This window comes from Demequina sp. NBRC 110055 (genome assembly GCF_002090135.1).
GTDB lineage: Bacteria > Actinomycetota > Actinomycetes > Actinomycetales > Demequinaceae > Demequina.
Genome location: NZ_BBRL01000006.1, coordinates 113,285 through 170,955 on the forward strand (window position 1 = coordinate 113,285; position 57,671 = coordinate 170,955).

At 68.3% G+C, this 57,671-nt stretch carries 52 protein-coding genes and 1 tRNA gene (2 of these 53 running past the window's edge); 15 read left to right on the plus strand and 38 right to left on the minus strand.

The window, feature by feature from the left end:
* A protein-coding gene (locus B7K24_RS07525; RefSeq protein WP_084129687.1) for an AMP-binding protein crosses the window boundary here: on the plus strand, positions 1–950 show its 3' portion. Its footprint begins 781 nt before the window's first position; 950 of the gene's 1,731 nt are visible here — the last part of the coding sequence; the start codon falls outside the window, past its left edge; the stop codon is at positions 948–950.
* Between the two features lie 3 nt (positions 951–953).
* Here the strand turns inward: B7K24_RS07525 and B7K24_RS07530 are convergent, their stop codons facing one another.
* Positions 954–2,153: a GGDEF domain-containing protein gene (locus tag B7K24_RS07530; protein ID WP_084129689.1), complete on the minus strand. Its 1,200-nt coding sequence runs from the start codon at positions 2,151–2,153 to the stop codon at positions 954–956.
* A 93-nt stretch (positions 2,154–2,246) separates the two neighbouring features.
* On the opposite strand from B7K24_RS07530, the gene B7K24_RS07535 reads away from it, so the two are divergent.
* Both B7K24_RS07535 and B7K24_RS07540 read left to right on the plus strand, forming a co-directional pair.
* The gene (locus B7K24_RS07535; protein ID WP_084129691.1) at positions 2,247–2,657 is read left to right on the plus strand and encodes a DUF1801 domain-containing protein; all 411 of its coding nucleotides are present in this window, start codon (positions 2,247–2,249) and stop codon (positions 2,655–2,657) included.
* Positions 2,658–2,666: 9 nt separating this feature from the next.
* Positions 2,667–3,230: a DUF4865 family protein gene (locus tag B7K24_RS07540; protein ID WP_084129693.1), complete on the plus strand. Its 564-nt coding sequence runs from the start codon at positions 2,667–2,669 to the stop codon at positions 3,228–3,230.
* Positions 3,231–3,264: 34 nt separating this feature from the next.
* Here B7K24_RS07540 and der read toward each other — a convergent pair whose 3' ends face one another.
* The 11 genes from der to B7K24_RS07595 are packed head-to-tail and all read right to left on the minus strand — an operon-like array spanning position 3,265 to position 12,620.
* Entirely contained in the window at positions 3,265–4,785 is a 1,521-nt protein-coding gene (gene der, locus B7K24_RS07545) for a ribosome biogenesis GTPase Der (protein ID WP_084129695.1), read from the minus strand.
* A complete protein-coding gene (locus B7K24_RS07550; RefSeq protein WP_084129697.1) occupies positions 4,782–5,468 on the minus strand; it encodes a 1-acyl-sn-glycerol-3-phosphate acyltransferase in 687 nt (228 codons plus the stop codon). The genes der and B7K24_RS07550 overlap by 4 nt, the downstream gene beginning before the upstream one ends.
* Positions 5,465–6,142, minus strand: a complete 678-nt coding sequence (gene cmk, locus B7K24_RS07555; RefSeq protein WP_084129699.1) for a (d)CMP kinase — start codon at positions 6,140–6,142, stop codon at positions 5,465–5,467. The genes B7K24_RS07550 and cmk overlap by 4 nt, the downstream gene beginning before the upstream one ends.
* Complete coding sequence (locus B7K24_RS07560) at positions 6,139–7,227, minus strand: prephenate dehydrogenase (RefSeq protein ID WP_234986618.1); 1,089 nt, start codon at positions 7,225–7,227, stop codon at positions 6,139–6,141. Before B7K24_RS07560 ends, cmk begins: the two co-directional genes overlap by 4 nt.
* Positions 7,224–7,586: a chorismate mutase gene (aroH, locus tag B7K24_RS07565; RefSeq protein WP_084129701.1), complete on the minus strand. Its 363-nt coding sequence runs from the start codon at positions 7,584–7,586 to the stop codon at positions 7,224–7,226. The genes B7K24_RS07560 and aroH overlap by 4 nt, the downstream gene beginning before the upstream one ends.
* A gap of 52 nt (positions 7,587–7,638) precedes the next feature.
* Positions 7,639–8,385: a pseudouridine synthase gene (locus tag B7K24_RS07570; protein ID WP_084129703.1), complete on the minus strand. Its 747-nt coding sequence runs from the start codon at positions 8,383–8,385 to the stop codon at positions 7,639–7,641.
* Positions 8,385–8,930 (minus strand): SMC-Scp complex subunit ScpB, encoded by a 546-nt coding sequence (scpB, locus tag B7K24_RS07575; RefSeq protein ID WP_234986619.1) that lies wholly within the window; start codon positions 8,928–8,930, stop codon positions 8,385–8,387. The genes B7K24_RS07570 and scpB overlap by 1 nt, the downstream gene beginning before the upstream one ends.
* On the minus strand, positions 8,923–9,834 hold the full coding sequence (locus B7K24_RS07580; RefSeq protein ID WP_144268203.1) for a ScpA family protein: 912 nt from the start codon (positions 9,832–9,834) through the stop codon (positions 8,923–8,925). Before B7K24_RS07580 ends, scpB begins: the two co-directional genes overlap by 8 nt.
* Positions 9,835–9,839: 5 nt before the next feature.
* Positions 9,840–10,655 carry a ParA family protein gene (locus B7K24_RS07585; RefSeq protein ID WP_234986620.1) on the minus strand — a complete coding sequence of 272 codons (816 nt, stop codon included), beginning with the start codon at positions 10,653–10,655 and terminating at the stop codon, positions 9,840–9,842.
* A 31-nt stretch (positions 10,656–10,686) separates the two neighbouring features.
* Positions 10,687–11,631 carry a site-specific tyrosine recombinase XerD gene (locus B7K24_RS07590; protein WP_234986621.1) on the minus strand — a complete coding sequence of 315 codons (945 nt, stop codon included), beginning with the start codon at positions 11,629–11,631 and terminating at the stop codon, positions 10,687–10,689.
* A 14-nt stretch (positions 11,632–11,645) separates the two neighbouring features.
* Positions 11,646–12,620, minus strand: coding sequence for a heme o synthase (locus B7K24_RS07595; protein WP_200808306.1), 975 nt, complete (start codon positions 12,618–12,620; stop codon positions 11,646–11,648).
* A 211-nt stretch (positions 12,621–12,831) separates the two neighbouring features.
* Between B7K24_RS07595 and tkt the strand changes: the two genes are divergently transcribed.
* The 4 genes from tkt (at position 12,832) to pgl (ending at position 18,154) form a co-directional block, all read left to right on the plus strand.
* On the plus strand, positions 12,832–14,898 hold the full coding sequence (gene tkt, locus B7K24_RS07600) for a transketolase (protein ID WP_084129710.1): 2,067 nt from the start codon (positions 12,832–12,834) through the stop codon (positions 14,896–14,898).
* A 102-nt stretch (positions 14,899–15,000) separates the two neighbouring features.
* Complete coding sequence (gene zwf / locus B7K24_RS07605) at positions 15,001–16,521, plus strand: glucose-6-phosphate dehydrogenase (RefSeq protein ID WP_084129712.1); 1,521 nt, start codon at positions 15,001–15,003, stop codon at positions 16,519–16,521.
* A complete protein-coding gene (locus B7K24_RS07610; protein ID WP_084129714.1) occupies positions 16,518–17,447 on the plus strand; it encodes a glucose-6-phosphate dehydrogenase assembly protein OpcA in 930 nt (309 codons plus the stop codon). Before zwf ends, B7K24_RS07610 begins: the two co-directional genes overlap by 4 nt.
* Positions 17,444–18,154, plus strand: a complete 711-nt coding sequence (pgl, locus tag B7K24_RS07615; protein WP_084129716.1) for a 6-phosphogluconolactonase — start codon at positions 17,444–17,446, stop codon at positions 18,152–18,154. Before B7K24_RS07610 ends, pgl begins: the two co-directional genes overlap by 4 nt.
* An 82-nt stretch (positions 18,155–18,236) precedes the next feature.
* On the opposite strand, the gene B7K24_RS07620 is transcribed toward pgl, so the two are convergent.
* The 11 genes from B7K24_RS07620 to uvrA form a co-directional block, all read right to left on the minus strand.
* Positions 18,237–18,467: a SelT/SelW/SelH family protein gene (locus tag B7K24_RS07620; RefSeq protein WP_084129718.1), complete on the minus strand. Its 231-nt coding sequence runs from the start codon at positions 18,465–18,467 to the stop codon at positions 18,237–18,239.
* Between the two features lie 125 nt (positions 18,468–18,592).
* Positions 18,593–18,955: an RNA polymerase-binding protein RbpA gene (locus tag B7K24_RS07625; RefSeq protein WP_084129720.1), complete on the minus strand. Its 363-nt coding sequence runs from the start codon at positions 18,953–18,955 to the stop codon at positions 18,593–18,595.
* A gap of 22 nt (positions 18,956–18,977) precedes the next feature.
* A complete protein-coding gene (gene secG / locus B7K24_RS07630; RefSeq protein WP_084129722.1) occupies positions 18,978–19,223 on the minus strand; it encodes a preprotein translocase subunit SecG in 246 nt (81 codons plus the stop codon).
* Positions 19,224–19,302: 79 nt separating this feature from the next.
* On the minus strand, positions 19,303–20,091 hold the full coding sequence (tpiA, locus tag B7K24_RS13640) for a triose-phosphate isomerase (RefSeq protein ID WP_084129724.1): 789 nt from the start codon (positions 20,089–20,091) through the stop codon (positions 19,303–19,305).
* A 3-nt stretch (positions 20,092–20,094) separates the two neighbouring features.
* On the minus strand, positions 20,095–21,285 hold the full coding sequence (pgk, locus tag B7K24_RS13645; RefSeq protein ID WP_084129726.1) for a phosphoglycerate kinase: 1,191 nt from the start codon (positions 21,283–21,285) through the stop codon (positions 20,095–20,097).
* A 90-nt stretch (positions 21,286–21,375) separates the two neighbouring features.
* Entirely contained in the window at positions 21,376–22,380 is a 1,005-nt protein-coding gene (gene gap, locus B7K24_RS07645) for a type I glyceraldehyde-3-phosphate dehydrogenase (protein ID WP_084129728.1), read from the minus strand.
* Positions 22,381–22,541: 161 nt separating this feature from the next.
* Positions 22,542–23,525 carry a DNA-binding protein WhiA gene (whiA, locus tag B7K24_RS07650; RefSeq protein ID WP_084129730.1) on the minus strand — a complete coding sequence of 328 codons (984 nt, stop codon included), beginning with the start codon at positions 23,523–23,525 and terminating at the stop codon, positions 22,542–22,544.
* A gap of 16 nt (positions 23,526–23,541) precedes the next feature.
* Entirely contained in the window at positions 23,542–24,492 is a 951-nt protein-coding gene (gene yvcK / locus B7K24_RS07655) for a uridine diphosphate-N-acetylglucosamine-binding protein YvcK (RefSeq protein WP_200808307.1), read from the minus strand.
* On the minus strand, positions 24,489–25,412 hold the full coding sequence (gene rapZ, locus B7K24_RS07660; RefSeq protein WP_084129735.1) for an RNase adapter RapZ: 924 nt from the start codon (positions 25,410–25,412) through the stop codon (positions 24,489–24,491). Before rapZ ends, yvcK begins: the two co-directional genes overlap by 4 nt.
* Positions 25,409–27,292, minus strand: a complete 1,884-nt coding sequence (gene uvrC / locus B7K24_RS07665) for an excinuclease ABC subunit UvrC (RefSeq protein ID WP_084129737.1) — start codon at positions 27,290–27,292, stop codon at positions 25,409–25,411. Before uvrC ends, rapZ begins: the two co-directional genes overlap by 4 nt.
* Before the next feature lie 4 nt (positions 27,293–27,296).
* Positions 27,297–30,137 (minus strand): excinuclease ABC subunit UvrA, encoded by a 2,841-nt coding sequence (gene uvrA, locus B7K24_RS07670; RefSeq protein ID WP_084129739.1) that lies wholly within the window; start codon positions 30,135–30,137, stop codon positions 27,297–27,299.
* 92 nt (positions 30,138–30,229) lie between these two features.
* On the opposite strand from uvrA, the gene B7K24_RS07675 reads away from it, so the two are divergent.
* Positions 30,230–30,505, plus strand: a complete 276-nt coding sequence (locus tag B7K24_RS07675; protein WP_084129741.1) for a YciI family protein — start codon at positions 30,230–30,232, stop codon at positions 30,503–30,505.
* An 83-nt stretch (positions 30,506–30,588) separates the two neighbouring features.
* Here B7K24_RS07675 and B7K24_RS07680 read toward each other — a convergent pair whose 3' ends face one another.
* The 7 genes from B7K24_RS07680 to polA form a co-directional block, all read right to left on the minus strand.
* A complete protein-coding gene (locus B7K24_RS07680) occupies positions 30,589–31,719 on the minus strand; it encodes a TerC family protein (RefSeq protein WP_084129743.1) in 1,131 nt (376 codons plus the stop codon).
* Positions 31,720–31,769: 50 nt separating this feature from the next.
* A complete protein-coding gene (gene uvrB, locus B7K24_RS07685; RefSeq protein WP_084129745.1) occupies positions 31,770–33,839 on the minus strand; it encodes an excinuclease ABC subunit UvrB in 2,070 nt (689 codons plus the stop codon).
* A gap of 60 nt (positions 33,840–33,899) precedes the next feature.
* Positions 33,900–34,493, minus strand: coding sequence for a dephospho-CoA kinase (gene coaE, locus B7K24_RS07690; protein WP_084129747.1), 594 nt, complete (start codon positions 34,491–34,493; stop codon positions 33,900–33,902).
* 116 nt (positions 34,494–34,609) lie between these two features.
* On the minus strand, positions 34,610–36,103 hold the full coding sequence (rpsA, locus tag B7K24_RS07695; RefSeq protein WP_084129749.1) for a 30S ribosomal protein S1: 1,494 nt from the start codon (positions 36,101–36,103) through the stop codon (positions 34,610–34,612).
* Between the two features lie 150 nt (positions 36,104–36,253).
* Positions 36,254–36,652: an adenylyltransferase/cytidyltransferase family protein gene (locus tag B7K24_RS07700; RefSeq protein WP_084129751.1), complete on the minus strand. Its 399-nt coding sequence runs from the start codon at positions 36,650–36,652 to the stop codon at positions 36,254–36,256.
* A 67-nt stretch (positions 36,653–36,719) separates the two neighbouring features.
* Positions 36,720–37,742 carry a 6-phosphofructokinase gene (locus tag B7K24_RS07705; RefSeq protein WP_084129753.1) on the minus strand — a complete coding sequence of 341 codons (1,023 nt, stop codon included), beginning with the start codon at positions 37,740–37,742 and terminating at the stop codon, positions 36,720–36,722.
* 13 nt (positions 37,743–37,755) lie between these two features.
* The gene (gene polA, locus B7K24_RS07710; protein WP_307182164.1) at positions 37,756–40,413 is read right to left on the minus strand and encodes a DNA polymerase I; all 2,658 of its coding nucleotides are present in this window, start codon (positions 40,411–40,413) and stop codon (positions 37,756–37,758) included.
* 18 nt (positions 40,414–40,431) lie between these two features.
* On the opposite strand from polA, the gene B7K24_RS07715 reads away from it, so the two are divergent.
* From B7K24_RS07715 to B7K24_RS07735, 5 genes are all read left to right on the plus strand, one after another.
* On the plus strand, positions 40,432–40,845 hold the full coding sequence (locus tag B7K24_RS07715) for a PaaI family thioesterase (RefSeq protein ID WP_084129757.1): 414 nt from the start codon (positions 40,432–40,434) through the stop codon (positions 40,843–40,845).
* A gap of 75 nt (positions 40,846–40,920) precedes the next feature.
* Positions 40,921–42,039 carry a branched-chain amino acid ABC transporter permease gene (locus B7K24_RS07720; RefSeq protein WP_234986622.1) on the plus strand — a complete coding sequence of 373 codons (1,119 nt, stop codon included), beginning with the start codon at positions 40,921–40,923 and terminating at the stop codon, positions 42,037–42,039.
* 3 nt (positions 42,040–42,042) lie between these two features.
* On the plus strand, positions 42,043–43,017 hold the full coding sequence (locus tag B7K24_RS07725) for a branched-chain amino acid ABC transporter permease (protein ID WP_084129759.1): 975 nt from the start codon (positions 42,043–42,045) through the stop codon (positions 43,015–43,017).
* A complete protein-coding gene (locus tag B7K24_RS07730; RefSeq protein WP_084129761.1) occupies positions 43,010–43,846 on the plus strand; it encodes an ABC transporter ATP-binding protein in 837 nt (278 codons plus the stop codon). The genes B7K24_RS07725 and B7K24_RS07730 overlap by 8 nt, the downstream gene beginning before the upstream one ends.
* The gene (locus tag B7K24_RS07735) at positions 43,843–44,571 is read left to right on the plus strand and encodes an ABC transporter ATP-binding protein (protein WP_084129763.1); all 729 of its coding nucleotides are present in this window, start codon (positions 43,843–43,845) and stop codon (positions 44,569–44,571) included. Before B7K24_RS07730 ends, B7K24_RS07735 begins: the two co-directional genes overlap by 4 nt.
* Before the next feature lie 475 nt (positions 44,572–45,046).
* On the opposite strand, the gene B7K24_RS07740 is transcribed toward B7K24_RS07735, so the two are convergent.
* Complete coding sequence (locus B7K24_RS07740; RefSeq protein WP_084129764.1) at positions 45,047–46,330, minus strand: ABC transporter substrate-binding protein; 1,284 nt, start codon at positions 46,328–46,330, stop codon at positions 45,047–45,049.
* 189 nt (positions 46,331–46,519) lie between these two features.
* Positions 46,520–47,197, minus strand: a complete 678-nt coding sequence (locus B7K24_RS07745) for a response regulator (protein ID WP_084129765.1) — start codon at positions 47,195–47,197, stop codon at positions 46,520–46,522.
* Here B7K24_RS07745 and B7K24_RS07750 point away from each other — a divergent pair.
* Both B7K24_RS07750 and B7K24_RS07755 read left to right on the plus strand, forming a co-directional pair.
* A tRNA-Leu gene (locus B7K24_RS07750) sits at positions 47,170–47,246 on the plus strand. The two genes, B7K24_RS07745 and B7K24_RS07750, sit on opposite strands and share 28 nt — an antisense overlap.
* A 117-nt stretch (positions 47,247–47,363) precedes the next feature.
* On the plus strand, positions 47,364–47,819 hold the full coding sequence (locus B7K24_RS07755) for a methylglyoxal synthase (protein ID WP_084129766.1): 456 nt from the start codon (positions 47,364–47,366) through the stop codon (positions 47,817–47,819).
* A 91-nt stretch (positions 47,820–47,910) separates the two neighbouring features.
* Here B7K24_RS07755 and pyk read toward each other — a convergent pair whose 3' ends face one another.
* The 6 genes from pyk to trpB all read right to left on the minus strand — a co-directional run.
* The gene (gene pyk / locus B7K24_RS07760) at positions 47,911–49,332 is read right to left on the minus strand and encodes a pyruvate kinase (protein ID WP_084129767.1); all 1,422 of its coding nucleotides are present in this window, start codon (positions 49,330–49,332) and stop codon (positions 47,911–47,913) included.
* Between the two features lie 22 nt (positions 49,333–49,354).
* Positions 49,355–50,821, minus strand: a complete 1,467-nt coding sequence (locus tag B7K24_RS07765; RefSeq protein WP_084129768.1) for a glutamate synthase subunit beta — start codon at positions 50,819–50,821, stop codon at positions 49,355–49,357.
* On the minus strand, positions 50,814–55,352 hold the full coding sequence (gltB, locus tag B7K24_RS07770; protein WP_084129769.1) for a glutamate synthase large subunit: 4,539 nt from the start codon (positions 55,350–55,352) through the stop codon (positions 50,814–50,816). The genes B7K24_RS07765 and gltB overlap by 8 nt, the downstream gene beginning before the upstream one ends.
* A 117-nt stretch (positions 55,353–55,469) precedes the next feature.
* Positions 55,470–56,417: a prolipoprotein diacylglyceryl transferase gene (gene lgt, locus B7K24_RS07775; RefSeq protein ID WP_084129770.1), complete on the minus strand. Its 948-nt coding sequence runs from the start codon at positions 56,415–56,417 to the stop codon at positions 55,470–55,472.
* A complete protein-coding gene (trpA, locus tag B7K24_RS07780; protein WP_084129771.1) occupies positions 56,414–57,202 on the minus strand; it encodes a tryptophan synthase subunit alpha in 789 nt (262 codons plus the stop codon). Before trpA ends, lgt begins: the two co-directional genes overlap by 4 nt.
* A protein-coding gene (trpB, locus tag B7K24_RS07785) for a tryptophan synthase subunit beta (RefSeq protein WP_084129772.1) crosses the window boundary here: on the minus strand, positions 57,199–57,671 show its final stretch. It continues 736 nt past the right edge of the window; the window shows 473 of its 1,209 coding nt (coding positions 737–1,209); its start codon lies off the right edge, out of view; the stop codon is at positions 57,199–57,201. The genes trpA and trpB overlap by 4 nt, the downstream gene beginning before the upstream one ends.

Below are 57,671 nucleotides of genomic sequence, written 5' to 3' on the forward strand. Positions count from 1 at the left end.
TCGACTCCGACTCGACGGTCATCGCGGCGCTGCCGCTGTATCACGTGTTCGCGCTGACGGTGAATTGCATCGGTTTCTTCCGCCTGGGCGGCCACAACGTGCTCATCACGAACCCCCGCGATATCCCTGCCTTCGTGAAGACCATCGACCAGTCCCGTCCACACGCGCTGGTGCTCGTGTCGACGCTTGCGGGCGCGCTACTCGAGAACCCCGAGTTCGCCAAGGCCGACCTGTCGCGCCTGCGCATTTCGGTGGCCGGCGGCATGGCGCTACGCTCCGCCGTCGCCCGCACGTGGCACGAGGTCACCGGCACCCACATGGTCGAGGGCTACGGGCTCACCGAAGCCTCTCCCGTCGTCTCGGTCAACCCCACGCACCTGCCGCCTCGCATCGGCACCATCGGCGTGCCGCTGTCCTCGACCGATGTCCGGATTCTCACCGAGGACGGCGAGGAGGCGGCGCTCGGGGAGCCCGGTGAGCTCGCGGTGCGCGGGCCCCAGGTGATGAAGGGGTACTGGCGCAACGAGTCCGAATCCGCCGCCGTGCTCACCGACGACGGCTGGCTGCTGACCGGAGACATCGCGACGCGCGACGAGACCGGCTACTTCTCGATCGTCGACCGCAAGAAAGAGATCATCGTCGTCTCCGGCTTCAACGTGTATCCGGGCGATATCGAGGACGCCGCCATGCTGCACCCCAAGGTCCTCGAGGCGGGCGCGATTCCGGTAGCGGACGAGCACGCGGGCGAGGTACCCAAGCTCTTCGTGGTGCGACGCGACCCGTCACTGACCGAACAGGAACTGGCGGTCTTCCTGCGCGAACGCCTCACCGGTTACAAGCGCCCGCGCCACATCGAGTTCCTCGACGAGCTTCCCAAGACCAACGTCGGGAAGGTGCTGCGCCGCGCTCTGCGGGAACGCGAGGAGGGGCACGCGACGCTGGGCGGCTAAACGCTAGGCCGACGACCCCGGCGGCTGATCGGCGCCATCGACGACGACGGTGTCGCGGCCGGACTGCTTGGCGCGGTACATCGCCGCATCGGCACGCTCGACCACCATCTCGACCGTATCCCGCTCGCGAACGTGCGAGATGCCATAGCTGACGGTCGTCGCGGGTAGGCGGTCCGTGCGCAGCAGCCAGGTCAGCCGGTCGTTGAGTTCGTCCATACGACGGCGGGCGGCGTCGGCATCGACTCCGATCAGGGCCAGGGCGAACTCCTCGCCGCCGAGCCGGCCCGCAATCTCGCCGCGCTGCAACACGTCGGCCATCGCCGTGCCGAACGCGAGGAGCACCGCATCGCCCACGGCATGACCGCGGGAGTCGTTGATCGCCTTGAAGTGGTCGATGTCGGCCACGACGATCGCGATGCTGTCACCCGAGCGCACTCTGTTTTCGATGAGCGCCCGCGCGCCGTCCATCCATGCCGCCCGCCCCAGCACGTGGGTGAGGTCGTCGTGGGCCACTTGGCGGCGCAGTTCCTGCGTGCGCTGGTCGTAGCCGAGCGCGGACACCGTAAAGGTCACCGCCACGAGGCACACCTGTAACACGATGGTGGTGGGTCCGGTGCCCACCACCGCAGTGAAGACCTCGGACTCTGGTCCGAGCGCCACGAACAACAGGGTGCGCAACCCGTAGAAGGCGCTGAGGAGAGCGGCGGCGAGACCGGACACGATCAGCGCGACCAGCGCCTCCTCATCATTGCGGCGGTCGGGGAGTTCGCGTCGGTCCTGCCACACACGGAACATGTCCCACGCCGCGAGGCCAAAGCAGGTGGCCATGACGGCAAACATCGGGCCGTTTCCCGCCCAGGTGTTCGTGGCAGGATCGTCGAAGAATGCGGCGACCAACACGACCACGGAGACGCCCACCATCCAGCGCGGGTGCGCCCCCCGGCCTCGCAGCGACCGCGTCGCAAACCACACCGAGAAGGCACCCCAGACGGTGGTCATTGATGACACCGGGTTGGTGATGACCTGAGCGGGCGTGCCGTTCAACAGCAACAGGAGCGGGCCGATGCTCGACCACACCAGCGACATGGTCCACCAGCCGGCAAACGGGGATCGCGTGGGGCGATAGACGCCGACCCAGAACAACGCAAGGACGACGAGGGAAACAATGCCGAGTGTGATCCTGAGGGTCATCACATCGAGCACCCGCTGAGATTACCGTGCAGGAGCCCCACCGTCCTAGACGCGCGTGGCCCACATCACTGCGCACACCGGCTCTGTGCCGCCTATCCTGGCCCCGTGGCAGGCAACGCGACGCGTCCCACGGACGTCCCCGTCGAGGATTTCCTCGCGACCGTGACGCACGCGCGCCGCCGCGCGGAAGGCACGGCACTCGTGGCGCTGATGTGTGAGGTCACGGGAGAGCCCGCCGTGATGTGGGGGCCGAGCATCATCGGGTTTGGCACCTACCACTACCGCTACGCGAGCGGTCGCGAGGGCGACATGCCACGCGTGGGCTTCTCACCGCGCAGCGGGCAGCTCGCCTTCTACGGGCTCCAGGACCACCAGGCGTCGAGCGCAGTGCTTGAGCGGCTCGGCCCTCACACCACGGGAGCCTCGTGCGTGTACGTGAAACGCCTCGACACCATCGACCTCGAGGTGTTGCGCGACCTGGTCGGCCTCGCCTTTCAGGCCCACGCGAGTCAGTAGGCTCGGCGCATGATCGCCATGCGCTACTCCATCGCCCTTCCCCGCGACTACGACATGACGCTCATCCGTCGCCGTGTGGCCGAGCGTGGCCACGCCCTCGACGAGTACGACGGACTGGTCCTGAAGGCCTACTGCATGAGCGAAGTGGGGGTGAACGGTGCCACAGCGAACGAATATGCGCCCGTCTACGTGTGGGCGAACACCTCCCGCATGGGTCGCTTCCTGTGGGGCGGCGACGGCTTTCAGGGCATCGAGGCAGACTTCGGTCGCCCGCGCGTAGACCTGTGGCCCGTCGCCAGCATGCACCTGAACGCCGCCGGCGCCCGCGAGGCCACTACCGCGGTGTTTACGCGCGCGCCCGCGCATGTCGACGAGACGTGGGCCGACGCCGCCGACCGGCTGCGTACCGACGCGAACGCGACGGCCCTCAAGCGTGACGCGCGCGCGAGCGTCCGCGCGCTCGACGCCGCCACCGGCGACGCCATCGGCTTCGACCTCCTGATGGGTCGGCCGCGACGCACCGACGGCCACGTGTATGAGGTCGCACACGTCAGCGCACCCACGCGCGGCTAAGCCGGCCCTCGCGCGGTGAGCCGCCCGTGACTCGCTAGCGCTTGCGCGCCCGCTTTTCGCGCACCCGCACGGAGATCTGAATGGGGGTGCCCTCGAAGCCGAACTGTTCGCGCAGGCGACGCTCGATGAAGCGCCGGTACGTCGGCTCGAGGAAGCCCGAGGCGAAGATCACGAAGCGTGGCGGTCGGTTGGACGCCTGAGTCGCGAACAGGATCTTGGGCTGCTTGCCCGAGCGCACGGGGTGCGGGTGCTCCGCGACCAACTCACCCAGGAACGAGTTGAGCCGGCCGGTCGAGATGCGCTGATCCCACGAGCCGAGCGCCAGGTCGATCGACGGCACAAGGCGGTTGGTGTGCCAGCCGGTGCGCGCCGAGAGGTTGACTCGCGGCGCCCACGTGAGCTGGACCAGGTCCTTCTCGATGGACCGCTCGAGCAAGAAGCGCTCGTCCTCGCCCACCAGGTCCCACTTGTTGAACACAAGCACCAAAGCCTTGCCCGACTCCACGACCTGCGTGATGACGCGCGTGTCCTGCTCGGTCAGCGGCGTCGACGCGTCGAGCAGCACGAGGGCAACCTCGGTGCGGTCGATCGCGGCGCCCGTGCGCAGCGACGCATAGAAGTCCGCACCCTTGGTCTGGTGGACGCGACGGCGGATGCCGGCGGTGTCCACGAGGGTCCAGCGGCGGTCGCCGATCTCGACGACCTCGTCAACGGGGTCCCGGGTGGTGCCGGCCTCCTCGTTCACCACCACGCGGTTTTCACCCGCGAGTTGATTGAGCAGCGAACTCTTGCCGACGTTGGGCCGGCCCACGAGCGCGATGCGGCGCGGCGCATCGGGGTCGATCTCGACCTGGGGCATCTCAGTGGGCAGCGCCGCCACAGCGGCGTCGAGCAGGTCGCCGGTGCCGCGTCCGTGGAGGGCGGAGACGGGATACGGCTCGCCCAGTCCGAGGTTCCACAAGGCGGCCGCCTCGAGCTCGCCTTGAGGACCGTCAACCTTGTTGGCCACTAGCACCACGGGCTTCTTGGAGGCGCGCAGCAGTCGCACCACATGCTCGTCGGAGGCCGTGGCCCCCACGGTCGCGTCCACCACGAACAGGACCGCGTCTGCCATGTCGATGGCGACCTCGGCCTGCTGCGCGACGGAGAGATCCAGGCCCTGGACCTTCGCCTCCCAGCCGCCGGTGTCCATCAGCATGAAGTCACGCCCGGCCCACTCCGCGCGGTACGACACGCGGTCACGGGTCACGCCAGGGGTGTCCTCGACAACGGCGAGGCGCTTCCCGATGATGCGGTTGACCAGCGTGGATTTGCCGACGTTGGGGCGGCCGATGATCGCGAGGGTGGGCAGCGCCTCTTCCGTGTCGACGGGCTCCTCGCCGGCAAGCGTCGCGAGGTCGTCGTCCGTCAGTTCGTAGGCGTCGAGGCCCGCGCGCAGCGCCGCCTCGCGCACCTCGTCGAGGCTCTCCGCGGGGTCCGAGGGCACCTCGACGCGCTCGGGTACGTCCTCGAGGCCGCGATACTCAGTGTCGCCGTACTCGGTCTCGTCCGTCATGAGGTCTCCTTGAGGTTCGCCGCCTCGTCGAGGGGCAGCGTGAGGTCGGTGGTGGCGAGGGTCGCGTCGATGCGCGCACGCAATTCCTCGGCGAGCCGCGCCTGCGCCGCCTCCTGACGTGCGCGGCCCTTGAGACTCGCGTCGAGATCGAGCGTGAATGCCTCGCCGAACTCCACGAGGATACGCCGTCCTGGGCGCGGCCACACGCCCGTGGGTTCACCGGTGTGCCGGGTGCCGACCAGCGCGGTGGGCACGAGGGGCGCTCCCGACTGGATGGCGAGCCATGCGGCACCGCCGTGCACGGCATCGGCCCTGCCCGCTCCCCTGGTGCCCTCGGGAAAGACCCCGACGACGTCGCCGCGGCGCAACACCGCGAGCCCTTGGGCGAGCGCGTCGCGTCCCGCATCGACGACCTCGATCTGTTGGGCACCCCGCAGCAACACGCCGAGCACGCCGTGAAACATGTGGCTGCCGATGAGGAAGTGGGAGCCGCGCGGGATGATGCCGTGAAGGACGGGACCGTCGATGAGGCCCACGTGGTTGCCGATGACGACGACGGGACCCGACGCGGGGATGTTCTCCACCCCGCGCACCTCGGTGCGCCACAGGCCCTTGGCGAGCGCGCGTCCCACCCACCGGGACCAACGCGGCCCCCAGCGGCTCGGGACGCGCGCGTCGCTCACGCCTGCGCCTCGGCGGCGCGATCGAGGACGGCCTGCACGGCCTCCTCGATCGTGAGGTCGGTGGTGTCGAGGGTGAGGACGCCGTCGGCGGCCTCGTGGAAGCTCACCACGGTGGCGTCCTTCTTGTCGCGGCCCAGCACGGCCTCGCGGACGGTGGCGAGGTCGGCGCCCTCGCCCGCCCGGCGCGCGACTCGGACCTCGTCGTCCGCGGTCATGAGGATGCGCACGTCGGCCTCGGGTGCAATGACGGTCGTGATGTCACGCCCCTCGGCCACCACACCCTTGCCGCCCGAGCGTCCGCCCGTGAGCTCCGCCGCGATGACGTCGCGCTGCATCTGCTGCAGGATCGGACGCGCCTCGAGGTTCGTGGCGACCTTCGACACCGTCAGCGCGACGGTGTCGGTGCGGATCAGCGCGGAGACATCCTCGCCGTCCAGCATGACGCGCGGGTTGGCGGGGTCGAGCACGAGTTCGACGTTCATGGTGGCCACCATCGATGCCACGTCGGAGGACACGGAGAAGTCGACGCCCTCCCGCAGGCACGCGAGTGTCGCCACCCGGTAGGTGGCGCCCGTGTCGAAGTACGCCAGGCCCAGGCGCTTGGCGGCCTCGCGAGACACGGTGGACTTGCCGGTGCCGGCGGGCCCGTCAATGGCGATGACGATTCCGGTCATGGTGAAGCGATCTCCCAGTGTTGTGCGGTCAGCGCCTCCACGAGGGCGGGTGCGCTTTCGGGTAGGACGTGCAGCGTCGTGAGACCCACGGGCTGACGCGGTGAATGCTCGATGGTGATGTCCTCGACGTTGACGGCGGCCGCCTCCGCATCGGTCAGCAGGCGCAGCAACTGGCCGGGACGGTCGGGAACGATCACGGTGACGGCCACCCAGTCGCGGGTGGCGCCGCCGTGCTTGCCGGGAATGCGAGCGACCTCCATACGGCCGCGCTCGATGAGATCCGTGAGGGCCTCGCCAATGTCGTCGGCGTCGCGCACGTCTTCGAGGTCAGCGATGATGTGCTCGAGCGTCGTGACGAGGGAATGAGAGTTCAGCCGCGCAATGTCGGCCCACATGGCGGGCTCGGACGCCGCGATCCGCGTCACGTCTCTCAGTCCCTGGCCCGCCAGGGCGACGTCATTGCCGGTGAGCGGGCCCAGGGCTGCCGCGACCGCAGACGCGGCCACCTGGGGTGCGTGGGAGACGCGCGCCACCGCGGCGTCGTGCGCCTCGGCGTCCATCTCGACCACGTCCGCCTGCAGCGTGCGCGCGACGGCGCTCACGAGGTCCACGGCGGCGCGCGGTGCCTCGCCGGCGCACACGACCCATGGCCGCGCCTTGAAGAGGTCTCCTTGGGCGGCGCGGCCGCCCGAAATCTCGCGCCCAGCCATGGGATGCGAACCGACGTAGCGCTCCCCCAGCCCCGCCGCGACGGCCGCGCGCGCCAGCGGGCCCTTGACCGACGCCACGTCGGTGACGACCGCCTCGGGCCACGCACGCAGGGAGGCCACCACGGCATCGGCCGCCGCGGAGGGAGGCACGGCGACGACGACCAGGTGAGGGCGCGGAGCGTCACCCGTGAGGGCGCCGCCGGCGCCGATGGCGTGCGCGAGGCGTTCGGCCTGCGGGTCGGCGTCGGAGATGGTGACGGACCACCCCTCCGCAGTCAGGCCGATGCCGACCGAGGCGCCGATGAGTCCGGCGCCGACGATGTGCACGCGAGCGTCGCTCGCCGCCTCCGGCAACGCGCCCTGTCGAGTCGTCACTGCGCGATGTCCCGGCGCAGCCGCACGGCCTCGTGGAGGTACGTGTGCTTGACCTCCGAGCGCGGCATGTCGACGTCCGCATGCATCATGACCCGCACCACGAGCGGCAATGCCGTGGGCACCGCCATCTCGACGGCGCACATGAGCGGCACGTCGGCGAAGCCCATCTCACGGGCGGCGGCAGCGGGAAAATCCGAGACGATGTCGGGAGTGCACGTGAAGAACACGGAGATGACGTCGTCAGGGGTGAGGCCGTTGGCGGCCATCATCTGCGCGACGAGTTCCTGAGTGCGCGCGTGCAGGTGGTCCTTGGCGTCGCCCTCGAGCGAGGTGGCTCCGCGAATCGCTCGGGTCGTCATGGCGTCCATCGTATCGGGGCGCGTGCCCGATCCCGACGCGACAGGGAACCGGCTAGAGACCCGCGGCCTTCATCAGGGATCCCAGCTCCTCGCGGGTGAGCCGACGCAGCTCACCGGGGCCCAGATTGCCCAGGGTGATGGGTCCGAAGCGGGTGCGCACCAGGTCCACGACGGGGAAGCCCACCTTGTCGAACATGCGGCGCACAATGCGGTTGCGGCCCTCATGCAGTTCGACCTCGACGAGTGAGTGTCCCTGGGACACGTCGAGGATCTGGCACGACGCGACCCTCACCGGTCCGTCCTCGAGGTCCACGCCCGCGCGCAGTTTGGTTCCCAGGTTGGGTGGCACGGAGCCCGCCACCTTCGCGACGTATACCTTCGACACGCCGTGGGTGGGGTGCGCCAACCGGTTCGCGAGCTCGCCGTCGTTGGTCAGCAGCAGCACCCCGGTGGTCTCGGCATCCAGGCGGCCCACGTGGAACAGTCGCTCCGGGAACTCGCTGACGTAGTCGTCCAGCGCCGGTCGGCCCTGAGGGTCGGACATGGTCGACACCACGCCGCGCGGCTTGTTGAGCACCACCGTCAGCGCGTCATCGTCCACGGAAATGCGCTGACCCTTGACCTCGATCACGACCTCGGCGGGGTTGACGCGGACGCCCAACTGGTCGACGACCTCGCCGTTGACCTTGACGAGGCCACGCTCGATCAGCACCTCACACTTGCGTCGCGAGCCAACCCCTGCTGAGGCGAGCACCTTTTGCAGGCGAACGCCCTCGGGACGGTGAATCTCGAGGTCCATTAGCGGCCCTCCCCATCGATGTCGGCAAGATCAGGCAAGTATGGGGCGAGTTCGGGAAGCTCGTCGAGCGAGCCCAGCCCCATGCGCTCAAGGAACTCCGTGGTGGTGCCGTACTGCAGCGCGCCTGCCACCTCGCCGACCTCGGTGACGAGGCCGCGAGCCGCGAGCGTCTTCATGACGGAATCCACGTTCACGCCACGCACCTGCGACACCTGCCCGCGCGTGACGGGCTGGCGGTAGGCGACCACGGCGAGCGTCTCGAGCGCGGCCTGAGAGAGCCGCGCAGACTGGCCGTCGACCACGAACGCCCCTACGGCATCGGCATACAGCCTGGAGGAGTAGATGCGCCAGCGCTCGTCAACCTCGCGCAACTCGAAGCCTCGCGGTCGGTCCGGGTTCGCGTACTCGTCGCGCAGCGCATGCAGGGTGTCGATGACCTGCTCGGTCGGCACGTCGAGTGCCGTGGCGAGGTCCGCGGCGGCGACGGGTTCGTCGACGACCATCAGGATCGCCTCGATCGCTCCCGCGAGGTGTGTGTCAGCCATCGCTGTCCGGGTTTCCTTCCGTGGCGTCGGAGGGCGAGCCCTCATCTGCGGCATCGTCGAACTCGTCGGAGACCTCGACCTGGTCGGTGCCGCCGGTCCACCGGACCGTCAGCTCGCCGAGCGAGCGTACCTGGTCAAAGGCGACCACGGCCTCACGGAACAGCTCCAGCAACGCGAGGAAGCGCGCCACCACGACGTTGACGTGGTCGGCGTCGCGTACCAGCGAGCGGAACGTCATCACGTGCTCGCGCTGTAGGCGGCTCGTCACGACCGCCGCCTGCTCGCGCACCGACACCGCCGGGGCGTGCAGGTGAGCGAGGCTCACGCCCGTGTCGGTGGCCTTGGGCTGCAACGCGTGCGCCGCGAGGCGCGCGAGTTGCTCGGGCGTCACCGACCACACCAACTCGGGCAGCAGCATCGCGAAGTGCGGCTCGAGAGGGACGTCGCGCGGGATGCGCCGGGGCGCCTGCAACATCTCATCGAGACTCCCCGCGACGGCCTTGAACGCGCGGTACTGCAGCAGCCGCGCGAACAGCAGGTCGCGCGCCTCCAGCAGTTCGAGGTCTTCGAGGTCGTCGACCTCGCCCTGGGGCAGCAGCCGGGCGGCCTTGAGGTCGAGCAGCGTCGCGGCCACGACGAGGAACTCGGAGGCCTGCGAGAGGTCCCAATCCTTGTCGCCGCCGCCGATGATCGCCAGGAACTCGTCCGTCACCCGCGCCAATGCGACGTCGGTGATCTCCATCTCATGCTTCGAGATGAGGCTCAGGAGCAGGTCGAAGGGGCCCTCGAAGTTGTCTAGGTGGACGGAAAATGCCTCGCGTGGGGCCGCCGCCTCGGTGACGGCGCCGCCCGGCTCGCCAGGGGCATCGGCCCCCGTCACGGCGACCGCGCCGTCACCCGCCACGTGCGTCAGGCCGCGACGCCGCGCGCGACGAGCTCACGCGCGAGCTGACGGTAGGCGTGGGCGCCCGCGTGCTGCGGCGCGAACGTGGTGATGGGTTCTGCGGCGACGGAGGCGTCCGGGAACTTGACGGTGCGGTGGATCATCGTCTCGGTGACCTTGTCGCCAAAGCCGTGGCGGACGCTTTCGACGACCTCCTGCGAGTGCAGGGTGCGGCCGTCGTAGAGCGTGGGGATGATGGCATCGATGGTCAGGCGCGGGTTGAGGCGGTCCTGCACCTTCGTGATGGTCTCCACGAGCAGCGCGACGCCACGCATAGCGAAGTACTCGCTCGCGAGCGGGATGATGACGCCGTGCGCCGCCACCAGGGCGTTCACGGTGAGCAGGCCCAACGACGGCTGGCAGTCGATGAGGATGACGTCGTAGTCGTCCTCGACGCCGCGCAGCGCGCGATCGAGCGTGGACTCGCGCGCGACCTCGCCCACCAGTTGCACCTCGGCCGCCGACAGGTCGATGTTGGCGGGCATGAGGTCGAGGTTGTCCACATTGGTGGCGACGATGACGTCCTCGGCCTTCACCGACGACCGCATCAGCAGGTCGTAGATGGTGAGCTCGGCCTCGTTGGGGTTGACTCCCAGTCCAGCGGACGCCGCCCCCTGCGGGTCGAAGTCGACGACGAGCACCTTGCGGCCATACTCGGCGAGCGACGCGGCCAAATTGACGGTCGTCGTGGTCTTGCCCACGCCGCCCTTCTGGTTGCACAGCGCGACCACGCGCGCGGGACCGTGGCTGGCGAGGGCTGCGGGCTCAGGGAAGTCGGTCACGTGCCACACCTTACCGCCGGTCGCGGGGCGCTCAGCGGCGGGCGCGCGGGTGGCTGGTGGCGTAGACCTCGCGCAGGGCGTCCTGGGTGACGGCGGTATAGATCTGGGTGGTCGTGACGGACGCGTGGCCCAGCAGTTCCTGCACCACGCGCACGTCGGCGCCCCCCGAAAGCAGGTGGGTGGCGAAGGAGTGACGCAGCGTGTGCGGGGACACGTCGGCGACCCCGGCGCGCTCCGAGGCCACCTTCAGGATGGTCCAGGCACTCTGGCGCGACAGACGACCCCCGCGGGTGTTGAGGAAGAGCGCGGGTGTACCCGCACCAGCCTGCGCGAGCGGTGAGCGCGCACGCACCAGATAGGCGTGCAGTTCTCGCGCGGCGTAGCCGCCGATGGGCACGACACGCTCCTTGCGCCCCTTCCCTCGCAGCAGCACCGCTTCCTCGCCCTCGGCAAGCGTCACATCGTCCACATCGAGGCCCACGGCCTCGGAGATACGTGCGCCGGTCGCGTACACGAGTTCGAGCAACGCGCGGTCACGCAACGGCGCCGGGCCGTCGCCCGCCGACGCGGCCTCCAGGATCGCCTCGACGTGGCCCGTCGAGATGGCCTTGGGCAGGCGCTGCGGGATGGCCCGCGGCTTCACGTCGCTCGCCGCGTCGAACGTGCTCCACCCCTCGGCCAGCGCGAAGCGGTGCCAGCCGCGGACGGCGACGACGGTGCGGGAGGCCGATGCCGGCGCGAGCGGCCGCCCGCCGTCGACTCCCGTACCGATGGCTTGGGCGAAGTCCGCGACGTCCGTGCGGGTCACCTCGTCCATGGCGGCTCGCTCGCGCGTGGCGAGGAAGCGGGTGTAGCGCGTGAGGTCGCGCCGGTAGGCAGCGAGGGTGTTGGCGCTCAGCCCGCGCTCGACCGCGACGTGAGCGAGGTACGCCTCGCGCGCCTCGTCGATGCCGAACACCGCGTCGTTGCCGGTCACTCGGTCACCCCGGTTCAGCCGGCCCAGACGGTCAGGGCCTCCGGCAGGAACGGGTCCACCATGATGGCCGCGAACACGACGGTGAGGTAGGTGATCGAGTCGTGGAAGAGCCGCATTTCCTTCAGTTTCGCCTCGTCGCGCTGGGCGCGACGGTACAGGCGGATGCAGCCGGTCATGAACCAGGCTCCCGCCGCGGCGGCGACGCCGGCGTAGACCCACGTCATACCCGCCACGGGAACGAGGATCAGCGTCGTCGCGACCATCGCGGAGGCGTAGCCGATCATCTCGACGGCCACGCGGCGGCTGCTCGCGAGCACGGGCAGCATGGGCACCTCGGCGCGCGCGTAGTCGCGCTTGAACTTCATGGACAGCGGCCAATAGTGCGGGGGCGTCCAGAAGAAGATGATGAGAAAGAGCAGCACGGGAGTCCACGACAGCGACTGCGTCACCGCGGCCCACCCGATCAGCACCGGCATGCACCCCGCGGCGCCGCCCCACACGATGTTCTGGGCCGTGCGACGCTTGAGAATCATCGTGTAGATGACGACGTAGCCGACGATGGCCGCGACGGAGAGCACCGACGCGAGGGGCGAGCCGACGACCACCCAGAACCACGCGGTCGACACGACGGCGAGGATGGAGGCAAACGTGAGTGCCTCGGAGGGCGTCACCTTGCCCGTGACGAGCGGACGCCCCTTGGTGCGGTTCATCACGGCGTCGATGTCGCGGTCGAGGTACATGTTGTACGCGTTCGCGGCGCCGGCGGACAGGTATCCGCCCACGACGGTGGTGACGAGCAGGGTCCACGAGGGGAAGCCGTCAGCGGCGAGGATCATCGCGGGCACCGTGGTGACGAGCAGAAGCTCGATGATCCGCGGCTTGGTCAGCGCGACGTAGGCCTTCGCCTTGTCCCCGGCGGAGATGCGCGATGATCCGGGAGTGCTCGCGCGACGGGACGCGGCAGAGGTGGCCTGGGACATGGGCTCCATGGTACCGGTGCACCGCGCTCCGCCGTGCGAGCGGCACACGCCGGTCCCGCTTGCCGACCCCCGCCACTTCGCGCGCGCTCAGATTGCCGCCATGTAGCCGGTGCCTCACCGCATAAAAGCGGCACCCGTGAACTGTTGCAGGTGAGCATCGGCACGCGCCAGACGCCGCTAGGCTGGCAGGGAACCATCTCACGATTCATGGGAGAAATCTGTGACCGTCACCTGGACCGATGCCGACCGCCGCGCAGTGGACACTCTGCGCGTGCTTGCCGCCGACGCCGTGGAGAAGGTCGGTAATGGGCACCCCGGCACCGCCATCTCGCTCGCGCCCGCCGCGTACCTGCTTTTCCAGAACGTCATGCGCCACGACCCCTCGGACTCGTCGTGGCTGGGCCGCGACCGCTTTGTGCTGTCCGCGGGCCACTCGTCGCTGACGCTGTATCTGCAGCTGTTCGCCTCCGGCTACGACCTTGACCTCGACGACCTCAAGGCACTGCGCACCGAGGGCTCGCGCACGCCCGGCCACCCCGAGTACGGCCACACCGATGGCGTCGAGATCACCACCGGCCCCCTCGGCACGGGCATCGCCTCGTCCGTCGGCATGGCCATGGCCGCCCGCAAGGAGCGCGGCCTTCTCGACCCCGAGGCCGCCCCCGGCACCTCGCCGTTCGACCACCACGTCTACGTCATCGCCGGCGATGGTTGCCTGCAGGAGGGCGTCTCCTCCGAGGCCTCCTCGCTCGCGGGCACCCAGGAGCTGGGCAACCTCATCGTCATTTGGGACGACAACCGCATCTCGATCGAGCACGAGACCGACATCTCGTTCACTGAGGACGTCATGGCCCGCTACGAGGCCTACGGCTGGCACACACAGCACGTCAACTGGATCACCGAGGACGGCGGCTACGAGGAGAACCCCGGCGCACTCTTCGACGCGATCGAGGCCGCCAAGGCCGAGACCGGCAAGCCGTCGATCATCCGCCTGTCGACCATCATCGGTTGGCCCTCGCCCACCAAGCAGAACACGGGCGGCGTGCACGGCTCGGCGCTGGGCGCGGACGAGGTCGCGGGCCTGAAGAAGGTCCTCGGCTTCGACCCCGAGCAGTCCTTCGTGGTTGAGCCCGAGATCCTCGCCCACATGCACCAGGTCAAGGAGCGCGGCCAGGCGGCCCACTCCGAGTGGAACTCGACGCTCGCCCGCTGGGAGGCCGAGAACCCCGAGCGCGCCGCACTGCTCGCACGCCTGTCCAAGCGTGAGCTGCCCGAGGGCTGGGACGAGGCGCTGCCCACGTTCGAGGTCGGCACCAAGGTCGCCACCCGCGCCGCCTCGGGCAAGGTGCTCGGCGCCCTCGCGCCCGTGCTGCCCGAGCTGTGGGGCGGCTCCGCCGACCTCGCCGGCTCGAACAACACCACCATGGCGGGCGAGCCCTCGTTCATCCCCCCGCGCCGCTCGACCCACTCGTGGCCGAACGCCGAGTGGTACGGGCGCACGCTGCACTTCGGCATCCGCGAGTTCGGCATGGGTGCGATCCTCAACGGCATCACGCTGCACGGCCTGACCCGCACCTACGGCGGCACGTTCCTCGTGTTCTCCGACTACATGCGCGCGTCGGTCCGCCTTGCTGCCCTGATGCGCATCCCCACCACCTTCGTGTGGACGCACGACTCGGTGGGTCTCGGCGAGGACGGCCCGACCCACCAGCCGATCGAGCACCTCGCGACGCTGCGCGCCATCCCGGGTCTCGACGTCGTCCGCCCCGCGGACGCCAACGAGACCGCGGCGGCGTGGAAGGCGATCCTCGAGACCACCGACCGCCCCTCCGCGATCATCCTGTCGCGCCAGGGTCTTCCCGTGCTCGAGGGCACCTCGGCCGAGGGCGTCGCCAAGGGCGCCTACGTGCTGGCGGGCGCGGATGAGGACGCCGACGTGGTGATCATCGCCACGGGCTCCGAGGTCTCCGTCGCCGTCGAGGCACGCGAGGTGCTGGCCGGTGAGGGCGTCAAGGCCCGCGTGGTGTCGATGCCGTCGCGTGAGCGCTTTGAGCGTCAGGACGAGGCCTACCGCGAGTCCGTGATCCCCGCCGCGCTCAAGGCGCGCGTCACCGTCGAGGCCGGCTCGCGCCTGGGCTGGACCGAGATCGCGGGCGACAACGGCCGCACCGTCTCCGTCGACCACTTCGGCGAGTCGGCTGACGGCGCGCTGCTCCTGTCGAAGTACGGCTTCAACGCCGACAACGTGGCAGCCAAGGCGCGCGAGACGATCGCCGCCACCCAGTAGTACGTCGATGAGGGGTGGCTCGGTCAGCGCCGCGCCACCCCTCATCGTCTCCCCCCTCCCCCGGAACCCACGCGGCGTCACCGTCGCGACGTAAGGTCTGACATGGTCAATCCGCTGCGCGATCCGCGCGACCGCCGCCTCCCCCGCATCGCGGGCTCGTCCGGCCTGGTGATGTTCGGCGTCACCGGCGACCTCGCCCGCAAGAAACTCATGCCCGCCGTGTACGACCTTGCGAACCGCGGCCTCCTGCCGCCCGCTTTCGCACTCACGGGATTTGCGCGACGCGAATGGGACCGCGAGGACTTCGAAGAGGTCGTCTACGACTCCGTGAAGAAGCACGCACGGACGCCGTTCCGTGAGGAGACGTGGAAGCAGCTCGCGGAAGGCATCCGGTTTGTCCAGGGCACCTTCGACGACCCCGACGCCTTCCGTCGCCTGCGCGAGACCGTCGAGGAGCTCGACGAACGTCGAGGCACGGGCGGCAATCACGCCTTCTACCTGTCGATCCCCCCGTCCGCGTTCCCCCAGGTCCTCACGCAACTACGCGACTCGGGCCTGTCGGACGCCAAGGACGGCGCGTGGCGCCGCGTGGTGATCGAGAAGCCCTTCGGGCAGGACCTTGAGACCGCCAACGCGCTCGACGCCGTCGTGTCGGAGGTTTTCCCGCCCGACTCCGTGTTCCGCATCGACCACTACCTGGGCAAGGAGACGGTCCAGAACCTGCTGGCGCTGCGCTTCGCGAACCAGCTGTTCGAGCCCATCTGGAACAGCCAGTATGTCGATCACGTGCAGATCACCATGGCCGAGGACATCGGCATCGGCTCGCGCGCTGGCTACTACGACGGTATCGGCCAAGCCAGGGACGTCATCCAAAATCACCTCTTGCAGCTGTTCGCGCTGACTGCGATGGAGGAGCCGGCGACGTTCGACGCCGATGACCTGCGAGGCGAGAAGGAAAAGGTCCTGCGCGCCGCCAAGCTGCCCGCCGACCTCGACACGAACACGGCCCGCGGGCAGTATGCCGCCGGCTGGCGCGGCGGCGAGCAGGTGGGCGGCTACCTCGACGAGGATGACATCCCGTCGGACTCGATCACCGAGACATACGCCGCGATCCGCCTCGACGTCCCCAACCGCCGTTGGGCTGGCACCCCGTTCTACCTGCGGGCAGGCAAGCGCCTGGGCCGTCGCGTCACCGAGATCGCGCTCGTGTTCAAGAAGGCCCCGAGCCCGTACTTCCAGGACATCGAGGGCACCGAGGCGGGCAACAACGCGCTCGTCATCCGCGTGCAGCCCGACGAGGGCGTGACGCTGCGCTTCGGCTCCAAGGTGCCCGGATCTCAGATGGAGGTGCGCGACGTCACGATGGACTTCGGCTACGGAAACGCCTTCACCGAGTCCTCGCCCGAGGCGTACGAACGCCTCATCCTCGACGTGCTACTCGGCGACCCGCCACTGTTCCCCCGCCACGAGGAGGTGGCCTTGTCGTGGAAGCTGCTCGACCCGGTCATCGCGCACTGGGAAGGGTCGGGTACCCAGCCGGAGCAGTACCGCTCCGGGACATGGGGCCCAGCGAGTGCCGATGCCATGTTGGCCAAGGACGGACGCGTCTGGAGGCGCCCATGATCATCGACCTGCCCCGTACCTCGATCTCCGAGATCAACAAGCGCCTGGTGCAGTCGCGTAAGGACTTCGGCGTCATCACGCTGGGCCGCGTCCTCACCCTCGTGATCGACGCGACCGACGCGGATGTCGAGGACGCCATCACTACCGCCAATGTGGCGTCGCGTGAGCACCCCTGCCGCATCATCGTCATCGCCCCGCACGACGGCGACGAGGGAACCCTCGACGCGGAACTGCGCGTGGGCGGCGACGCTGGCGCGTCCGAGGTGGTCGTCCTGCGCCCCTCGCGTGTCCAGGCCGAGCACGGCGACACCCTGGTGATGCCGCTGCTGCTGCCCGACGTCCCGATCGTCGCCTGGTGGCCGGCCGCCGTCCCCACCGACCCCGGTGCCTCGAGCATCGGCCGCATGGCCTCGCGCCGGATCACCGACTCGAAGGGCGAGGCCGACCCTGTCGCGGTCCTGCGCCACCTCGCCGAGCATTACCAGGCCGGCGACACGGACCTCGCATGGACCCGTGTGACCCGCTGGCGTGCGCTGCTCGCCGCGGCGCTCGAGCAGGTGGCCGACCAGCGCGTGACGAAGGCGCGCCTGCACGGCGACACCGGCAGCCCGTCCATCCTGCTGCTCGGCGCCTGGCTCCAGGGCACCCTCGGATGTGAATTCGAGGCGACCTACGCGGACGACGTGCGCGGCCTGCAGTCCATCGTCCTCGAGACACCCTCGGGCGACATCGGCATCGCGCGCCCCGACGGCCACAATGCGACCCTGACCCAGCCGGGCCAGCCCGAGCACACCATCGCGCTGCCTGCACGAACCCTGGGTGACTGCCTCGCCGAAGAACTACGCCGGCTCGACGACGATCCCGTCTACGGCGAGGCCCTACGCCGGTGGGCAGGCGCGGACAGCGCTTCAGTGAGCATCGCATGAGGCAGGTCATCGTCCACGCCGATGCCGATGCGGTGGCCCAGGCGACCGGCGCACGGTTGCTGCTGGCGCTCGGTGATGCCGTTGCCCTACGCGGGCGCGCAGACGCCGTTCTGACCGGCGGGACCGTCGGGATCGCGCTGCTGGAAGCCGCCGCGGCGTCCCCCCTCGCGGCGACCGTCGACTGGACCAGCGTGCACGTGTGGTGGGGTGACGAGCGCTTCGTTCCCACCGGTGACGCCGATCGCAACGAGGGCCAGGCGCAACAGGCGTTGCTGCACTCGCTACCTCTTCCCGAAGAGAACATCCACCGGATGGGTGCGAGCGACCAGTTCGACTCCGCCGAGGATGCCGCCGCCGACTATGCCCGTGAGATCGCCGAGGCGGGCACCCCGACCTGGGACGTGCTGCTGCTCGGGCTTGGCCCCGACGCGCACATCGCCTCGCTGTTCCCGGCCCACCCGGTGTTCACCGGGCCCACGGCCGAGACGCACGCTGTGCACGATTCGCCCAAGCCGCCACCGACTCGCGTCTCGCTGGGCCTCGCGAGCATCAACCGCGCCCGCGAGGTGTGGGTCGTGGCTGCAGGCGAGGGCAAGGCCGATGCCGTGCGCGACTCCCTGCGCCGCTCCGGTGTGCCCGGCGGCGCCGTCGACGGGACCGAGCGCACGCTGTGGCTCGTCGACGTCGCGGCGACGACGAAGGTATAGGTCAGCCGATGCATCGGCCCCGGACGGGCCATACACGTGAGGGGCGGGGCCATCTGGCCCCGCCCCTCACGTGTGTCGACTGTTACGCGGCCAGACGTGCCTTGACCGACTCGACGATCTGAGTGATGTCGAACTCGTCGGGCTTGGAGTAGATCACGTCACCGTCGGCGCGGAACGTGAAGACACCCTTGTCCCCCGTCACCAGCGCCACCGAGTCGACGGCGCCGCCAAACGTGGTGAGCAGTGCCCGCTGTGCCTCGATGGCGCGGTCAAGGTAGCCACACGGCACGCAGTATTCGATCTCAATCTTCATGAGTTTCCTCCTGAGGGGGTCGGCGGGGGTCGCCTTCTATCCTGGCATGCGTCGCGGCACACCGGTGGGAACGACAAGGCCCGGCCGCCCCTGTCGGGGAGGCCGGGCCTGGAGTCTCGGTGTCGTTAGGCGGTGGCGCCGCGACGGGCGCGCAGCGTTCCGAGTGCCTCGTCGAGCAGGGCCTGGCCCTCCTCCTCCGAGCGACGCTCCTTCACGTACGCGAGGTGCGTCTTGTACGGCTCGTTGCGCAGCGGCTCCGGCGGGTTGTCCTTGTCGAGGCCGCCGGGAAGGCCGCAACGCGGGCAGTCCCATTCGATGGGCACCTCAGGCGCGTCGCCCTCGTCGCCGATGGCGAAGCTGGGCGACGTGACGTGGCCCTTCGCGCAGTAGTAGTTGACGACCTGACGCGGCGCTGACTCTCCACGCTCGTCCTCGCCCATGGGTCCAGCGCCGACGCGCGACCCGCGAATGGCGTTTCCGCCTGCCATGAAATCTTCCCCTCAGGTGCTGCTAGACGGCGAACCGCGCGATGAGACCAAGGAGCACGATGATCGCCACCCAGACGCTCGCCGTGATCCACGTGATGCGGGTGAGGTTGCGCTCGCCCACCGCCGACGACTGCACGCCGGAGGCGAAGCCGCCGCCGAACATGTCGGTGATGCCGCCTCCGCGGCCGCGGTGAATGAGCACCAAACCGATGATCACCAACGAGCTGATCACCAGCAGGACCCACAGGGTGGTCTCCAGAATTGCCACAGTTCTCCTCAGACGTGTTCGGATCGCCTACCAGGATACGCGACGAATCGCGCATCCTGGTAGGCGCCACGCACGGGCGTCAGCCCACCTGGTGTGAACGGAAGCGCGCGATCTTCGCAAACTCCTCAGGGTCGAGGCTTGCGCCGCCCACGAGGCCGCCGTCCACGTCGGGCTCGGCCATGAGCTGGGCGATCGAGCCGGACTTCACCGAGCCGCCGTACAGCACGCGCACGCCGTCGGCGAGCTCCGCGTCGTACAGTTCAGCGAGGCGACCACGGATCGCACCGCAAACCTCCTGGGCGTCCGCCGGGGTCGCGACCTCGCCGGTGCCGATGGCCCACACGGGCTCATAGGCGATGACGACGTCCTTCGCCTTGTCGGCGGGAAGGTCCTTGAGCGCGCCGTCGACCTGGGCAAGCGTGTACTCGACCTGGTCGCCAGCCTTGCGCACGTCGAGGCCCTCGCCCACGCACACGATCGGCACGATGCCGTTGTCGAAGGCAGCCTTGGTCTTGGCGGCCACGACCTCGTCGGTCTCACCGTGATACTCACGACGCTCCGAGTGGCCCACGGCGACATAGGACACGCCGAGCTTCGCGAGCTGCGCGCCCGAGACCTCGCCCGTGTAGGCGCCGGACTCGTGGCTCGAGATGTCCTGAGCACCGTACTTTAGCTCGAGCTTGTCGGCGTCCACGAGCGTCTGCACGGAGCGGATGGAGGTGAAGGAGGCGAGCACCGCGACCTCCACGTCCTCGAAGTCGTGCTTCGCGTCGCGCAGCAGCCACGCCAGCTTCTGCACGGTGTGGGTGGCCTCGAGGTGGTCGAGGTTGAGCTTCCAGTTGCCCGCAATCAGGGGGGTACGTGCCATGGGTCAGTCCTCCAGTACGGCCAGGCCCGGCAGGACCTTGCCCTCAAGCAGTTCGAGCGACGCGCCGCCGCCCGTGGAAATGTGGCTGAAGCCGGCCTCGTCGTAGCCCAGGCGACGCACAGCCGCGGCCGAGTCGCCACCGCCGACCACCGAGAAGCCGTCGGCGTCGATCATGGCCTGCGCGACGGCACGCGTGCCGCCCTCGAAGGCCTCGAACTCGAACACGCCCATGGGGCCGTTCCACACAATGGTCTTCGCATCGGCAATCTTCGAGGCGAACAGTGCGCCCGACTCGGGGCCGATGTCCAGGCCCATCCAGCCGTCCGGAATCTGGTCGGCGGGAACGGTCTTGTGCTCGGCGTCCGCGGCGAACGCCGCGGCGACCTCAATGTCGGTGGGCAGGACGATCTCGACGCCGTTGGCCTCAGCGGTCTCGAGGTATCCCTTGACGGTGTCGATCTGGTCCTCCTCGAGCAGCGAGGAGCCGACCTCGTAGCCCTTGGCCTTGAGGAAGGTGAACACCATGCCGCCACCGATGAGGAGGCGGTCGGCCTTGGTCAGCAGGTTGCCGATGACGCCGAGCTTGTCGGATACCTTCGAGCCACCGAGCACGACCGCGTAGGGACGCTCGGGGTCGGTCGTGGCGCGCGAGAGGGAGACGACCTCCTTCTCGACCAACGTGCCGGCCGCGGCGGGCAGGATCTGAGCGACGTCGTAGACCGATGCCTGCTTGCGGTGAACCACGCCGAAGCCATCGGACACGAACACGTCCGCGAGGGCGGCCAGTTCCTGCGCGAGCGCCTGGCGCTCTTCGTCGACCTTGGAGGTCTCGCGGGCGTCGTAGCGGACGTTCTCGAGCATGGCGACCTGGCCGGACTCGAGTGCGGCGACGGTCTGCTTGGCCGAGTCGCCGACGAGGTCTGCGGCGAGGGTCACGGGGCGTCCGAGCAGCTCCGACAGGCGCGCAGCGGCGGGTGCGAGGGAGTACTCGGGCTTGGGCTCGCCCCCGGGGCGGCCCAGGTGGGCGGTCACGATGACCGCGGCGCCCGCGTCGAGCAGCGCCTGAATGGTGGGCACCGACGCGCGCACGCGGCCGTCGTCGGTGATCGTGGTGCCGTCGAGCGGCACATTGAGGTCGGAGCGGACCAGCACCTTCTTGCCGGTCAGGTCTCCCAGTCCTGCGATGGTCTTCATGTCAATCCTCTTGCCTTGTCGTGACATGGCAACGCCCGCACACGCAGCGCGTGCGCGGGCGTCACCACGATCAGTTCCCGTAGGGGTGGATCAGAGCTTCTCGCCGACGAACGTGGTCAGCTTGACGAGCGAGGTCGAGTAGCCCCACTCGTTGTCGTACCAGGCGACGATCTTGACCATGTTGCCCGACACCTTGGTGAGCTTGGCGTCGAAGATCGACTGGTGCGGGTCGCCCACGATGTCCGAGGAGACGATGTCGTCCTCGACGTAGGACAGCGTGCCGGCCATGGGGCCCTCGGCAGCGGCCTTCACCGCGGCGTTGACCTCCTCAACCGTCACCTCACGGCCGGCCTCGAAGGTGAGGTCGGTGGCCGAGCCGGTGATCGTGGGAACACGCATCGCGAAACCGTCCAGCTTGCCCTTGAGCTCGGGCAGCACGAGGGCGACGGCCTTCGCGGCACCGGTCGAGGTGGGGACGATGTTCTGCGCGGCGGCGCGGGCACGGCGGAGGTCCTTGTGGGGGCCGTCCTGGAGGTTCTGGTCACCGGTGTAGGCGTGAACCGTGGTCATGAGGCCCTTCTCGATGCCGATGGCGTCGTTGAGGGCCTTGGCGACGGGCGCGAGGCAGTTGGTGGTGCAGGACGCGTTCGAGATCACGTGGTGGTTCTCGGGGTCGTAGTCCGTGTGGTTCACGTTCACGACGAAGGTGGCGTCCTCGTTCTTCGCAGGAGCGGAGATGATGACCTTCTTCGCGCCGGCGGCGATGTGCGCCTTGGCCTTCTCGGCGTCCGTGAAGAAACCGGTCGACTCGATCACGATGTCGGCACCCAGCTCGGCCCAGGGGAGGTTCGCGGGGTCACGCTCGGCGAGAGCCTTGATGGCCTTGCCGTCGACGTAGATGTTGTCGTCGTCGTAGGTGACCTCCTTGGGGAACTTGCCCAGGACGGTGTCGTACTTGAGCAGGTGCGCCAGGGTGTGGTTGTCGGTGAGGTCATTCACACCGACAATCTCGAAGTCAGCGCCCTCGGCGAGCGCTGCGCGGAAGAAGTTGCGTCCGATACGGCCGAAGCCGTTGATGCCGACCTTAATGGTCACAGTGAATCTCCTCGGCTTGCGCCGACCATTGCCGGCGCGATTGTGTGTGGATTCTGCGCGCACCTCGACGTGCGCTGGGTGTCCCCGGAACCCCGGGGCTCTTCCGTCAGCCTACACCGATGCGTTGATCGACGAGACGCGACGAAAGTCCTGGTGAAGGGTCAGTCGAGATCGAGGATCTCCTGGTTGATGCCCGCCTCGGTGTCGGGAATACCCAACTCTTCGGCCCGCTTGTCCGCAGTCGCGAGCAAGCGGCGGATACGCCCCGCGACGGCGTCCTTCGTCAGCGGCGGGGTTGCCAGCTTGCCGAGTTCCTCGAGCGACGCATCCCGGTTGGCCAGGCGGAGCTCGCCGGCCTCACGCAGGTGCTCGGGGACGTCGTCGCCGAGGATGTCGAAGGCGCGCGCCACCCGTGCTCCGGCGGCCACCGCCGCCTGCGCAGAGCGACGCAGGTTCGCGTCGTCGAAGTTCGCCAAGCGGTTGGCGGTGCCGCGCACCTCGCGTCGTGTGCGCTTCTCTTCCCATTCAAGGACGGAGTCGTGAGCGCCGATGCGGGTCAACAGCTGCGCGATCGCCTCGCCGTCGCGAATGACGACCCTGTCCACTCCCCTGACCTCACGCGACTTGGCGGAGATGCCGAGGCGGCGCGCGGCGCCCACGAGGGCCAGCGCGGCCTCCGGGCCGGGCGACGTCACCTCGAGCGAGGACGAGCGGCCTGGCTCGGTGAGCGAGCCGTGGGCAAGGAACGCTCCTCGCCATGCGGCGACCGTGTCGTCCACGGAGCCGCCGACCACCTGCGGCGGCAGTCCACGGACGGGTCGCCCGCGCTGGTCGAGGAGGCCCGTCTGGCGTGCGAGGGACTCGCCCTCCTTGACGATGCGGACCACGTACCTGTTGCCCTTCTTGAGGGCACCGCCGGAGACGACGATGATCTCGCCCACCAAGCCATAAACCTCGTGGATGAAGGCGCGCAGTCGGCGCGCCCCGGCGGCGGTGTCCAGTTCGGCCTCGATGACGATCCGGCCGCTCACAATGTGCAGTCCGCCGGCAAAGCGGAGCATCGTGGCGACCTCTGCCTTTCGAGCCGAGAGTTTATCGACCGCGACCCGCGCGAGTTCGTCCTTCACCTGTGCCGTCAAAGCCATGCGCTGATTGTGCCATTCATCGGGCGGACGCGAGGCCTCCTGGTCTCTCTGAGGCCAGGAGGGAGCGCAACGTTTCGCGCAGCCGCTGGGGGTCGTGAGCGTGGGCCTGATACGGATCGCGCACGTCTGCCACCACGAGCCGGGCGCCCCACGCCGCGACCTCCTCACGTAGCCCGGGATCATCGGCGTGAGTCACGTCCACCACGACCTGGGCGGGGCGGAACTCCGGCGTGGCCGCGCGCAAGGCGCGAATGTCATCCACCCGGCTCATTCCCTCCGTCTCGACGTCCTCATCGCCGACGTTGAGGATGACCGTCGCCTTCGGACCCGCCACGACGAGCGCCGCGGCCACCGGTGCCACGCAAAAGTGAGTCAGGACCGAGGTGTACCAGGAACCGGGACCCAGGACCACGGCATCGGCCTTACGGATGGCCTGCAGAGTCGCGTCTGGCACCCGGGGCGTGGCCGGCTCGAGTGCGAGCGACCGGACGCGCCCGGCCGCCGTGGCCACCGCGACCTGTCCGCGCACGACCTCGATGCCGCGCGCCGTCTCCACCTCCGCACGTACCGTGAGAGGCTCCTCGGAGACGGGCAGGACACGGCCATGGGCCTGGAGGAGGCGCGCCACCCAGTCGAGGCCCTCGACCACGTCGCCGCTGCGGTCCCACAGGGCGGCGATCAGCAGGTTGCCGAGCGCGTGACCGTCGAGCGGCCCCTCGGTCGTGAAGCGCCATTGCAGGACGTCGCGCCAGGTCGTACCCCAGGCGGAGTCACCGCACAGCGCGGACAGCGCCATGCGGAGGTCGCCGGGAGGCACGATGCCCATTTCTGCGCGCAGGCGGCCGGAGGATCCCCCGTCGTCGGCGACCGTCACGACGGCAGTCAGGTCGTCGGTGAACCCACGCAGCGCCGTCAGCGAGTGGTAGAGGCCGTGCCCTCCCCCGAGCGCCACCACCGCGAGACTCATGCCTGCGGCCGGTCCCGGTGCGTCACACGCACGTCGTAGCCGCGCTCACGTAGCCGAACGCCCAGCTCCTCTGCGATGGCGACCGACCGATGCTTACCGCCGGTGCAGCCCACGCCGATCGTGACGGAGGGCTTGTCGTGGGCCCGGTAATGCCGCAGCGCACCGTCGATCACTCCCGTGTAGCCCGCGAGAAAGTCCTCGGCGCCCACGCCGCCGAGCACGTACGCACGCACCCGCTCATCAAGGCCCGTCAGGGGCTTGAGTTCGGGGTCCCAGTGGGGGTTCGGGAGGAAGCGGACGTCGGCCACGAAGTCGGCGTCGGCGGGGATGCCGTTCTTGAAGCCGAACGACTGCACGTTGACGTGGAGCTGGGGAACCTCGGCCGCAATCTGCTCGGTGATGAGCTCGCGCAGCTGGTGCACGTTGAGGCGTGACGTGTCGATCACGTGGTCCGCCTCGCCGCGAATCGCCGCGAGCTTGGCCCGTTCACGGCCGATGCCCTCCAGGATCGTCCCGTCCCCTTGTAGCGGGTGCGGCCGGCGCGCCTCCTCGAAGCGTCGCACGAGCGCGCCGTCGGATGCATCGAGGAACACCATACGCACGCTCGCGCCGCGCTCCTCGAGGTCGGCCACCACGGGCGCGAGGTCCTCGAAGAAGGCCCCGCCCCGGGCATCGACGACGGCGGCGAGTTTGCGGGTCGCATCGGAGCCCACCACCGATTCGACGAGTCCAGCCAGCAGGTGGGGCGGGAGGTTATCGACGACATACCAGCCCAGATCCGCGAGCACCGCAGCCGCCCGGGTCCGACCGGCGCCCGACATCCCGGTCAGCACCAGCAGCTCGGAGGGTCGCTCAGTGGTCTCGAGGCGTAGCCGCGGGATCCCCGAGGGATAGGTCGGCGGATGAGTGTCGTCCGTCATGCCTCCAGCATGCCATCGTCACCGCGCAACGCGGCGTAGACCGACCGAGCGAGGCCGTCGCCGATGCCCGGAACCAGGGCAATCTGTTCCGCCGAGGCCTCCTTGAGGCGCGCGGGCGAGCCGAAGTGCCGGATGAGCGCCTTGGCGCGGGAGGGGCCGATGCCGGGGAGGCTGTCGAGTTCGCTCGTCTTGACCGTCTTGCCACGCTTTGCACGGTGGTGGCGGATCGCGAAACGGTGTGCCTCGTCGCGCACGCGTTGCATGAGATAGAGCGCCTCGGAGCCACGCGGCAGGATCACCGGGAATGGCTCACCGGGAATCCAGATCTCCTCGAGTCGCTTGGCGAGTCCGCACAGGAACACGTCCGTAATGCCCAGGCGATCGAGCACCTCGCGAGCGGCGTTGACCTGGGGCAGGCCACCGTCGACCACGACCAGCTGCGGCGGGTAGGCGAAGCGGGCGCTTTCACGCTCCTCGGGCGGCAGCTGCGATTCCTCCAGGTACCGGGTGAAACGGCGCGTCAGCACCTCGTCCATCGCCGCGGTGTCGTCCACGGCATCGGCGATCGAGAACTGCCGGTACTCCTTCTTGCGTGGCAGCGCATCCTCGAACACCACCATCGACCCCACCTGATTGGTGCCCTGGGTGTGTGAGATGTCGTAGCACTCGATCCTGAGCGGCGCGTCCGCCATGCCCAGCGCCTCCTGCAACTCCTGCAGGGCCGCCGACCGGGTGGTGAGGTCGCTCGCACGCTTCAGCCGATGCTGATCGAGCACCTGCTGCGCGTTCTGATGCCCCGTCTGCGCGAGCTCGGCCTTCTTACCGCGCTGCGGCACCCTGATCGCCACGCGGGCGCCGCGCAGGCCCCCCAGTACTTCCGCGAGGGGCGCCGCATCCTCGGGCAAGGCGGGCACCAGCACCTCCGGCGGGATCTCCTCGGGTTCGGCCGAGCCGTACGCCTCCTGGACGAGCTGCAGAACCATGGCCTCGGGACCGAGAGGTTCGGGCTTGTCGACCACCCATCCGCGCTCACCCGTGATGCGGCCATCGCGCACATAGAAGACGTGTGCCGCAGCCTCCATCTCGTCGTCCACCAGGCTGAAGATGTCCACGTCAACGCCCGCGTCCAGCACGACGGCGTTGCGGTCGAGCACGGCGGTGAGTGCCTGCAGTCGGTCGCGCGCACGGGCGGCGGCCTCGAAGTCCTCGCGCTCCGCGGCCTCGGTCATGGTGCGCGTGAGGTCCCGCATGATGCCCTTGGCATCGCCCCCGAGGACGGCACACACGCGCTCGGCGAGCGCCCGGTGGTCTTCCTCCGAGATGCGCCCCACGCAGGGTGCGGAGCACTTGTCGATGTACCCCAGCAGGCAGGGCCTGCCCTGGCGTTCGGCCTTGCGGAACACCCCGGGTGCGCAGGTGCGCACCGGGAGCGCCGCGAGGAGAGTGTCGACCGTTTCGCGGATCGCCCATGCGCGGGCGTACGGCCCGAAATACCGCACCCCCTTCTTGCGCGCGCCTCGCATGACCTGAATGCGGGGGTACTTCTCGTTGAGCGTGACCGCGAGGTAGGGATACGACTTGTCGTCCTTGAAGACCACGTTGAAGCGAGGGTCATACTCCTTGATCCACGTGTGCTCGAGGATGAGGGATTCGACCTCGTTGCGCACCACCGTCCACTCCACCGACGCGGCCGTCGTCACCATCATGCGAGTGCGAGGGTGGAGATTGTTCAGCGGCTGGAAGTAGTTCGCGAGGCGCGCGCGCAGGTTCTTGGCCTTGCCCACATAGACCACACGGCCATGGGGATCGCGGAAGCGATACACGCCCGGCCGCGTGGGGATGGTCCCCGGAGCGGGCCGGTACGTCGTGGGATCGGTCACGGGATCAGGCTGGCACACCGATGCCGAGCATGGGTGCAAGGAACCGGCCGGTGTGGCTCGCCTCGACCGCGGCGACCTCCTCCGGGGTGCCCTCGGCGACCACGATGCCGCCGCCGGAGCCGCCCTCGGGGCCCATGTCGATGAGCCAGTCGGCGCTCTTGATCACGTCAAGGTTGTGCTCGATGACGATGACCGAGTTGCCCTTGTCGACCAGCCCCTGCAGGACCGCGAGGAGCTTGCGGACGTCCTCGAAGTGAAGCCCTGTCGTGGGCTCGTCCAGCACGTAGATGGTCCGACCGGTCGACCGGCGCTGCAGCTCGGACGCCAGCTTGACGCGTTGCGCCTCGCCCCCCGAAAGGGTGGGTGCGGGCTGGCCGAGGCGCACATACCCGAGCCCCACGTCGACCAGCGTGCGCAGGTGGCGAGAGATGCCGGGGATGGCCTCGAAGAAGTCGGCGGCCTCCTCGATGGGCATGTCGAGCACGTCCGCGACCGTTTTGCCCTTGAAGTGGACCTCGAGGGTTTCGCGGTTGTAGCGCGCGCCCTTGCAGACCTCGCACGGCACGTAGACGTCCGGCAGGAAGTTCATCTCGATCTTGAGGGTGCCGTCACCCGAGCAGGCCTCGCAGCGGCCGCCCTTGACGTTGAAAGAGAACCGACCCGGTCCGTAGCCGCGCACCTTTGCCTCGGTGGTGTCGGCGAACAGCTTGCGCACCTTGTCCCACACGCCCGTGTAGGTGGCGGGGTTGGAGCGTGGCGTGCGTCCAATGGGCCCCTGGTCGACGTGCACGATCTTGTCGAGCTGGTCGACGCCGGTGATACGGGTGTGACGTCCCGGCACCTGCCGCGCGCGGTTGAGCGTGTTCGCCAGCGACGTGTACAGGATCGAGTTCACGAGGGTGGACTTGCCCGATCCCGACACCCCGGTCACCGCCGTGAGGACACCCAGCGGGAAGGACACGTCGATGTCGCGCAGATTGTTCTCCCGAGCGCCGACCACGGTGATCTCGCGCCCCTTGTCGGGAACGCGCCGTTCCTCGGGCACGGCGATCGAACGCGTGCCGGCGACGTAGGCGCCCGTGAGCGAACGCTCGTTCGCGAGCAGCTCCTCAACGGTTCCGGTGTGGACGACCTCTCCCCCGTGCTCGCCTGCGCCGGGGCCGATGTCGACCACCCAGTCGGCCGCGCGGATGGTGTCCTCGTCGTGCTCGACCACGATGAGCGTGTTGCCGAGGTCGCGCAGCCGCGTGAGGGTTTCGATGAGGCGGTGGTTGTCGCGTTGGTGCAGGCCGATGCTCGGCTCGTCCAGCACGTACAACACGCCCACCAGTCCCGAACCGATCTGGGTGGCCAGGCGGATGCGCTGAGCCTCGCCACCGGAGAGGGTCCCAGCCGCGCGTGAGAGGGTCAGATAGTCGAGGCCCACGTCGAGCAGGAACCCGAGGCGCGCGTCGATCTCCTTGAGCACCTGAACAGCGATCTGGCGGCCGCGCTCGTCGAGCTCGGCGGTCAGCAGGAAGTCGCGCGCGTCGGCGATCGACAGGTCCGAGACCTCGGCGATCGAGCGTCCGCCAATGGTGACCGCGAGCACCTCGGGCTTGAGCCTGGTGCCCTTGCACACGGGGCACGGCACCTCGCGCATGTACGCCTCGTACTTTTCGCGCGAGAAGTCCGACTCCGTCTGCTCGTGCAGGCGCTGGATCCACGAGATCGCGCCCTCGAACCCGGTGGTGTACTGACGCTCGCGCCCGAAGCGGTTACGGAACTTCACGTGGACTTGGTAGTCCTTGCCGATGAGGACGGCCTGCTTCACGGACTCCGGCAAGTCGCGCCATGCCGTGTCCATCGAGAAGCCCAGATCGTCCGCCAATGCGTTGAGCATGCGGCCGAAGTACTCCGACGACGAGGCGTTCCACGGTGCCACCGCGCCCTGGTTGAGACTCAGGTCCTCGTCCGGGACCACAAGCCCGGGGTCGACCTCGAGCCGCACACCGATGCCGGTGCACTCGGGGCATGCGCCGTAGGGCGCGTTGAAGGAGAACGTGCGTGGCTCGATTTCCTCGAGCGCGAGCACGTGGTCGTTGGGGCAGGCGCGCTTTTCGCTGTAGCGGCGCGCCGGCACGTCGTCGTCCACGGGGTCGATCAGCACCAGGCCGTCGGCGATGCGTAGCGCCGTCTCGACCGAGTCAGTGAGGCGGCGCTGCACTCCCTCGCGCGCCACGAGGCGGTCGACCACGACCTCGATGTCGTGCTTGAGATTCTTCTCCAGCTGGGGTGGCTCGGTGAGTTGTACGACCTCGCCGTCCACACGCGCGCGGGCGAAGCCCTGCTGCTGGAGCTCCTCGAACAGGTCCGCATATTCGCCCTTGCGGCCGCGCACGACCGGTGCGAGCACCTGATAGCGCGTGCCCTCGGGCAGGCTCAACACCGAGTCGACAATCTGCTGCGGGGTCTGCGCCTGAATGCGCTCCCCGCACACCGGGCAGTGCGGCGTTCCCACGCGGGCATAGAGCAGGCGCAGGTAGTCATGCACCTCGGTGATGGTGCCGACCGTCGAGCGCGGGTTGCGGTTGGTCGACTTCTGATCGATCGACACCGCCGGCGACAGGCCTTCGATGAAGTCGACGTCGGGCTTGTCCATCTGCCCCAGGAACTGACGAGCGTAGGCGCTGAGCGACTCGACGTAGCGGCGCTGCCCCTCGGCAAAGATGGTGTCGAAAGCCAAGGACGACTTGCCCGAGCCGGACAACCCGGAGAACACGATCAGCGAGTCGCGGGGGAGGTCGAGGTCGACACCCTTGAGGTTGTGTTCGCGCGCGCCACGGACCAGAAGACGTTCATTCACCCGGCCATCGTACGCGGCAAGCCGTTCGAACGCACGTTCGAACCGGCGTGTCGCCGCGCGGGGCCGGCACGCACCACTGCGACGATGAGCGTATGACCGACTGGATGATCGAATACGTGTACGACGACCGGGCGGGCGAGCGCGACCGTCTTCGCCCCGAGCACCGCGCCCACCTCGCCGCGCTGGCCGAGCAGGGCCGCATGCCAGCCTACGGCCGCTTCGACGATGAGGGCCCCGCCGGCGCCCTGCTTATCGGCCGCGCCGCCACCCTCGCGGACGTCGAGTCGATGCTGGACGACGATCCGTTCTGGACCGCGGGCCTCATCACGCAGCGCCGCATCCGCAGCTGGCCAGCCGTCTGGGCCTGAGACCCGCCGGCTCGTCTTCCACGCACGCACAAGGCGCTCGTCCCGTGAGGGATGAGCGCCTTGTGCGTGGGAGGAGATGTGCGTCAGCGACGTTCGTCGGGTACCACTCCCTCAGCTACCGTGCCGTCACGTTCGCCGCCCTCGCGGACGACGCCGTCCGCGGGTGACCCGCCCACCGCATCGCCCGTCGTGGCCTCGAGTGCCTCCCCGCCGGACTCGGCCTGAACCTTCGCAGCGAGGTTCGCCGACTTGCCACGCGTCGCGATGAGGCTCGCGACCGTCGCGACCACGAGGATGCCGATGATCACCGTGAGCGACGTGCCCGTCGAGATCTCGGGGACCTCGAGGTGCTCGCCACCGTTGATAAACGGCAAATTGTTCTCGTGCAGGGCATGGAGCACCAGCTTGACGCCGATGAACGCGAGGATCGCCGCGAGACCGTAGTGAAGGAACACGAGGCGCTGCAGTAGCCCCTGCACCAGGAAGTACAGCTGGCGCAGACCCAACAGGGCGAAGGCGTTCGCCGTGAACACGATGAAGGGGTCCTGGGTCAAGCCGAAGATGGCGGGGATCGAGTCGAGAGCAAACAGCACGTCGGTCGACCCGATCGCCACCATGACCAACAGCATGGGCGTCGCCATACGCCGGCCCAGCTCGCGGACGAACACGTGGCCCTCGCGGTAGCCGTCCGTCACCGGGAACAGCCGACGGACGCCACGCACCAGGCGTCCCTCCTCGTACTCTTCCTCGGCGTCCTCGTCCTTGTTCTCGCGTGCGAGACCCCAGGCGGTGTAGATGAGGAACGCGCCGAACACGTAGAACAGCGCCGAGAACGCGTCGAGCGCAGCAGCGCCCGCCGCGATGAAGACGCCGCGGAGCACGAGCGCGATCGCAATGCCCACGAGGAGCACGCGGGAACGGTACTTGGGCGGAACCGCGAAGCGGGTCATGATGACGAGGAAGACGAAGAGGTTGTCCACCGACAACGCCTTCTCCGTGATGTAGCCGGCGAAGAACTCCCCCGTCACGAACTCGTCGTGCCACACGTGGAGCACGACACCGAAGATGATGGCGAGCGCGATGTAGAACAGCGACCACAGCGCCGACTCCTTGAAGGAGGGCTCGTGGGGCTTGCGGATGACGACCGCGAAATCGAAGACGAAGAGGCCGACGATCAGCGCGATCGTCGCGGTCCAGACAAGAGGATCGGTCACCGGGCAATCCTAGGTCAGAGCCGCGCGCGGCGACACCGCCGTACCCATCACTAGCCTGCCGCAAGCATCTGTCGCAGTTCCTTCTTGAGCTCGCCGATCTCGTCGCGCAGGCGCGCCGCAATCTCGAACTGGAGCTCCGCGGCCGCCTCACGCATCTGGTCGCTCAGGTCCTCGATCAACTGCGTCAACTCATCCGCGGGCCGGCCCGCCATGGGCGAGGGGTCCTTGGCGCCACGCCGGCCCTTGCCCGACGTCGCGCTCTTGGCCTCGTCGAGCGCCTGGGCCGTGTCGGCCTCCTCGCGAGCGAGCATCTCGGTGATGTCGCCGATGCGTTTGCGCAGCGGCGTGGGGTCGATGCCGTTGTCACGGTTGTACGCGATCTGGATGTCGCGGCGACGGTTGGTCTCCTCGATCGCGGTGCCCATCGAGTCCGTGATGGTGTCGGCATACATGTGGACCTCGCCCGAGACGTTGCGCGCCGCACGGCCGATGGTCTGGATCAGCGATGTGCCGGAGCGCAGGAAGCCCTCCTTGTCGGCGTCGAGGATCGACACGAGTGAGACCTCGGGCAGGTCGAGTCCCTCACGCAGCAGGTTGATGCCGACCAGCACGTCGTAGCGCCCCATGCGCAGTTCGCGCAGCAACTCGACGCGGCGCAGGGTGTCGACGTCGGAGTGCAGGTACTCGACGCGCACGTCGCGGTCCGATAGGAACTCGGTGAGGTCCTCCGCCATCTTCTTGGTCAGCGTGGTGACCAGGACACGTTCGTCGCGCTCGACGCGCTGGCGGATCTGCTCGAGGAGGTCGTCGATCTGGCCCTGCGTGGGCTTGACCACGATCTTGGGGTCGACCAGTCCGGTGGGGCGAATGATCTGCTCCACCACACCGTTAGCCGCATCGAGTTCATACTGCCCCGGCGTGGCCGACAGGTAGACGGTCTGGCCTGTGCGGTTCAGGAACTCGCCCCACGTGAGGGGGCGGTTGTCGAGCGCCGAGGGCAACCGGAATCCGTGCTCCACGAGCGTGCGCTTGCGCGAGCGGTCACCCTCGAACATCGCACCGATCTGCGGGACGGTGACGTGCGACTCGTCGAGCACCAGCAGGAAGTCGTCGGGGAAATAGTCGAGCAGGGTGTGGGGCGGGGTGCCGGCGGCGCGTTGCTCCATGTGACGCGAGTAGTTCTCGATGCCAGAACAGGTGCCGACGGAGCGCATCATCTCGAGGTCGAACGTGGTGCGCATCTTCAGGCGTTGGGCCTCGAGCAACTTGTTCTGACGTTCCAACTCCTCGAGCCGCTCCCCCAGCTCGATCTCGATGGTGCGGATCGCGTTCTCCATGCGATCCACGCTCGTGACGTAGTGCGAGGCGGGAAAGACGTGGACCTGCTGACGCTGCTCGACAACCTGGCCGGTCAACGGGTGCAGCGTGTACAGCGCGTCGATCTCGTCGCCAAAGAACTCGATGCGGATCGCCAGTTCCTCGTACACCGGGATGATCTCGACCGTGTCGCCGCGCACCCGGAACGTGCCGCGCGTGAACGCGAGGTCGTTGCGGCTGTACTGCATCTGCACAAACTCCCGCAGCAGCATGTCGCGGTCGACGACGTCGCCGACGGCGAGCGACACCATGCCCTTGATGTACTCCTCGGGTGTGCCGAGGCCGTAGATGCAGGAGACCGACGACACCACCACCACATCGCGGCGGGTCAGCAGCGAGTTGGTGGCCGAGTAACGCAGACGTTCGACTTCCTCGTTGATCGAGGAGTCCTTCTCGATGAAGGTGTCCGTCTGGGGGACGTACGCCTCGGGCTGGTAGTAGTCGTAGTAGCTGACGAAGTACTCGACGGCGTTATGGGGCAAGAGGTCCCGGAACTCATTCGCGAGCTGTGCTGCGAGAGTCTTGTTGTGGGCCATGACGAGCGTGGGACGCTGCAGGCGCTCGATCAGCCATGCCGTGGTTGCCGACTTACCCGTGCCCGTCGCGCCCAGCAGCACCACATCCTGCTCCCCCGCCTGGATGCGCGCGGCGAGCTCGTCGATGGCCTTGGGCTGATCGCCCGAGGGCTGGTACTCCGAGACCACCTGGAACGGTGCCTCACTACGGCGCAGATCGGGACTCATGCTCCTACGGTACGCGGCGTCACCGACATCACGGTCGGCCGATGCCGGGGCTGGGCGCCGCTAGCGTGGCACGTGGGTACGCCACAGCTCGTCGACCTGGGAGCGCAGGGCGTCGGCGGAACCCGAGCCGTCGAGGACGACGTCTGCGATGGCGGCCCGTTGCTCATCGCTCGCCTGGGAAGCGATGCGACCGCGAGCCTCGCTTTCCGTCATCCCGCGCGTGTGGATCAGTCGGTCGACACGCACGTCTTCCGGCGCCGCGACGGTGATGACGAGGTCGAAGTCGCCGCCGAGCGCGCTCTCCGCCAGCAGCGGGATGTCGTGAACGACCACCGCGACGCCGTCGAGCCTGGCCTGTCGATCGGCCGCCCGCCCCATCGCGAACACGGACGGATGCACGATCGAGTTGAGCCGCTCGCGTGCCACCGGATCGTTGAACACGATGGCAGCCAGCGCTGGGCGGTCCAGCGCCCCGTCCTTCACGACGCGGTCACCAAAGGCCCTGACGATGTCCACCAGGCCCGCGGAACCGGGTTCGACCGCCCGACGGGCCAAGACGTCGTGATCGACGACCCGTGCCCCCAGTTCAGACAGGCGCGCGGAGGCAGTCGACTTGCCGGCGGCGATACCGCCCGTGAGGCCGATGCGAAGCATGGGGCGAGTCTGTCAGGAACCGCCGCGTAGACGCCAACCCAGCCACGCCATCGGCCCTCCCCCGAGAAAGACGAAGGCCCCCGACCGCGGACGGTCGGGGGCCTTCGGGGATCGGCTTAGTTGCCGGTCAGCTTCTCACGCAGAGCGGCGAGACGCTCGTCAGAGGCGAGCGTGCCCGCGTCCGACGACTCGTCGTGCGACGAGTACGACGCACCGGCGTCGCGCTTGCCACCGCGGCGGGGGGCACTGGCACCCGCGGCGGGCTCGGACGTCTCGGCCTCGGCGGCCTGCTCGTCCTGCTTCGCCACGAACTTCTTGTGCGCCTCCCAGCGCTCGTGCGCCTTGGCGTACTCGGCCTCCCAGGCCTCGCGAGCCTCGTCGTAGCCCTCGAGCCACTCCTGGGTCTCGGAGTCGAAGCCCTCGGGGTACTTGTAGTTACCCTGGTCGTCGTACTCGGCGGTCATGCCGTACAGCGCGGGGTCGAAGTCCTCGCCGGCCGGGTCGACACCCTCGTTGGCCTGCTTGATCGACAGCGAGATGCGGCGACGCTCGAGGTCGATGTCGATGATCTTGACGAAGACCTCTTCATCGGCCTGGACGACCTGCTCGGGCAGGTCGACGTGGCGCACGGCGAGCTCGGAGATGTGCACGAGGCCCTCGATGCCGTCGTAGACACGCACGAACGCGCCGAACGGGACGAGCTTGGTGACCTTGCCGGGCACGATCTGGCCGATGGCGTGGGTGCGGGCGTAGACGGCCCACGGGTCCTCCTGCGTCGCCTTCAGCGACAGGGAGACACGCTCGCGGTCCATGTCGATGTCGAGAACCTCGACCTCGACCTCCTGGCCCACCGACACAACCTCGTTGGGGTGGTCGATGTGCTTCCACGACAGCTCCGACACGTGCACGAGGCCGTCGACGCCGCCGAGGTCAACAAACGCACCGAAGTTGACGATCGAGGACACGACACCCTTGCGGACCTGGCCGGGCTGCAGCGCGGTGAGGAACGACGAGCGCACCTCGGACTGGGTCTGCTCGAGGAAGGCACGGCGCGACAGGACCACGTTGTTGCGGTTCTTGTCGAGCTCGATGATCTTCGCCTCGATCTGCTGACCGATGTAGGGGGCGAGGTCGCGCACGCGGCGCATCTCGACGAGCGAGGCGGGAAGGAAGCCGCGCAGGCCGATGTCCACGATGAGGCCGCCCTTGACGACCTCGATCACGGAGCCGGTCACCACGCCGTCCTCGTCCTTGATCTTCTCGATCGAGCCCCAGGCACGCTCGTACTGGGCACGCTTCTTCGAGAGGATCAGGCGACCCTCCTTGTCCTCCTTCTGGAGGACGAGCGCCTCGACGGTGTCGCCGACGTTGACAACCTCGTCGGGGTTGGCGTCGTGGCGGATCGACAGCTCACGCGAGGGAATGACGCCCTCGGTCTTGTAGCCGATGTCGAGCAGGACCTCGTCACGGTCAACCTTGACGATGGTGCCCTCGACGAGGTCGCCGTCGTCAAAGTTCTTGATGGTCGCGTCGACGGCTGCGAGGAAGTCCTCAGCGGAGCCGATGTCGTTGACGGCGATAGGGGTGGACTCGGGGGTGGATACGGACATTAAGGAGTGACTCCGATGGACAATGGATGAGTAGTGGAATTGTTGCTGGCGTCACGCGCGCAGGCGCACGACGCCAACGGACATCCTATCCCCAACTGCCGCCTCAGCACAAAGTGTGCGGCTTGCGGTCGCGGAAACGCACACCCACCGTTAGTTGAGGTCCTCGCGAATGCTCTGAATAATGTCGGTAGTCGACACCTCTGCGGTGCGCGGAAGGTAGACCACCTCGCACAGGTCGCCCCAGTGGTCAAACTTGCCGGCCCAGTCGTCTCCCATGACCAGGACATCGGCCGCGTGATCGGTGATGTACTGCCCCTTGAGTTCGAGCGACTGCTCCACGAAGACCTCATCGACGCACGCGAGCGACTTCACAATCGCGACGCGGTGCTCCTCGCGGTACACGGGGAAGCGACCCTTCTTCGAGAAGTTCAACGCGTCGGAGGACACTCCCACGGTCAGGTGATCACCCATCTCAGCGGCGCGCACGAGCATGTTGACGTGGCCAATGTGAAAGACATCGAAGGTGCCGAAGGTGATCACGCGGGTCATGGCGAACAAGGCTACCGGAGAACGTGACACCCAACCGAAGCGTGGCGAGGCGTGACCCACCCCCGGATTAGAGCCCCCAGGCGGCCTGAAGGAGCTCGTCAGGGACGTACTTGGTCTTGCCAGCCATGACCTCAAACGGCAGCATCTCGACGCTCTCGCCGCGCAGCGCGGTGAAGGTGCCGTAGTTGCCGGCGACGGCCGCGTCGATCGCGGCGATGCCGAAGCGAGTGGCGAGCAGGCGATCGGCGGCGGTGGGGACGCCGCCACGCTGGACGTAGCCAAGCGTCGTCAGACGCGCCTCGAAACCTGTGAGTCGCTCGATCGCACGAGTGACCTGCGAGCCGATCTGGCCCGCGATGGGGTTGCCCTTGGCGTCGAGCGTGTCGTCCGCCTCCCACGCCGAGCCCTCGGCGGGTACGGCACCTTCGGCGACGGCGACGATGGAGAAGTTCTTGTAGCGGTGACGGTGACGCAACTTCTTCGCGATCACCTCGATATCGAAGGGCGATTCAGGAGCGAGGATGATGTCGGCGCCGCCCGCGATGCCGGCGGTGACGGAGATCCACCCGCAGTGGCGGCCCATGAGCTCGACGACCATCACGCGGTTGTGCGACTCCGCGGTGGAGTGCAGGCGGTCAATCGCCTCGGTCGCGATGGTGACGGCCGTGTCGAAGCCGATCGAGGAGTCGGTGCCCACGACGTCGTTATCAATGGTCTTGGGGATGCCGATGACCGGCACTCCGGCCTTCGCCTGCACCTTGGACGCGGCGCGCAGCGTGCCGTCGCCGCCGATGCAGATCAGCGCATCGATCTTCTCGTCCTCGACGGTCTGAGCAACGGCCTCGAGCCCGCCCTCGACCTTGTGAGGGTGGCACCGGGCCGTGCCCAGCATCGTGCCGCCGTGAACGAGAATGCCGCTCACGTCGTCCCTGGTCAGTGGCACGGCGTCGCCGTCGATGACGCCCTGCCACCCGTTGTGGAAGCCCACAATCGAGCAACCGTGCTCGGACGTGCCGCGCTTGACGACGGCACGAATGGCAGCGTTCAGGCCGGGGCAGTCTCCCCCGCCCGTCAGGATTCCGATCCTCATGCCCACACCCTATCTAGTGGCCTGCGGTGCGCCAGTTCGACCCACGTCCTACATTCACGTCCAAAGGAACTGATAGATCGGCCGCGCCGTGCATCTGTTCCACAAGAATCTGCTCGATCGCGTCCTCCTCGCCGGGCGCTACCTCGATCACCAACTCGTCGTGCACCTGGAGAAGTTGGCGGGACTTCAGCCCACCGGCGGCGAGCGCCTCATCGACACCCAGCATCGCCTTCTTGATGATGTCCGCCGCGGAGCCCTGGATCGGGGCATTGAGCGCGACACGCTCGGCAATGTCGCGACGCTGGCGGTTGGTGGATGTGAGGTCCGGGATGTAGCGCCTGCGCCCCATGATGGTCTCGGTGTACCCCACCTGACGGGCCTGCTCGACGACGGAGTGAAGATAGTCGCGTACCCCGCCGAAACGCGCAAAATAGTCGTCCATCAGCTTCTGCGCCTCACCGACTGGCAACGAGAGTTGGCGCGCCAGCCCGAAGGACGACAATCCATACGCGAGGCCGTAGCTCATGGCCTTCACCTTCGAGCGCATCTCCGACGAAACGTCAGCAGGCTCCACGCCGAAGACGCGGGCTCCCACGAACCGGTGGAGGTCCTCACCCGCCCTGAAGGCTTCGATGAGCCCCTCGTCGCCCGACAGGTGGGCCATGATGCGCATCTCGATCTGGCTGTAATCCGCCGTCAGCAGGGTCGCGTACCCGTCGCCCACCACGAACGCCTCGCGGATGCGGTGGCCCTCCTCCGTGCGGATCGGGATGTTCTGCAGGTTGGGATCCTTCGAGCTGAGCCGCCCGGTGGACGCCACCACCTGGGAGAACGTGGTGTGGATGCGGCCATCGGCGCGCACCGCCTGCGCAAGCGTCTCGATAATCTGGCCCAGCTTCGACGCGTCGCGGTGCGCTAGCAGCGCCTCCAGGAAGGGATGCGGGTTCTTCGCCTGAAGATCCGCAAGAGACGACGCGTCGGTCGAGTAGCCGGTCTTGATCTTCTTCGTCTTGGGCATCCCGAGGCGCTCGAACAGCACCTCCTGAAGCTGCTTGGGGCTTCCCAGGTTGACCTGATCGCCGCCGATGGACGCGTAGGCGGCCTGGGCGGCGGCATCGGCCCTCTGCGCGGCGGCGTCACGGCGCTGGCCCATCGCCTCGCCGTCGACAGCCATACCCGCATGTTCCATGTGCGCGAGGACCGTGACGAGAGGAATTTCGAGGTCACGGTACAGGTCGGCCATGCCACGCCTGTCGACCTCCGCGTGAAGTTCGGCGGCCAGCGCGAGCACGTGCGCGGCCGACTGACCGGCAGCCTGCGCGGCCGAGGACCCGAGCCCGAGGTCCAACTCCCCCGTCGCGCCGCCGCCGGTCAGAGCAATCCCGAGGTAGCGCTGCAGCACCGACTCGAGATCGAAGCCGCGCTGGTCGGCGTTGACGAGGAACGCCGCGATCTGCGTGTCGCCGGCGATGCCCGCCAGCGTCATGGATCGCGCCTGGAGTGCGTGCCACGCGTACTTGGCCGCGTGCGCGACGACGGCCACGTCGGGGTTCTCGAGCCACGCGGCCAGCGCGCGCTCGTCGTCGCCCGATAGGTCGCTGAGGTCGATCCCCCAGGCCCGGTCTCCCTGGGCCACTCCGAGCGCCCACGCGTCGGCATCGGGCCCGATGCGCCCGTCGACGTGGATGACGACCTCACCCGTGAGGGCGGTCACCTGGGCGAGGGCGCCGTCGGTCGTCACCTCAACCTCAGCGGGCTCCTCGGGGGCGGTCTCGGTGGAGTCGCCCACGACGAGCGGCATCAACCGCTCGCGCAGCGTGCGGAACTGCAGCGCATCGCACACCTGGTGGACGGCCGCAGCATCGGCGCCTTCATACTCAAGCGAGTCGAGCGCGACCTCAACCTCGAGATCGTCGAGCAGGCGGTTGAGGCGTCGGTTGGTGCGGACCTGATCGAGGTGGTCGCGCAGGCTCTGCCCAGCCTTGCCGGGAACATCGTCGGCCTTGTCGAGGATGCCCTCGAGCCCTCCATACGCGTTGATCCACTTCGCCGCGGTCTTGGGCCCCACGCCGGGCACGCCCGGGAGGTTGTCGCTCGTCTCTCCCACGAGGGCTGCCAACTCGGGGTACTGGTGAGGCGCGACGCCGTATTTCTCTGCCACGGCATCGGGCGTGAAGAATACGAGGTCCGATACGCCCTTGCGCGGGTACAGGAGTGTGACGTCGTCGGTCACTAATTGGATGGTGTCGCGGTCACCCGAGACAACCAACACGCGCATGCCGGCCTCGCGGCCCTGCCGCGCGTATGTCGCGAGGAGGTCGTCGGCCTCGTAGCGTTCCTTGTCGACCGCGGTAATGCGCAGCGCGTCGAGCATCTCTCGGATCAGCGGCACCTGCGGCTCGAATTCGGGGGGCGTGGCGTCGCGGGTGCCCTTGTAGGACGGCAGCTTCTCGGTACGGAAGGTGCCCCCGGGAAGGTCGAAGGCCACGGCCACGTGGGTGGGTCGATGCTCCTTCATGAGCGTCGCGAGCATGGTCGTGAAGCCGTACACCGCGTTCGTCGGGACACCGGTCTCGGTCGCGAAATTTTCGACGGGCAGGCCGAAAAATGCCCGGAATGCCATAGAAAGGCCGTCAATCAGCAGCAGCGTTGGTCGTGTTTCATCGCTCACTATGCAAACCTATACGCCATGACCGACAACGACGCGGCCAGCGATCGGCAGTTCGCCGACGACACGCTCATTTCCCGGATGGGCATGTCCATCGTGTCCGCCACCGCCGAACGCGTCGAGGGGACGATGCCCGTCGAGGGCAACCGCCAACCGTATGGGCTGCTGCATGGAGGCGCGTCCGCCGCGCTCGCCGAGACGCTCGGCTCCATCGCCGCCATGCATCACGCGGGCCCCGACCACATCGCCGTCGGTATCGAGCTCAGCATCTCCCACCACCGCTCCGCAAAGACGGGACTGGTGACGGGTGTTGCAGAGGCGGTCCACCTGGGCCGCACCGTGGCGACGTACGCCGTGCGCATCGAGGACGAAACGGGACGGCTCTTGGCCACCTCCCGCCTCACATGCGCCATTCGAAGCAGACCCGCCACATAGGCGAAACATTCGGGGCGTACGTTGAGCCGCAATCCAACCTGGAGGGGACCCTTGACGAACAGAGTCGATCGACGCGTGCTTCTACGCGCGCTCGTCGTCCTCGTCGTGGCCGCCGCCGCCTTTGTTGTGCTGACTGCGATGGGCTCACCCGCCCTCGCCGCCGGCACGGACACCGCCGTCACACACGCCGTGGCGGGTTCGGGTGAGGCAGCAGCGCATGCGACGCAGGCCGGCACCATCATCCACGCCGAGGCCGCAGCGCCCGCAGAACCAGGAGACAACCGTGTCGTGCAACAGCTCGTCAACGGACTCGTCTTCGGCCTCCTGCTCGCGCTAGCTTCCGTGGGGCTATCGCTGATCTACGGCACCACGGGCCTGAGCAATTTTGCCCACGGCGAGCAGGTCTCGCTCGGCGCGCTGCTGTGCTTCTTCTTCACCACGCCTCAGCCCGTGTCGCTACCCCTGCTGCCGTTCGAGTTCACCATCGGGCTACCGCTCTTCCCCGCGGCCATCGCGGCGATCGCGGTCGCCGCCGGTACCGGGTGGCTACAGGACAAGTTCCTGTGGTCGCCGCTGCGCCGCCGGCGAGTGTCGATCGTCCAGCAGATGATCGTCTCGATCGGTCTGTCACTCGCGATGCTGAACTTCATCCAGTGGTGGTTCGGCGCGGAACGCCAGCGCCTCACGACCTCGATCGATGAGCGCATCGACATGGGGCTCTTCTCGATCGGCATCAGCACCCTGTGGTCCGTCGCGATCTCCCTGGTGTGCCTGGGAGGCGTCGCCTACTTCCTCATGCGCACCCGTACCGGCCGTGCGACCCGCGCGGTGTCGGACAACCCGGCACTCGCATCGGCCTCCGGTATTCGTGTCGACAAGGTCGTCCGCCTCGTGTGGATGATGGCGACCGGACTCGCGGCCGTCGGCGGTATTTTGCTGGCGTTGTACGACAACGCCGCGGCCTTCGATGTCGGCGCCCGCCTCCTGCTGCTGATGTTCGCGGCCGTCACGCTGGGCGGACTCGGCCACCCCTTCGGCGCATTGGTCGGATCCCTGGTCATCGGTGTCGCCGTGGAAATGTCGACGCTCTGGGTCGGCACCGACCTCAAGTATGCGGTCGCCCTCGGCATCCTCATTCTGGTGCTGCTGGTTCGCCCGCAAGGCATCCTCGGTCGAGCGGAAAGGGTCGGTTAAGTCATGAATCTGCTTCTCGACTCCATCAACGAGCTCTTCGCGCCCGCGACGGCGGCTTTCGCCCTCGCCGCGATTGGCCTCAACTTCCACTTTGGCCTGACCGGCCTGCTCAACATGGGCCACGCCGGCTTCATGCTGCTGGGCATGTACGGGTACGCCATCTCGACGTCGCGCGGAGCGCCCATCTGGCTCGCCCTCGTCATCGCGATCGTCGTCGCCGCTCTGTTCGGGTTGCTCCTGGGTTGGCCGACGCTGAAGCTCCGCGGCGACTATCTCGCGATCGCCACCATTTCCGCGGCCGAGTTGGTGCGCTACCTCGGACGATCCAACACCCTGCAGTCGCTGACCGGCGGGTCGACGGGTATTCGAGGCAACGACTTCAAGTTCACCTTCGAAGAACTCAGCCCACTTCCGGACGAGAACATCACGTTCCTGTTCTGGACGCGCCACGGCTCGCTGTCGTCGTCGTGGTGGCTCGTCATCGTCGCGTGGGTCGCGGTCGCGCTCTTCGCACTGCTGTACTGGCAGCTCGCTCGTAGCCCCTGGGGCCGTGTCCTCAAGGGCATCCGCGAGGACGAGGACGCCGTGCGTGCACTCGGCAAGAACGTCTACTCGTACAAGATGCAGGCCCTCGTCCTCGGTGGCGTCATCGGCGCGCTCGGCGGCGTGCTGTGGGCCCTCGGCGGCTCGGTGCAACCCGACTCCATGGGTCGCCCGACGACGTTCTGGATCTGGACCCTGCTGCTGCTCGGTGGCGCGGCGACGGTCTTGGGACCCATCGTGGGTTCCATGATCTTCTGGATGTCGCTGGTCCTCATCAAGGGCCTCGCATCGGCGTTCATCCCGTCCTCCGTGCTGTCGCCCGTCGAGATCGAACCGTTCTCGCTCGTACTCGTCGGCATCACCCTGATGTGCCTGGTGATCTTCCGACCACAGGGAATCCTCGGCAACAAGAGGGAGCTGGCTTTCAATGACTGACGCATTCGCCTCCGTGCCCCACGAGCCTGGAGCACCGAAGCCCGATCCCATCGTCACCGCGAAGAACGTGCACCGGCACTTCGGCGGCCTCACCGCCGTCGACGTCGAGCACTTCGAGGTGCAACGCCACCAGATCACCGCGTTGATCGGCCCCAACGGTGCCGGCAAGTCCACGTTCTTCAACCTGCTGACGGGCTTCGACAAGCCGCAGACGGGTGAGTGGATGTTCAACGGCCACTCGCTCGTGGGCACCTCACCCGCCAAGATCGCGCGTGCCGGCAAGGTGCGTACCTTCCAGCTCACCAAGGCGCTCAACCGTATGACGGTGCTGGAGAACATGCGACTGGGCGCGGCCCAGCAATCCGGTGAGAACTTCTTCCGCGCACTCGTGCCAGGAACGTGGAAGAAGCAAGAGTCCGAGATCACCGACAAGGCCGAGGTTCTCCTCAAGCGCTTCAAGCTGTGGGAGAAGCGCGACGACTACGCCGGCTCGCTCTCGGGCGGCCAGCGCAAGCTGCTGGAGATGGCGCGCGCGCTCATGTCGGACCCCGAGATGATCATGCTCGACGAGCCGATGGCTGGCGTGAACCCCGCGCTCACCGAGTCCCTGCTCGACCACATCGTCGAGCTCAAGGACGAGGGCAAGACCATCCTCTTCGTCGAGCACGATATGCACATGGTGCGCCGCATCTCGGACTGGGTGGTGGTCATGGCCGAGGGCAAGATCATCGCCGAGGGCCCGCCGCAGACCGTCATGTCCAACCCCGCCGTGCAGGACGCCTACCTGGGCGCCCACCACGACACCGATCTCTCGGAGGACGCCTCATGAGCGACGCCCCCGTCATCGTCCACGCCGACGACCTCTACGCCGGATATCTGCCCGGCATCGACATCCTCAACGGCTGCTCCATGGAGGTCCGTGAGGGTGAGCTCATCGGCATCATCGGCCCCAACGGCGCTGGTAAGTCGACGTTCCTCAAGTCGCTGTTCGGCCTCGTCCCCATTCGCGCGGGGTCGGTCAAGCTCGGCGACGAGGACATCACCAACATGCGCGCGGACGAGCTGGTCCAACGCGGCATCGGGTTCGTGCCCCAGAACAACAACGTGTTCCCCTCGCTCACCGTGATGGAGAACATGGAGATGGGCACCTATCAGAATCCGAAGGCGTTCAAGGCGGCGTGGTCGCGGATCGGGGACCTGTTCCCCAAGCTCGTGGACCGCAAGAACCAACGTGCGGGATCGCTGTCCGGCGGTGAGCGTCAGATGGTCGCGATGGGCCGTGCGCTCATGATGGACCCGAAGGTGCTGCTCCTCGACGAACCCTCCGCGGGTCTGTCGCCCGACCGTCAGGACGAGACCTTCGTGCGCACGCGCGAGATCAACAAGACCGGCGTCACGGTCATCATGGTCGAGCAGAACGCCCGCCGCTGCCTGCAGATCTGCCACCGCGGCTACGTGCTCGACCAGGGCACGACCGCGTACACGGCAAGCGGTCAGGAGCTCCTGAAGGACCCCAAGGTCATCGAGCTCTACCTGGGCACGCTCGGGGCGTAACTCCCCCGTCGCTGTCTCCACTGCGCCCCGTCGGCTTGGCCGGCGGGGCGCTGTGCTGCGCGTGGGCGGGTGGGGCCTGGGGCAGGGCCGGCGGGGTCGGGATGTGTTGGCGGTCCAGCCCGACAAGTCGCGCTGGGCCGGGCTCGAGAGCCGATATCTGCACACGCGCCCGTCATACGCAGGAATGACGGGCGGGACGGCGTGCGGTGGCACGCGCGTGGCCGGTCGGCGTGCGGTGGCACGCGCGTGGCCGGTCGGATGGCCGATACCGCGGCAGCGGTCGTATCCACGCATCGACCGCGTGGAAAGCCGGCTGAGCGCCCCTATGCGGGCAATCAGCCCAGTGACCGCGCCCCGCCTCGCGCGCGTGCGGCCGATGTCCCGGCTGGGTCGCCCACCACGACGCGGCAGATACACGAAGAGGGCCCCGGCCGAAGCCGGGGCCCTCCCCTAGTGCTGTGCTAGATCACGAGGATCAGGAGGCGGGAACCTCACCGAAGACCTCGGAGACCCAGTTCTGCACGTTGTTCTCGTCGTACTGGTAGACACCGACGTACGCGGCCGAGGGGTCGTTGGCGTCGTTGAACGGGCCCACGCCGGAGACGGCCTGGTAGTTGATCTCTTCGCCAGCCTCGAGCAGCTCGGCGCACTCGGCGAAGCCGGTGCACTCGGTGCCGCCAGTGGCGCCCGACACGGCCGCCATCGACGACTGGATCGAGGGACCGTCCGTGGCACCAGCGTGGACCGCGGCGAGCGCGACCAGCATGGTGGCGTCGTAGGACTCGGGACCGTAGGCGAGCGAGTCGAGCGTCTCGCCATAGGCCTCCTCGAGGCGCGTGGCGAACTCGTCCGAGGCCTGAGCACCGGGGATGGTGCCCTGAGCACCCTCGATGGCGCCCGGGTCAAGGTCGGCCGAGTAGTCGGCGGTGTTACCGTCCGTCATGTACAGCGTGGCGGGGTCCATGCCAGCGGCCAGCAGCTCGGGAAGGATCTGCTTGGTCTGGTCGAACGCGATCACCACGAGCGCGTCGGGGTCGGTCGCCATGACGGCCTCGACCTCGGCCGAGAAGTTCGTGGCGGCCGGGTCGAACTCCTCGCCCGGGTTACCGTACGTGATGGTGCCGCCGGCCTCTTCGACCGTCGACTTGATGACGTCGCGCAGACCGGTGCCGTAGTCCTCGTTGAACACGAGGATGCCGACGTTGGTGTGGCCGTCGTCGAGGATGAGGTTGGCGAGCGCGTTGCCCTGCACGGAGTCCGGCGGAGCAGTGCGGAAGAAGAAGTCGTTATAGCCCGACAGCGACGTCGCGGTGTTCGCGGGCGAGACCTGAACGACCTCGGCCGCCATCACGTCGTCGATGAAGTTCAGCGTCACGGCCGACGAGGCCGCGCCGATGATCGCGGAGACGCCGTTCGAGATCAGGCCGGAGGCCGTCTGCGGGGCGATCTGCGCCTGCTGCGTGTCGGACGAGTCGCCGTGCTCCACCTCGACGTCGGCGCCGAGCACACCGCCGGCCTCGTTGATCTCCTGGATCGCGAGGTCAACGCCGGCAACCTCGGGCGGGCCGAGGAAGGCGAGCGAACCGGTCAGCGGCAGCACCGTGCCGATCTTCAGAGCTTCGGTCGAACCGGTGGCCTCGGTGCCGCCCGTGGCCGACTCGGAGCTCTCGGGCTCAGCGTCGGTCGAGCAGGCCGCGAGGGCCAGCGAAGCGGCGGCCGCAAAGGCCGCGCCCCGCGCGATGGTGTTCCATCGTGCCATGTTGTGTTCCCTCCACACTGACATTGCTTGTCAGCCTTGTCGCCCCAAGGACGGTCCCTGGCGGCGATGGGTTCACGTTACCGACCATTCATTTCCAGTGGGGGTCCTGATCATCACGATTCTGTGACCTGGCAGATATGCAAAAGGCGCGTGTCGACCGTATCGACACGCGCCTTGGGGCGAATGATCCTACTTTCCGCCCATTTGCTCGATGACGGCCTCCGCGACCTCCTTCATCGTAAGGCGGCGGTCCATCGACGTCTTCTGGATCCAGCGGAACGACTCGGGCTCGTTGAGCTTCATCTTCTCCATCAGCAGGCCCTTGGCGCGCTCGACCTTCTTGCGGGTCTCCATGCGCTCGTTGATGTCCGCGATCTCCGACTCGAGGGCGCGGATCTCCGAGAACCGCGACGCGGCGATCTCGACGGCGGGCAGCAGGTCGGCCGGCGTGAACGGCTTGACGACGTAGGCCATGGCACCGGCGTCGCGGGCGCGCTCGACGAGTTCGGTCTGCGAGAACGCCGTCAGCAGCACGACGGGAGCGACACGCTCGGCGGCGATCTGCTCGGCGGCGGTGATGCCGTCCATGACGGGCATCTTGATGTCCATGACGACGACGTCGGGCTTGTGCTCCTTGGCCAGCGCGACGCCCTCCTCACCGTTGGCGCCCTCACCGACCACGTCGTAGCCGCCCTCGCGGAGCGTCTCGACGATGTCCATACGGATCAGGGCCTCGTCCTCGGCAACGACGGCGCGGCGCTTCCTCGCTCCGCTCGTGGGGGCGACGGTCTCGGGTGTGTTCTTGGCTTCGGTCACAGGCGCTAGCCTAGTCTCCGGACGCCCCGATAGCCCAACTGGCAGAGGCATACGGCTCAAACCCGTACCAGTGTGGGTTCGAATCCCACTCGGGGCACCAGAGAACGGCATCGGCCCTGGTGAGAGCAATCGCTTTCCCAGGGCCGATGCTGTGTTGGGGGCCCATCCTCGGGTCGCCGCCTGCGATACTCGTCGGAGAATCGAAGGAGGTTGACCGATGGCACGCATCGCCTCGCGACACATTGCGCTCGTCGCGCACGACAACAAGAAGGTCGAACTACTCGAGTGGGCGAGCTTCAACAAGGGCTCCCTCGCGCCGCATCATCTGTATGCGACGGGGACCACCGGCACGCTGCTTGAATACGAGCTGGGTCTGCCCGTTCACCGCTTCCTGTCCGGCCCGGTCGGCGGTGACCAGCAGATTGGCGCCAAGATCGCGGAGGGCGGCATCGACATGCTGGTGTTCCTGTGGGATCCGCTGGAGGCCCAGCCCCACGATCCCGACGTGAAGGCACTGCTGCGCCTGGGAGCCGTGTGGAACATCCCCATGGCCTCGAATATCGCCACCGCGGACTTCCTGATCTCCTCTCCCCTGTTCCGCGAGGATTACCAGAGAGCGAAGCCCACCCTGCCCGACCGCGACGCCGCCACCTTCGCCCCCCAGCGCGACTAAGCCACGGCATCGGCCGTCCGCGCGGCCGACGACGGCGAAGGGCCCGCCACACCTGACGGTGTGGCGGGCCCTGTGCGTCGGGTCCGGGGCGTTAGCCGCGCACCTGACCGATCTTGTGCACGAACACCGAGTTGGTGGTGCCGGGGATGCCCACCGGGGTACCGGAGACGACCACCACGTAGTCGCCGTCCTCCACCAGACCATCGGCCTTCAGCGCGGCGTCGACCATGTTGACCATGTCATCCGCCGTCTCGGCGCGGTCCACGACGCGCGCGTTCACGCCCCACGTCAGCGCGAGGCGCTTCTGAGTCTTGGGGTCGGGGGTGAAGGCGAGCATCGGCACCGACGGGCGCAGGCGGGCCATACGGACCGCCGAGTCGCCGGACTGCGTGAAGGTGACGATGTACTTGATGTCCAGGACGTCGGCGATCTCGGCCGCCGCGTGGGTCACGGCGCCACCACGCGTCTTGGGGGTGGTGAGGAAGGGCGCGATGCGCGAGTACCCCTTCTCCTCCGTGTTGCGCACGATGCGGGCCATGGTCTCGACGGTGACAATCGGGAAGTCACCGACCGAGGTCTCGCCCGAAAGCATCACCGCGTCGGTGCCGTCGAGGATGGCGTTGGCGCAGTCCGAGGTCTCGGCGCGGGTCGGCACCGGCGAGTGGGTCATCGACTCGAGCACCTGGGTGGCGACGATGACGGGCTTCGCGTAGGCGCGGCACAGCTCGATGGCACGCTTCTGAACGAGCGGCACCTCTTCGAGCGGCAGCTCCACACCAAGGTCACCACGGGCGACCATGATGCCGTCGAACGCGTCGACGATCTCCTCGAGGTTGTCGACGGCCTGAGGCTTCTCGACCTTGGCGACGACGGGAAGGGTGATGCCCTCCTCGGCCATGATGCGGGCGACGTCCTCGTAGTCCTTGGCGGATCGCACGAACGACAGCGCGATGAAGTCCGCGCCGATGTTGAGGCCCCAGCGCAGGTCGTCCTCGTCCTTCTCGGACAGCGCGGGCACCGAGACGGACACACCGGGCAGGTTGATGCCCTTGTTGTTCGACACGGGGCCGGGAACGACGACCTTGGTGACGACGTCGGTGCCGTCGACCACGTCGGTGACCTCGAGGCGAACCTTGCCGTCGTCGATCAGCAGCGTGTCGCCGGGCGAGCAGTCACCGGGCAGGCCCTTGAAGGTGGTGCCGCAAATGTCCTTGGTGCCCTCGACGTCGCGCGTCGTGATGGTGAACACGTCACCCACGGCAAGCTCGTGGGGGCCGTTCGCGAACTTCTCGAGACGGATCTTGGGGCCCTGCAGGTCCACCAGCACCGCCACGTTCCGCCCGGCCTCCTGGGCCGCCTGGCGGACGTTGTTGTACACCGCCTCGTGCTCCTCGGTCGAGCCGTGCGAGCGGTTGATACGGGCAACGTCCATGCCCGCGTTCACCAGCTCGCGCATCCGCTCGATCGGCGCGGTGGCCGGCCCGATGGTGCAGACGATCTTCGCTTTACGCATGTTCTCCAACCTCAGTCGTATGTCAGGCGCGGATGGCTACCGTGCGCGCCGTCACAGGTGCCGGCAGCTCGGTGCTGCCGGTCAGGTATTCGTCGATGGCTGCGGCGGCCGCTCGGCCTTCCGCAATGGCCCACACCACGAGGGAGGCGCCGCGTCCTGCGTCGCCTGCGACGAACACGCCGTCGGTCGAGGTGTGGAAGTCGTCCGAGCGCTCGATGCGCCCCCGGTCCGTGACGGCAACGCCGCCCTGAGTGTGCAACTCATCGGTCTCGGGGCCGGTGAAGCCCATCGCGATGAGGACGAGGTCGGCCGGGATCTCCCGCTCCGTCCCCGGGGTGGGGGTGCGGGAGCCGTCCTCGTTGTACTGGGTGACGGCGACCTTGAGCGCGCGCACGTGGCCCGCCTCGTCGCCGACGAACTCGACGGTCGACGCGAGGTACTCGCGCTCGCCGCCCTCCTCGTGGCTCGATGACACCTCGAAGACACGAGGGTCGGTGGGCCACGGCTCGCTTTCGGGCCGCGACAGCGGCGGCTGCTTGCCGATCGCCAAGGTGGTCACCGATGCCGCCCCCTGGCGCAGCGCGGTGCCGATGCAGTCGGAGCCGGTGTCACCGCCACCGATGACGATGACGTGCTTGCCCGCGGCCGTGATCTGGTCTTCGACCTGTGCGCCGGCGACGGCCTCGTTGCCCTGGTGGAGGTACGGCATCGCGAAGTGGATGCCGTCCAGCTCACGCCCGGGCAGGGGAAGTTCGCGGGGCTCGGGGGCTCCCGTGGCGATCAGCACGGAGTCGTAGCGGGCCCGCAGCTCGTCCCACGTGATGTCCTCGCCGATCGTCACGGAGGTGCGGAAGCGGGTGCCCTCCGCCTCCATCTGCTCGATGCGGCGGTCGATGTGCATCTTCTCGAGCTTGAAGTCCGGCACGCCGTAGCGCAGCAGGCCGCCGATCGCGTCGTCCTTCTCGTACACGCGCACCGTGTGACCCGCGCGGGTGAGCTGCTGGGCGGCGGCCAGACCAGCGGGACCCGAGCCGACGACGGCGACCGTCTTGCCGGTCAGGCGCTGCGGGATGAACGGCTTGACGTTGCCGTCCTTGAACGCGTGGTCGATGATCTCGACTTCGATGTTCTTGATCGTGACCGCGGGCTGGTTGATGCCGAGCACACAAGAAGTCTCGCATGGAGCAGGGCAGATCCGCCCGGTGAACTCCGGGAAGTTGTTGGTCGCGTGCAGGCGCTCGATCGCATCCGCCCAGTGGCCCTCGCGCACGAGGTCGTTCCACTCGGGGATGATGTTGCCCAGCGGGCAACCTTGGTGGCAGAACGGGATGCCACAGTCCATGCAGCGCCCGGCCTGACGGCGCAGGGTGGGCTCGTCCTTGCTGAGCTGGTCCTTGACGTCCTTCCAGTCGAGCAAACGCACCTCGACGGGACGGGACTTCGGGAGCTCGCGCTCACGGGTCTTGAGGAATCCGCGCGGGTCAGCCACGGCTCGTCACCTCCAGGAACTCGGCCCATGCGCCCGGCGCGGAGAGGTCCCCTCCGGAGCTCTCGAGCTCCGCGAGGGCCTCGCGCACGCGTGCGTACTGGGCGGGCAGGACGCGCGTGAAGCGGCCCTTGATCTCGTCCCACCGCGCCAGCAGGTCGCGACCGCGCGGGGACTCGGTCTCGTCGACGTGGCGTTCGAGCAGCGTGCGCACGATCACCTCGTCCTCGGGGTCGAGCGGGCTGAGCGTGAGCTCGCCGCTCGCGATGGCCTGGGCGTTGACGCGCTCGGGGCGCAGGTCGAACACGTAGGCGGTACCGCCCGACATGCCCGCTCCCAGGTTGCGGCCGGTGCGACCAAGGATGACCGCGGTGCCTCCCGTCATGTATTCGAGGGCATGGTCACCGACGCCCGCGACGACGGCGGTGGCGCCGGAGTTGCGCACCAAGAAGCGCTCGCCGACCTGGCCGCGCAGGAAGATCTCTCCCGCGGTCGCGCCATAGCCGATGACGTTGCCGGCGATGACGTCCTTCGAGTCGTCCATCATCGACTCGCGCGCGGGACGCACCACGATGCGCCCTCCCGACAGGCCCTTGCCGACGTAGTCGTTGGCGTCGCCCAGCAACCGCAGCGTGATGCCGCGCGGGACGAAGGCGCCGAATGACTGTCCGGCCGAGCCATGGAACGTCACCGCAATGGTGTCGTCCGGCAGGCCTACCGCACGGTAGCGCTTGGTCACCTCATGCCCCAGCATGGTGCCGACGGTGCGGTTCACGTTCGTGATCGGCAGGTCGATCTCGACATTCTCGCCACGCTCGAGCGCGGGCTGCGAGCGAGAGATGAGCTCGTTGTCGAGTGCGTGCTCCAGGCCGTGGTCCTGCGTGGTGGCGCTGGTAATCGCGCGGCCGGGTTCGGGGCGGGCGAGCAAGGGCGCGAGGTCGAGGCCCGCGGCCTTCCAGTGGGAAATCGCCTTGCGCGCGTCGAGTGCCTCGACATGACCCACGGCCTCCGCAATCGACCGGAAGCCCAGCGCCGCGAGGTGCTCGCGCACCTGCTGAGCGATGAACTCGAAGAACGTCACGACGAACTCGGGCTTGCCGCTGAAGCGGCTGCGCAGCTCGGGGTTCTGAGTGGCGACACCCACGGGGCACGTGTCCAGGTGGCATACGCGCATCATGATGCAGCCCTCGACGACGAGCGGCGCGGTCGCGAAGCCGAACTCCTCGGCGCCCAGCAGCGCCGCCACGACCACGTCGCGGCCGGTCTTCATCTGGCCGTCGACCTGGACCACGATGCGGTCGCGCAGGTCGTTGAGCACCAGGGTCTGCTGGGTGTCGGCCAGGCCGATCTCCCACGGCACACCCGCGTGCTTGAGCGAGTTCAGCGGGCTCGCGCCGGTACCGCCGTCCTGGCCCGAGATGAGGACCACGTCCGACTTGCACTTGGCCACTCCGGCAGCGATGGTGCCGACGCCCACTTCCGACACCAGCTTGGTGTGGATGCGCGCCCCGGGGTTCGCGTTCTTTAGGTCGTGGATCAGTTGCTTGAGGTCCTCGATCGAGTAGATGTCGTGGTGCGGCGGCGGGGAGATCAGGCCGACGCCAGGCGTCGAGTGACGGGTGTCGGCGACCCAGGGGTACACCTTGTTGCCCGGCAACTGACCGCCCTCACCGGGCTTGGCGCCCTGGGCGAGCTTGATCTGAATGTCGTCCGCGTTCACGAGGTACTCGGACGTCACGCCGAAACGGCCCGAGGCGACCTGCTTGATGGAACTGCGGCGCTCGGGGTCGTAGAGGCGCTCGGGGCTCTCGCCGCCCTCACCGGTGTTGGAGCGTCCGCCCAGGCGGTTCATGGCGATCGCGAGCGTCTCGTGCGCCTCGGCCGAGATCGAGCCGTACGACATGGCGCCCGTGTTGAAGCGCTTGACGATCTCGCTGACGGGCTCGACCTCGTCGATCGACACGGGCTCACGGCCGGAGTCGAACTCGAGCAGGCCGCGCAGCGTCATGAGCCGCTCGGACTGGTTGTCGACGCGGTCGGTGTACTCGCGGAACACGTCGTACTGACGCGTGCGGGTCGCGTGCTGGAGCTTGAACACCGTCTGCGGGTCGAACAGGTGCTCCTCGCCGTCGCGGCGCCACTGGTACTCGCCGCCGGTGTTAAGGCGCTGGTGGACGGGCAGGTCGCCCGACGCGGGGTACGCGTCGGCGTGGCGCAATGCCACCTCCTTGGCGATGACGTCGAGTCCTGCGCCATCGACCTGGCTGGGGGTGCCCGCGAAGTGGCGGTTCACCAGTTCGCGCGACAATCCGAGGGCCTCGAACACCTGCGCACCGCGGTACGACTGGATGGTCGAGATCCCCATCTTGGACATGATCTTCAGCACACCCTTGCCGAGTGCCTTGATGAAGTTCTTGACCGCCTTGTCTGGGTCGATGTCGCCCAGGTAGCCGCGCTCGACGAGGTCCTCAATGGTCTCCATCGCGAGATACGGGTTCACCGCAGCGCAGCCGTAGCCGACTAGCAGCGCGACGTGGTGCACCTCGCGCACGTCGCCGGCCTCCACGAGCAGCGACACGCGGGTACGGGTGTGGTTGCGCACCAGGTGATGGTGCACCGCACCGGTCAACAGCAGCGAAGGAATCGGCGCGAAGTCCTGGTTGGAGTCGCGGTCGGACAGCACGATGAAGGACACACCCTCGCGGATGGCCTGGTCGACCTCGTCGAAGATGTCCGCGAGGCGCCGCTCGAGGCCTTCGTGCCCGGCGCTGACGCGGTACAGGCCGCGAATCTTGCGCGCCGAGAACACACCCTTGAGACGCGGGTCGGCGTCGATGTGCATGACCTTCGCGAGCTCATCGTTGTCGATGACCGGGAAGTCGAGCATGATCTTGCGCGCGTGCTCGGGCGTCGCGGCCAGCAGGTTCGGCTCGGGGCCGATGGCGCCCGAAATGGCCGTGACGATCTCTTCGCGGATGGCGTCCAGCGGCGGGTTGGTGACCTGCGCGAACATCTGCGTGAAGTAGTCGAAAAGTAGTCGCGGGCGGCTCGAGAGCACGGCGATCGGGGTGTCGGAACCCATCGCGCCCAGGGGCTCGGCACCGTCGCGCGCCATCGGGACGAGCAGCTTCTTGAGCTCCTCCTCCGTGTAGCCGAAGGCCCGCTGGCGACGCTTCACCGAGGCACGGGAGTGCACGATGTGCTCGCGCTCGGGCGCCTCGGACAGGCGCACGGCGTTGTCGCGCACCCACTGCTCGTAGGGGTGCTCCGCGGCGAGGGTCGACTTGATCTCCTCGTCCTCGATGATGCGGCCGGCGGCCGTGTCGACGAGCAGCATGCGGCCGGGCTGCAGGCGACCCTTGCGGACGACCTTGGCGGGGTCGATGTCGAGCAGGCCCGCCTCCGAGCCGGCGACGACAAGGCCGTCGTCCGTCAGCCAGAAGCGTCCGGGACGCAGTCCGTTGCGGTCGAGCGTGGCGCCGATCAGCGTGCCGTCGGTGAAGTGCAGCGCGGCGGGGCCGTCCCACGGCTCCATGAGCGCCGAGTGGTACTCGTAGAAGGCTCGTCGCGCGGGGTCCATCTCGTCGTTGTTCTGCCACGCCTCGGGCATCATCATCAGCACCGAGTGCGGCAACGAACGGCCGCCGAGGTGGAGCAGCTCGAGCACCTCGTCGAACGAGGCGGTGTCAGACGCCGACGGCGAGCACACGGGCATCAACTCGCCGAGCTCGCCCAGGAGGTCCGACTGCAGGGTGCCCTCGCGTGCGGCCATCCAGTTGCGGTTGCCCTGAACCGTGTTGATCTCGCCGTTGTGGGCGATGCCGCGCAGCGGCTGCGCGAGCGGCCACGACGGGAACGTGTTGGTGGAGAAGCGCGAGTGCACCAGCGCCAGCTCGGACGCGAACAGCTCGTGGGTGACGTCGGGGAAAACCTGCTCGAGCTGGTAGGTCGTGAGCATGCCCTTGTAGGTCAGCGTGCGGCTCGACAGCGACGCGAAGAACGGGCCGCCGGAGCGTTCGGCGCGCTTGCGCACCCGGTACACGCGGCGGTCGAGCTCGATCCCCTGCGCGCCATCGGCCGAGACGAACACCTGGCGGAACACCGGCATCGCGGCGCGGGCCGAGGGTCCCAGCGGCTCGGGGTTGACAGGAACGTCGCGCCAGCCGTGGACACGCACGTTCTCGATGGCGGCGGCGTCCTCGAAGGCGCGCACCTCGTCGGCCTCGGTGCCGGGCGTGAGGAAGGCGATGCCGACCGCGTAGCGACCAGCCTCGGGCAGTTCAAAATCCACGACGGAACGCAGGAACACGTCCGGGACCTGCGTCAGGATGCCTGCGCCGTCGCCGGTCTCCGTCTCGGCGCCCACGGCACCGCGGTGTTCGAGGTTCTTCAGCGCCGTGAGCCCCGCATCCACGATGTCGCGGCCGGCCGTGCCACGCAGCGTCGCCACGAAGGCGACACCACACGCATCATGCTCGTACGCGGGGTTATAGAGCCCGAAAGCGGGCTGCGAGGCGCCAAGAAGCGCTGCCATCACACCGTCCTTAACCGCCCACGGGGACACGTGGGCTTTGGGTAGCAGGGGCGCCGTCGGCCCGGTGAACACACGGGTGTTCAGCGTACCGCCTTAAGGCCCGAGGTAAAGAATCGTCTATGAGTTGTTCTGGTCTTCGGGACGATCGTCCGGGGAGTCTGTGCCCTCGGGGGCTGTATCCGCCGGTGCATGCGTCGTCTCGACGGCCGATGCCGTCGTCACCGTGGCGGCGAGTTCGCCGCGCGGGATGTGAACCCCCGAGGCGCGCTGGCGACGCCCAAGGAGCACGAACGCGACGATGGCGAGAAGGAGCACGCCGATCGACACCCACACGTTCACGCGCACTCCGAGGATGTGCACCGCGGTGTCGATGCGGACCGTCTCGATCCACAGGCGGCCCGAGACGTAGACGATCACGTAGAGCCAGAACACTCGACCGCCGCGCAGGTCGCGCTTGCGGTCGAGCCAGATGATGAGAAATGCCCCCGCGAGGTTCCACAGCAGTTCATACAAGAACGTGGGGTGGAACGTCGCGAACTGCTCGTAGCCGTCCGGTCGGAAGGCGGGGTCGATTTCGAGCCCCCACGGCAGGTCGGTCGGACCGCCGAAGAGCTCTTGGTTGAAGTAGTTGCCGAGGCGACCGATCGCCTGGGCGATCAGCACTCCCGGGGCGGCGGCGTCGGCGAAGGCGCTGAAGCTTGCACCGTGGCGACGCGCGCCGATGTAGGCGCCCAGGGCGCCGAGGGCGACGGCGCCCCAGATGCCGAGCCCGCCCTCCCAGATCTTGAAGGCGTCGACGGGGTTGCCGCCCTCACCGAAGTACGGGCCGGGCGTCGAGATGACGTGATAGAGCCGACCACCGATGATGCCGAACGGGATAGCCCACAGGGCGATCTCGCCCACGAGGTCAGGGTCGCCGCCACGCTCGACCCAGCGGCGCGTGGTGAGCCACAGGGCGACGAAGATGCCCGCGACGATGCACAGCGCATAGGTGTGAATGGTGAGCGGGCCGATCGAGAACGACGACCACTCGACCGGTGGCGAGGGTATCGAGGCGGCGATCATGCCTCTCCCCGCACACCGGCGGCGAGCTCTTCGACCTTGACCCGCAACGCCTTGAGGTCGCCCGCATCTCCCATAGCCTTCACGAACGCGGAGCCGACGATGACGCCGTCGGCAAAGCGCGCGACCTCGGCCGCCTGCCGGCCGGTTGAGACTCCCAGGCCCACACACACGCGCTCGGCGCCCGCCTCGCGGGTGCGAGCCACCACGTCGGCGGCCGCGTCGCCCACCGACGCACGCTCCCCCGTCACGCCCATCAGGCTGGTCGCATAGACGAAGCCGCGCGATGCATCGGCCGTCAGTTGCATGCGCTCGCGCGTCGTCGACGGCGCCGTGAGGAAGATGGTGTCGACCTCCGCGGCGCGGGCGGCGGCAATCCATTCCGGGGACGCATCGGGGGTCAGGTCGGGCGTGATCACGCCCGCTCCCCCGGCGGCGACCAGATCAGTCGCGAAGCGTTCCCACCCGCGGCTGAGCATGAGGTTGGCGTACGCCATGATGACGGGCACGGCACCTGCCTGTGCCACGACGCTGACGGCACGGAACGCGTCGTCGACCCGCACGCCCCCCTCGAGCGCGATCGCGGCGGCATGCTGAATGACAGGGCCGTCTAGGACGGGGTCGGAGTAGGGCGGGCCCACCTCGACGATGTCGCAGCCGGCCTCGACGAACACGCGCATGGCCTCGAGCGACGTGTCGACGTCGGGGTAGCCCACCGGCAGGTAGCCGACGAGCGCCGCGCGGCCCTCCGCCTTGCAGGCGTCGATGCGGTCGGTGATGGCGCTCATGCGTCCTCTCCGGGGAACATGTCGAACCAGCGCGCGGCTTGCTCGACGTCCTTATCGCCGCGGCCCGAGAGGGTCACGAGCAGCGTCGCGTCGGGGCCCAGTTCCGTGCCCAGGCGGATGGCGCCGGCGAGGGCATGCGCGGACTCGATCGCGGGCATGATTCCCTCGGTGCGGGTCAGCAGGCGGAACGCGTCCATCGCCTCGGCGTCCGTGACGGGCCAGTACTCGGCACGCCCGATCGAGGACAGCCAGGTGTGCTCGGGGCCGACCCCGGGATAGTCGAGCCCCGCGGAGATCGAGTGCGACGGCTGCGTCTGGCCCTCGTCGTCCTGAAGAATGTATGACATGGAGCCGTGCAGGATGCCAGGGCGGCCGCCGGTGAGCGTCGCGGCGTGGCGGCCGGTCTCCACTCCGTCGCCCGCGGCCTCGCAACCGATGAGCCGCACGTCGGTGTCGTCCAGGTAGGCGT

Bases quoted from the DNA above. Each gene is read 5' to 3' on its own strand.
- rapZ (WP_084129735.1), bottom strand. From the start codon at position 25,412: ATGACGGACGACACTCATCCGCCGACCTATCCCTCGGGGATCCCGCGG.
- B7K24_RS07735 (WP_084129763.1), top strand. From the start codon at position 43,843: ATGAGCGACGCCCCCGTCATCGTCCACGCCGACGACCTCTACGCCGGA.
- der (WP_084129695.1), bottom strand. From the start codon at position 4,785: ATGACGGACGAGACCGAGTACGGCGACACTGAGTATCGCGGCCTCGAG.
- B7K24_RS07610 (WP_084129714.1), top strand. From the start codon at position 16,518: ATGATCATCGACCTGCCCCGTACCTCGATCTCCGAGATCAACAAGCGC.
- B7K24_RS07620 (WP_084129718.1), bottom strand. From the start codon at position 18,467: ATGAAGATTGAGATCGAATACTGCGTGCCGTGTGGCTACCTTGACCGC.
- gltB (WP_084129769.1), bottom strand. From the start codon at position 55,352: ATGGCAGCGCTTCTTGGCGCCTCGCAGCCCGCTTTCGGGCTCTATAAC.
- pgk (WP_084129726.1), bottom strand. From the start codon at position 21,285: ATGAAGACCATCGCAGGACTGGGAGACCTGACCGGCAAGAAGGTGCTG.
- scpB (WP_234986619.1), bottom strand. From the start codon at position 8,930: ATGGCTGACACACACCTCGCGGGAGCGATCGAGGCGATCCTGATGGTC.
- tpiA (WP_084129724.1), bottom strand. From the start codon at position 20,091: ATGGCACGTACCCCCCTGATTGCGGGCAACTGGAAGCTCAACCTCGAC.
- cmk (WP_084129699.1), bottom strand. From the start codon at position 6,142: ATGACCGGAATCGTCATCGCCATTGACGGGCCCGCCGGCACCGGCAAG.
- pyk (WP_084129767.1), bottom strand. From the start codon at position 49,332: ATGCGTAAAGCGAAGATCGTCTGCACCATCGGGCCGGCCACCGCGCCG.
- coaE (WP_084129747.1), bottom strand. From the start codon at position 34,493: ATGCTTCGCATCGGCCTCACGGGCGGTATCGCCGCCGGCAAGTCGACT.
- B7K24_RS07705 (WP_084129753.1), bottom strand. From the start codon at position 37,742: ATGAGGATCGGAATCCTGACGGGCGGGGGAGACTGCCCCGGCCTGAAC.
- pgl (WP_084129716.1), top strand. From the start codon at position 17,444: ATGAGGCAGGTCATCGTCCACGCCGATGCCGATGCGGTGGCCCAGGCG.
- B7K24_RS07700 (WP_084129751.1), bottom strand. From the start codon at position 36,652: ATGACCCGCGTGATCACCTTCGGCACCTTCGATGTCTTTCACATTGGC.
- lgt (WP_084129770.1), bottom strand. From the start codon at position 56,417: ATGATCGCCGCCTCGATACCCTCGCCACCGGTCGAGTGGTCGTCGTTC.
- B7K24_RS07745 (WP_084129765.1), bottom strand. From the start codon at position 47,197: ATGCCTCTGCCAGTTGGGCTATCGGGGCGTCCGGAGACTAGGCTAGCG.
- trpA (WP_084129771.1), bottom strand. From the start codon at position 57,202: ATGAGCGCCATCACCGACCGCATCGACGCCTGCAAGGCGGAGGGCCGC.
- B7K24_RS07570 (WP_084129703.1), bottom strand. From the start codon at position 8,385: ATGGACCTCGAGATTCACCGTCCCGAGGGCGTTCGCCTGCAAAAGGTG.
- B7K24_RS07595 (WP_200808306.1), bottom strand. From the start codon at position 12,620: ATGGAGCCCATGTCCCAGGCCACCTCTGCCGCGTCCCGTCGCGCGAGC.
- B7K24_RS07715 (WP_084129757.1), top strand. From the start codon at position 40,432: ATGACCGACAACGACGCGGCCAGCGATCGGCAGTTCGCCGACGACACG.
- whiA (WP_084129730.1), bottom strand. From the start codon at position 23,525: ATGGCTTTGACGGCACAGGTGAAGGACGAACTCGCGCGGGTCGCGGTC.
- B7K24_RS07725 (WP_084129759.1), top strand. From the start codon at position 42,043: ATGAATCTGCTTCTCGACTCCATCAACGAGCTCTTCGCGCCCGCGACG.
- B7K24_RS07625 (WP_084129720.1), bottom strand. From the start codon at position 18,955: ATGGCAGGCGGAAACGCCATTCGCGGGTCGCGCGTCGGCGCTGGACCC.
- aroH (WP_084129701.1), bottom strand. From the start codon at position 7,586: ATGACGACCCGAGCGATTCGCGGAGCCACCTCGCTCGAGGGCGACGCC.
- zwf (WP_084129712.1), top strand. From the start codon at position 15,001: ATGGTCAATCCGCTGCGCGATCCGCGCGACCGCCGCCTCCCCCGCATC.
- B7K24_RS07730 (WP_084129761.1), top strand. From the start codon at position 43,010: ATGACTGACGCATTCGCCTCCGTGCCCCACGAGCCTGGAGCACCGAAG.
- yvcK (WP_200808307.1), bottom strand. From the start codon at position 24,492: ATGAGTCTCGCGGTGGTGGCGCTCGGGGGAGGGCACGGCCTCTACCAC.
- B7K24_RS07755 (WP_084129766.1), top strand. From the start codon at position 47,364: ATGGCACGCATCGCCTCGCGACACATTGCGCTCGTCGCGCACGACAAC.
- uvrB (WP_084129745.1), bottom strand. From the start codon at position 33,839: ATGAGTCCCGATCTGCGCCGTAGTGAGGCACCGTTCCAGGTGGTCTCG.
- rpsA (WP_084129749.1), bottom strand. From the start codon at position 36,103: ATGTCCGTATCCACCCCCGAGTCCACCCCTATCGCCGTCAACGACATC.
- B7K24_RS07675 (WP_084129741.1), top strand. From the start codon at position 30,230: ATGACCGACTGGATGATCGAATACGTGTACGACGACCGGGCGGGCGAG.
- B7K24_RS07540 (WP_084129693.1), top strand. From the start codon at position 2,667: ATGATCGCCATGCGCTACTCCATCGCCCTTCCCCGCGACTACGACATG.
- B7K24_RS07740 (WP_084129764.1), bottom strand. From the start codon at position 46,330: ATGGCACGATGGAACACCATCGCGCGGGGCGCGGCCTTTGCGGCCGCC.